Consider the following 55,712-nt stretch of genomic DNA (forward strand, 5'->3'; position numbering starts at 1 on the left):
TCCATCAGGGCCAGCGGATCATCTTGATCCGCACCACAGGCCGGATATAAGTCTGCAGCCTCGTCCTATCAGTCACACATCGAATATCACCTGGCAAACCGGGAGGCGTCCATATAAGACACCATGGCCAGTCCAGCGAATCATCTGCCGCAAGCGGGAGCGGGCGCCCCGCCCTCCGCCTTCGAAGAAGCCACATACCGCAAAGTCGCGTGGCGCCTCATTCCGCTTCTCATGCTGTGTTACGTGGTCGCGTATCTGGACCGCGTCAACGTGGGCTTCGCCAAGCTGCAGATGAGTTCGGCGCTCAATCTCTCCGATGCGGTCTATGGCTTCGGCGCGGGCATTTTCTTCGTCGGCTACTTTCTGTTCGAAGTGCCAAGCAATATCATCCTGCATCGCGTGGGCGCACGCGTGTGGATCGCGCGCATCATGGTCACGTGGGGCCTCGTCTCCATCCTGACGATGTTCGTCACCACGCCCACCATGTTCTACGTGATGCGCTTTCTGCTCGGCCTGTGCGAGGCGGGCTTCTTCCCCGGCATCATCCTCTATCTCACCTACTGGTATCCGGCGCACCGCCGCGGGCGCATGACCACGTGGTTCATGACGGCCATCGCACTGTCGGGCGTGATCGGCGGTCCGGTGTCGGGCTGGATTCTCAAGTCCTTCGACGGCGCGAACGGCTGGCAAGGCTGGCAGTGGCTGTTCCTGCTCGAAGGGCTGCCTTCGGTGATCGTCGGCGTGCTGGTGTTCTTCGTGCTCGACGACCGTATCGGCCGAGCGAAGTGGCTCACGGAAGAAGAGCGCGCACTGCTCGAGCGCAACATCGCCGCCGAAGACGCGACCAAGGAAGACCCGCCGATCATGACCGTGCTCACGAGCGCACGCGTACTAGTGATGAGCCTCACCTACTTCTCGTTCGTGATGGGCCTCTACGGCGTGAGCTTCTGGCTGCCCACCATCATCAAGGCGACGGGCGTGAAAGACGCGCTCACGATCGGCCTGCTTTCGGCGATTCCGTTCGCCGCGGCCGTGGTCGGCATGGTGCTGGTAGCGAAGAGCGCCGACCGCACGCGCGAGCGCCGCTGGCACATCGCCGTGCCGGCCGCCATCGGCGCGCTCGGCCTCGTGCTGTCGGTCACGTGGGCGCACGACACGACGCTCGCCATGACGGCGCTCACCATCGCGACGATGGGCATTCTCACCACGCTGCCGCTGTTCTGGAGCCTGCCCACGGCCTGGCTCGCGGGCACGGGCGCGGCGGCCGGCATCGCGCTCATCAACTCGATCGGCAACCTCGCGGGCTTCCTGAGCCCGTATGCGGTGGGCTGGCTCAAAGAGGCCACCAAGGCCAACGACTCAGGCATGTACATGCTCGCGGCGTTCATGATCCTGGGCGGTCTGCTCGCGCTTTCGGCGCCGGCAAAGCTCGTGAACCGGTAACCGCATTACGGCTTCAGCCAAAACAAACGGCCGCCTGTTTTGCAGGCGGCCGTTTTCGTTGCGGCTTCGGATTCGTGGCGGGCTGCTTTACACCACGTTCATCGACAGTGCGCTTTCGCGGTAGTGCGAAGCCGCCTTCTCGCCGTCGCCAAGTTGCTCGTGCAGGCGCGCGAGCGCGCGATGCGAGCGGATCTTGAGCGGCTCGTTCTGCGTGGCGTCGGCGGACTTGAGCGCGGCTTCGAGGAACGACTGCGCCTTGCCCCACAGTTGCTGCTTCAGGCACAGGCGGCCCAGCGCGAACAGCAGGTCGCCGTCCTCGGGACGTTCCTTGCGCCACGCCTCGGCCTTCTGGATGAGCGGCAGCGCGTCGCTGCCCGCCGTGTCCGGATAGCGGCGCAGCAAACGCGCGTCCCAGTTCTGCGAGAGCGCTTCCTCGACGATCTTGCGTGCGTCGGCCTGGCGATCGAGCGCGATCAGCAGTTCGGCGGCGCAGTCGGCGAGACGCGGCGAGTGACGCTCGACGTTCGAGAGCGACTGCCACAGCTCGAGCAGCGCATCGGCGTTGTGACGACGGTCGCGCAGCAGATTTTCCGCCGCGAGCTGGCGCAGGCGCACGGCCACGGCCGGGTGCAACGCCTCGCGCTTTTCCAGCGTCTTCACGAGCTTGAGCACTTCGCTCCAGTTCTTGAGCTGCTGCTGCGCGCGCAGTGCGATCTGTTGCGCGTGGATGCGGCGGCCGCCCTGCGTGCGCATTTCGGTGAGCGCGGCGAGCGCGCCATCGGCGTCGCGGCCGTCGGCGCGCATGTCGGCGGTCGCCATGAGGCGCGCTTCCTGGAGGTCGGGGTCGTCGACCTGGGTGAGCCATTCGTCGCGGCGCGCGTATTCATGCAGACGATGCGCGGCCGTCGCGGCGATCAGGCCCGCGGCGCTCGTGTTCTTCGCGTCGGCGAGCGAATCGCGCGCGGCTTTCTCGGCGCGCGAGAAGCGGCCCGCGTAGAGATTGCCCACGGCGTCGCGCAGTGCGGAGTGCGCCTTCTCGGCGCGCATGCGCGCGCGGTAGGCGGCCACGCGGCGCGGCATCGTCACGATGTTGCGCGCGAATCGCAGGATCGCGTACAGCAGCAGGAACGCCACCACGATGCCGACCACGAACAGGTTGAGCGAGACGTCCACGCGATACGGCGGATAGACGAGCAGCACCTGCCCGGTGTCGAAGCGCCCGACAGTCGCGAGCGCGACGGCGATCGCGAAGAGAAGCGCGAGCCAGAGGAGTCCACGGATCGCCATGTCTTACCCCCGGCTCCGGTATTGCTGGATCGCCTTCAGGCTCGTGTCGAGCGTGGGCAGCGCAACGGCGGCCGAGCCGTCGTTCACTTCCTTGAGCAGCCCGCGCACGGTTTGCGTATCTTTCGACGCGCCGTCGAAATAACGTGCGAGCGTGGCGTCGGCGGCCGCGAGGTCGGACTTGAGCGTGTCCTGGTTGCGCGAGAGCAGCGAGAGGCGGGCCGAAAGCAGACGCAGCTTCAGGTTCTCACGCACGAAATAGCCTTGATCGGGCGACACCAGCATGGCGTCCGCGTTGTCGATGCGGCGCACCTGCACGAGGCTCGCGATCTGCTTGCCCACGCCGTCGACGAAGGTGTCGATCCACACCTTCCATTTCGGCTGGTTGGTCGCCGCGGCGACCTGGGCGATATCGGCGGGCTGCGCAGCCTCGGGCTTCGTATGCGCGACGATCGCCTCGCCCGAAAGCGGCAGCGCGTCGATCTGGCCGAGCGCGGTGTCGAGCTTGATGGCGAGACCCGTGAGGTCCGTCGACGGCGCGGCCTTGAGCTTGTCGATGTCCTGCGCGATCGCCTTGCGCACGGCGATGGCCTGCGCGTTGTCCGAGGCGGCGAGGCGCGTGTCGGCGCTTTGCAGCGCGAACAGCGCGAGCTGCGTGTTGCCCGTGAGCTGGAGCTGTTCGCTCGCGCTCGACAGCATCTGGCCGACTTCGGCGAGCGTCCAGTCGTCGCGGCTCTTCGACAGATCGGCGTATTGCTGCGCGAGCGCCTGCTGCGAATTCTGCGCGTCGGCGATCTTGCCTTCGAGCTGGGCGATCTGCTTGTCGATCTGCTGTGCGCCCGCAACGGCCTGGTCGGCGCGCGCACGCAGCGCGGCGGTCTGCTGCTCGCTCGCCTGCTGGCGTTGAATGGCCTGCATGCCGAGGTTGTCGACCTTGCGATTGAGGAAATAGCCGCCTGCGCCCGAGCCCGCCGCGACCAGTACCAGGACGAGCCACAGCAGCGCCGAGCCTGCGCCGCGCCGCCCGTTGCCCGCGCCCGGCGGCGGCGTCAGCGGCGCGGAAGAGCCCGCGCCCGACGACGCATACGAAGGCCGCGCCGATGCGCTGCCCGATGCCGACGCGCCCGTCGCGACGGCGCCCTGGTTAGCTGTGCTGCTTGAGTTGTTCGAATCTGTCATGCGTGGGTTGGCCGGCGCCTGGGCCGGAGTGTTCTGAACCGGTTGAACAACGGAAGAAGCGAGGCCTAGCAGCGTCTCGACGATGCGTTCGTCGCCCGCGCCGGACACCGTAATCCTATCAAAACCCACTGAGCGCGCCGTCTCGGCGATCCGCGGGTGCGGCGCGACGAGCGGCGCATGACGCAGCTCGACGATCTCGCCCGCCGTGAGGTGCTCGCGCGCGAGTTCGTCGAGGTTGCGCACGCCCTCGGAGCTCGTGACGAGCCATGCGTGCGGCGCGCCTTCGAGCAGCGCGTGCACCCGGGTCCAGGCGGCGATGGGCGGCTCGGGCACGACGCGGCGGTAGGCCGCCACGGTCTCGACTTCGGCGCCCGCTTCGCGCAGACGCTCGGCGAGCCACTCGCGGCCGCCGTCGCCGCGCACGATCAGGACGCACTTGCCCGCGAAGGCGTCCACGCCGAAGCTCTTTTCGAGCGCCGCGTAGAGCGACTCCGAATCGAAACGCGCGGGCTCTTCGTCCCCCGCGCCCGCGGGGCTCACCACGCGATGGTCGGGTGCCGCCACGCCGTGCCGCTCCAGGGCGGCCACGCTCGCCGGACCGACCACGGCCACGGGCAGCGCGGGCGGCCAGATCGACGAGACCGAGGCATAGCAGGCGAACGCGCGATCGACGGCGTTCGGCGAAACGAACACGACGAGCGCATAGCGTTCGAGTGCGCCGAGCGCGGCGCGCAGCGGCGCTTCGTCGGTCACGGGCGCAATGGCGATGAGCGGGAAGTCGAGCGTGCGCATGCCGTGCTGCGCGAGTTGCCCCGCGAGACCATCCGACTGACCGGCCGGCCGGGTAATCACGACGGTGAATGGCTTACTGTCACCATTGCCACCGTTGCTGTTATCGCCGCTTGCCGTCGACGCGCGCTTCGCGCCGGCGGAGGCGTCGCCCGGACCGCCCCAGTCGTCGGGCTGGCTGGGGTTGCCGTACGGGTGCCTGGGGCCGGCCATCATCTGGAGGCCGGGCCTTCGCCCGTGCCGGTTGGGTTGTCGGTGGCGGCGCCACTGGCGGGCGCCACATTCGGACCATCGGCGGCCTGGGCCGCGTCCGCGAGCGCGCGCACGATCTCGAGCGCGCCCTGCGCGATGAGGTCGTCGGCAACGCGGCGGCCGAGCGCCATGGCCTCGTCGACCGTGGACGCGGCGCTGGCCTCCTGCGCGGCGAGCACGCGGCTCGCGTCGGGCGTGGCGATCGTGCCGCGCAGCGCAAGCTTGCCGTCGTGCCACTGCGCGTAGGCCGCGAGCGGCACCGTGCAGCTGCCGCCCAGTGCGCGCGAAACCATGCGCTCGGCTTCGACGGCCTTCGCGGTGGCGTCGTCGTGCAGCGGCGCGAGCCATGCGGCGATATCGGCGCGATCGGCGCGGATCTCGATGCCGAGCGCGCCCTGGCCCGCCGCCGGCAGGCTGTCTTCGGGCTCGATGAGCGCGCGGATACGCGCGCCGAGGCCAAGGCGCTTCAGGCCCGCAGCCGCGAGAATGATGGCCGCGTAATCGCCGCGGTCGAGCTTGGCGAGGCGCGTGTCGAGATTGCCGCGCAACGGCTTGACGTCGAGATGCGGATAGCGCGCGCGGATCATCGACTCGCGGCGCAGGCTCGACGTGCCCACCACGCTGCCCGCCGGCAACGCGGCGAGCGAGTCGTAGTCGTTGGAGACGAACGCGTCGCGCGGGTCCTCGCGCTCCATGATGGCCGCGAGCGTGAAGCCTTCGGGCAGATCCATCGGCACGTCCTTGAGCGAGTGCACGGCGAGATCGGCGCGGCCTTCAGCCAGCGCCTGCTCCAGCTCCTTCACGAAAAGACCCTTGCCGCCCACCTTCGAGAGCGTGCGGTCGAGAATTTGATCGCCGCGTGTCGTCATTCCAACAATTTTCACGTCGCAGGCTGGATATAATTTGTGCAGCGCAGCTTGCACATGCTCGGCCTGCCACATCGCGAGGCGGCTCTCCCGCGAAGCGATCACCAGGGTGCGGGGCATGGGCGCGGATAACGTCTCGGAGTTCATGGCAAGTACATCGAATGACGGGATGAAAAGCAGGATCGGATAACAGGCAATGTTAGCACGCGCCCTTTTTACCGCCTCCCCGCAGGGACAGGCTGACAAGGCGCGGGCGGCGGCAAGGAAGAGACTCAGGCGGTGCAGCGGCGCTTACTGTACCCATCGTAGGCAAACTGGCGCGCGTCTGGCATGCGGCTGGCACATACGCGGCCCGCGCGGCGCCGGCCACAGCCGCGGCGCCGCTTCGGCTTGCGCTCGCCCTCGCAGCGGCGCACTCTCCAGCAAGGCCTGCACCCGGCGCACCGCCATTGGCGAGTCGCGCCGCCTCTGCCCTATCCGCACGGCTCGCACAGGGTGGCACCTTCCACCCCCTCCAGGTTGCACCCGCAGTACACGGCCCGGCACGCGCCGCGGCCATGCAGTTGGCAGTTCTCCGACTAACCTGCCCATATCCTGGCAAGCCTCAAGGAAAACATCGTGAAGTCTTCAGGCTCGGCGCGCGCAGAGCGCCGCAACACCGCATCGCAGAACGCAACTTCGAAGGCCGCATCGGCCACGCCGTCCACGAAACCGGCGAAAACGACGAAGACCACGAAGACCACGAAGACCACGAAGACCACGAAATCCACGACGACCCAACCGGCCGCCGAGGCTGTCAAGGCGGCGAAGACGCCGAAGGCCGAAAAAGCGACGAAGGCCGCGCAGGCGGCGAAGGCTCCGAAAGCGAGCGCCGGCGCTCCGCGCAATGGCCGCGCGCGCGACGACAAGGACCAGCCGCTCTTCGAAGACATCCGCTATCTGGGCCGCCTGCTCGGCGAAGTGCTGCGCGAGCAGGAAGGCGACGCCGTGTTCGACGTCGTGGAAACCATTCGTCAGACCGCCGTGCGCTTTCGCCGCGAGGACGACAACGCCGACGCGCTCGCGCTGGACAAGCAGCTGCGCGCGCTCTCGCCCGAGCAGACCGTGACGGTCGTGCGCGCGTTCAGCTACTTCTCGCATCTTGCGAACATTGCTGAAGATCGCCACCGCAACCGCCGCCGCCGTATTCACGACCTCGCGGGCTCGGCGCCGCAGGCGGGCACCATCGCGCATTCGCTCGAACGTCTCGCGCTGGCGGGCGCGGCCGCGACGCCGGTGCTCCAGCAGTTCTTCAACGACGCGCTGATCGTCCCCGTGCTCACCGCGCACCCCACGGAAGTGCAGCGCAAGAGCACGCTCGACTCGCAGCACGACATCGCGCGCCTGCTCGCCGAGCGCGACCAGCCGCTCACGCAGCGCGAACTCGAGCACAACGAGTCGCTCTTGCGCGCGCGTGTGACCTCGCTCTGGCAAACGCGCATGCTGCGCGACTCGCGCCTGACCGTGGGCGACGAAATCGAAAACGCGCTTTCGTATTACCACACGACCTTCCTCACCGAGATCCCGGCGCTCTACAGCGAGATCGAAACGCAGCTGAAGGAACACGGCCTTTCGGCGCGCCTGCCCGCTTTCTTCCAGATGGGCAGCTGGATCGGCGGCGACCGCGACGGCAACCCGAACGTCACCGCCGCCACGCTCGAAGAAGCGAGCGAGCGCCAGGCACAGGTGATCCTGCAACATTACCTCGACGAAGTGCACCGCCTGGGCGCCGAGCTTTCGGTGTCGAACCTGCTCGCGGGCGCAAGCGAGGAGCTGAAGGCGCTGGCCGAAGCCTCGCCCGATCAGTCGCCGCACCGCGTGGACGAGCCGTATCGCCGCGCGCTGATCGGCGTGTACACGCGCCTCGCCGCGAGTGCGCGCGTGCGTCTGGGCGAAGGCGTAGTGGCCGTGCGCAGCGCGGGCCGCAACGCCGCGCCCGTGCGCGCCAAGCCCTATGCCGATGCGGACGAGTTCTCGCGCGACCTGCATATCCTGATGGATTCGCTCGCCGAGCATCACGGCGCGTCGCTCGCCACCACGCGGCTTGCGCCGCTCATGCGCGCCGTCGACGTGTTCGGCTTCCATCTCGCCTCGATCGACCTGCGCCAGAGCTCGGACATCCACGAAGCCGTGATTACGGAGTTGCTCGCGCGCGCCGGCGTCGAAGCCGACTACGCGGCGCTTTCCGAAGAAGACAAGCAGATCGTGCTGCTCGCGCAGCTCGCCGATCCGCGCACGCTGCGCTCGCCGTACCTCGACTATTCCGAGCTCGTGAAGAGCGAGCTGGGCGTGCTGGAAATGGCGCGCGTGACGCGCGAGAAGTTCGGCGCGCGCGCGGTGCGCAACTACATCATCTCGCACACCGAAACGGTTTCCGACCTGCTCGAAGTGATGCTGCTGCAGAAGGAAACCGGCCTCATGAGCGGACGCCTCGGCCACGCGGAAGACCCCGCGAAGGCCGCGCTGATGGTGATCCCGCTGTTCGAGACGATTCCCGACTTGCGCCACGCGCCGGGCATCATGCGCGACCTGCTCGCGCTGCCGGGCCTCGACGGCATCGTCGAGCACCAGGGCAACGAGCAGGAAATCATGCTCGGCTATTCGGACAGCAACAAGGACGGCGGCTTCCTCACCTCGAACTGGGAGCTGTACCGCGCGGAACTGGCGCTCGTCGCGCTATACAAGCAGCGCGGCATCACGCTGCGTCTGTTCCACGGCCGCGGCGGCACGGTGGGCCGCGGCGGCGGCCCGACCTACAACGCGATCCTCTCGCAGCCGCCGGGCACGGTGGAAGGCCAGATCCGTCTGACCGAGCAGGGTGAAGTCATCGCGAGCAAGTTCGGCAATCCGGAGATCGGCCGCCGCAACCTCGAAACGGTGATCGCCGCGACGCTCGAAGCGACGCTGCTGCCGATGGGCGGGGCGGGCAACGCGCCCGACCAGCTGCCCGCGTTCGAGGAGACGATGCAATCGCTCTCCGACGCCGCGATGGCCGCATACCGCGCGCTCGTCTACGAGACGCCCGGCTTCACCGACTACTTCTTCGCCTCCACGCCGATCACGGAAATCGCCGAGCTGAACATCGGCAGCCGCCCGGCCTCGCGCAAGCTGCAGGACCCGAAGAACCGCAAGATCGACGATCTGCGCGCGATTCCGTGGGGCTTCTCGTGGGGCCAGTGCCGCCTGCTGCTCACGGGCTGGTACGGCTTCGGCAGCGCGGTGGCCTCGTATCTCGACGATGCGGGCAGCGACGCCGAGCGCGCGCGCCGTCTTGCGATGTTCAAGAAGATGTACAAGACCTGGCCGTTCTTCTCGAACCTGCTCTCGAACATGGACATGACGCTCGCGAAGACCGACCTCGCGGTGGCCTCGCGCTACGCGCAGCTCGTCGCGGACAAGAAGCTGCGCAAGCTCGTGTTCGAGCGCATCGTGGCCGAATGGGAGCGCACGACGAAGGTGCTCGGCGAGATCACGGGCGCGAGCGAGCGCCTGGCCGACAACCCGCTGCTCGCGCGCTCGATCAAGAACCGCTTCCCGTATCTCGATCCGTTGAATCACTTGCAGGTGGAGCTGATCAAGCGCTATCGCGCCGGCGACCCGAGCCCGCGCGTGCGGCGCGGTATTCATCTGACGATCAACGGGATTGCGGCGGGGCTGCGCAATACGGGTTGAGCGTTCAAACTGTGCTGATGTGCAAACGGCGTCGTGCCCTCGCGGTCACGACGCCGTTTTTTTTATTGCCTCAGGCGAGCGTCAATCGCGCCGCGTCGCCTCGATCATCAGGGCGTCGAGCTTGAACGACGAATCGCTCTGCACATCGAAATATTGGCGCACTTCATCGGGCGCGCGCTCCCACATCGAGCGGATCGCCGTCACGCGCTCCGGGGGCGTGCGCATGCGCGCGACCCACGTATCGAAGTCGAGCGCGATGCGCCAGCGCTCGCTCACCTTCGCGTCGAAGCCGGCGGCGTCGAGCATCGCGAGCCACTCGTCGGCGCGGTAGTCGCGAATGTGCGACGCATCGCGCAACAGTTCGATCGCCTGAATATGCGTGTCGTAAAGCGGATCGTCGATGCCCGAGATGTCGATGAACTTGAGCCGGCCGCCCGGCTTGAGCACGCGGTGCACTTCGGCCAGCGCCTGCGGCACGTCGCGCCAGTGGTGCGCGCTCATGCGGCTCACGGCCCAGTTGAAGCTCGCGTCGGCGAACGGCAGCGTTTCCGCCGCGCCCTGCTGCGTGCGCACGGTCGTCAAGCCACGCTCCTTCGCGGCGGCTTCGACCGTGGCGAGCATCTGCGGGGCGATGTCGTAGGCCACGACTTCGCGCACGTGCGGCGCGACGGCAAAGCTCGCGTGGCCCGCGCCGCAGCCCATGTCCAGCACCGTCGCATTGCCGCAGGTGGCCGCGAAGGTCGCGGCGAGGTTCTCCAGATCCGCGCCGCTCGCGTGGACCTGGCTCGTGAGATAGGCAGCGGCGGTCGAGCCGAATGCGTCGGCGACCTGATCGTGATGCTTCATCGCATGCTCCTATTGCGGGTTCTTATGCGGTGCTTTATGTGGGGCGCGAAGCGGCAAGCGCCGCGCGCCGAGGGTTCTGCAATCTCCGGGCTGGCTGACGAGGCGGCCCGTCGCCGCGTCAGACGCTACAATAGAGGCCGTTTTGTACCAGTACAAGTTAAGCGATTATTCTGGTATCGCTGCCACTAGCCCCACGCCCAATGAGCCTCGACACGCCCTCCCCGGCTTCGCCCGCCGCCGGCAAAACCCTCGACGCGACGCCCGCCCGCGCGCTGGGCGAATTCATCCGCGCCCATCGCGAGCGTCTTTCGCCGGCGGAGGTCGGCCTGCCGCCGGGCCCGCGCCGCCGCACGCCGGGCCTGCGCCGCGAAGAAGTCGCGCAGTTGTGCGGCGTGAGCCCGACCTGGTACACGTGGATCGAGCAAGGCCGCCCCGTTTCGGCCTCGGCGGACGCGCTCGCGCGCATCGCCGTCGCGCTGCGGCTCTCGCGCGCCGAACGCGCCTATCTGTTCGAGCTGGCCGCGCAGCGCGACCCCGCCGAGCCCGATCCGGCCACCGCCGCGGACGCGCCCGCCACGCTGCTGCAAACGGTGAAACTCGTGGACGCCCCCGCCTACGTGCTCGACCGCCAGTGGACCGCGCTCGCCTGGAATGCGCATGCGGCGGACCTCTTCACGGGCTGGCTCGACGGCGAGCACGACCGCAACCTGCTGCGCTTCACGTTCACCGAGCCGCTCGGGCGCGAGCTGATCGTCGACTGGGAAACGCGCGCGCGGCGGCTGGCCGCCGAGTTCCGCGCCGACTCCATCCGCCACCTGAACGACGCGCCCACGCGCGCGCTGATCGACTCGCTGATCGCCGCGAGCGACGACTTCGCGCGCTTCTGGGCCTCGCAGGACGTGTTCGAGCGCGAGGGCGGCCGGCGCGAGTTCAACCATCCGCGCCACGGCCGCATCGCCTACGACCAGATCACCTTCAAGCCCGCGCACCGCGAAGATCTCAAGCTCGTGGTGCTGGTGCGGCTCTAAGTGGCGCGGGCCGCCTGGCGGCGTTGCGGCAGAGCGCCAATGTTAAAATCGTGATCTTTCCCGCCGTGCTTGACGCAATGCAGCGCAATGCGCCGCGCGGCACGCCTTCTCACCGCTTGCTCGTTCACGCCCCATCACCATGACGTCCCAACTGCACAAAAAAGGCGAAGCCTGGTCGGCTCGCTTCTCCGAACCCATGTCGGAGCTGGTCAAGCGCTACACGTCGTCGGTCTTCTTCGACAAGCGTCTCGCGCTCGTCGATATCGAGGGCTCGCTCGCGCACGCGTCGATGCTGGCCGCGCAGAAGATCATCTCGGCCGACGACCTGGCCGCCATCCAGGGCGGCATGGCGAAGATCAAGGACGAGATCGAGCGCGGCGAATTCGAATGGCTGCTCGACCTCGAAGACGTGCACCTGAACATCGAAGCGCGTCTGACTGCCCTGATCGGCGACGCGGGCAAGCGCCTGCACACGGGCCGCTCGCGCAACGACCAGGTCGCGACCGACATCCGCCTGTGGCTGCGCGGCGAGATCGACCGCATCGGCGGCCTGCTCGGCGACCTGCGCGGCGCGCTGCTCGACCTCGCTGAACAGCACTCGGGCACGATCATGCCGGGCTTCACGCACCTGCAAGTGGCGCAGCCGGTCACCTTCGGCCATCACCTGCTCGCCTACGTGGAAATGTTCACGCGCGACGCCGAGCGCATGGTGGACTGCCGCAAGCGCGTGAACCGTCTGCCGCTCGGCGCGGCGGCGCTCGCGGGCACGAGCTTTTCCGTAGACCGCTTCGCCGTGGCGAAGACGCTGGGCTTCGACGGCATCTGCGCCAACTCGCTCGATGCCGTGTCCGATCGCGACTTCGCCATCGAATTCACGGCCGCCGCCGCGCTCGTGATGACGCACGTTTCGCGCTTCTCGGAAGAACTGGTGCTGTGGATGAGCCCGCGCGTGGGCTTCATCGATCTGGCCGACCGCTTCTGCACGGGCTCGTCGATCATGCCGCAGAAGAAGAACCCGGACGTCCCGGAACTCGCGCGCGGCAAGACCGGCCGCGTGAACGGCCATCTCATGGCGCTCCTCACGCTCATGAAGGGCCAGCCGCTCGCCTACAACAAGGACAACCAGGAAGACAAGGAGCCGCTGTTCGACACCGTCGATACCGTGGCGGACACGCTGCGCATCTTCGCGGAAATGGTCGCGGGCATCACGGTCAAGGAGCAGGCGATGCGCGCGGCGGCGCTGCAAGGCTTCTCCACGGCCACGGATCTGGCCGACTACCTCGTCAAGAAGGGCCTGCCGTTCCGCGACGCGCACGAAGCCGTGGCGCACGCGGTGCGGATCTGCGTGGACCGCAACTGCGATCTCGCCGACCTCACGCTCGACGAGATGCGCCGCGAACTGCCGGCCGTCTCGCACCTGCTCTCCGAAGACGTGTTCGCAGTGCTGACGCTCGAAGGCTCGGTCTCGGCGCGCAACCATCCGGGCGGCACCGCGCCCGAGCAGGTGCGTGCGGCCATCGCGGCGGCGCGCGCGGCACTGAAGTAAGCGCAGCATAGCGGGCGGAAAACGCCCGCACTCAAAGCCTAACCGGGCGCGCGACGGACAACGTCGCGCGCCCGGTTTGTTTTTGGGCGGCGCACAAGGCGACCAGGCGCTCGAGGACACACATGACAGCGCGCTGTACCCGCAGCAAAATGGCGGAAGTGTGCGCCCGGCAGTCGCGCGCCATGGCCTACGATCCCGCGCCATACTGACGACTTGCTCCGTCAAGCTTCGTCTTCGCTCCCACCACCTGCCCCATGATCGTCCGCCCTCACCTCCACTGGTTCCGCATGCTGCTCGCGTGGCGCGGCTCCGTGCTGCCGCAACTTCTGCCGCGCCTGTTCATCGTGCTGGTCCTGTCGATCATCGCAGTGGCCGCGCACGATCACATCCTCAAGCTCACGGTCAACCTGAGCACGGTGCCGTTCTCGCTGATCGGCATCGCGCTCGCGGTGTTTCTCGGCTTTCGCAACAGCGCGAGCTACGACCGCTACTGGGAAGGCCGCAAGCTCTGGGGGCAAATGCTCAACGAAACGCGCTCGCTGGTACGCCAGGCGCTCACGCTGCCGCGCAGCGACGACGAAGCCGCCACGCGCGAGCGCGCCCGCGAACTCATGAGTCTGCTCGCTGCGCTGCCGCATGCGCTGCGCCATCAACTGCGCAACACCGACCCGCGCGCCGATCTCGAACCCCGCCTGCCGCCCGCGCTGTTCGCGCGCGTGATGGCGTCGCGCTACCGCCCGGCCACGCTCATGCTGTGCGCTTCGGAATGGGTCCGGCGCGAGACGCGCGAAGGCCGCCTCGACGGCTACGCGGTGCTCGCGTTCGAGCACAATCTCAATGGCATTTCGGATGTGATCGGCGGGTGCGAGCGCATCGTCTCCACGCCGCTGCCGTTCGCCTATACGGTGATGATTCATCGCACGGTGTACTTCTTCTGCGCGATGCTGCCGTTCGGCCTCGTCGACAGCATCGGCGGTCTGACGCCGATCTTCGCCGTGTTCGTGGCCTACGCGTTCATGGCCCACGAGGCGATCGCCTCGCAGCTCGAAGACCCGTTCGGCACCGAAGACAACGACCTCGCGCTCAACCTGATGTCGGCCGGCATCGAGGTCGCGTTGCACGACCTGATGGGCGAGCCTACTGCGCTGCCGGCGCGCGCGCCGGAGCAGTTCATCCTCGACTGAAAGCGCAGCCTCAGTGGTTGTTCACCGTTTCGGCGAGGCGCTTCAGGGTCGCGAGGCGCCCGCCTAGCAGATCGAGCCGCGCATGCTCGTCGATGAGCGGCGTGGTCGCGTCGCGATACGCGCGCCAGTCGCTTTGCGCGCGCGAGACCGCAGGCCGCGCGTGCTTCGGCATGCGCGCATAGAGCTGACGGTAGTAGCGATTGAGGTCGTAGCTCACGTGCTCGCAACGCGCGTCGGCGCTGCAGGCGCGCACCTTCGGCGCGTCGCCGTCGTACGTCGCCGCCTGGTTGCGCAGCGCGAGCGCGCGCTCGCGCACCGGCTGCAGGCGCATGTCCGCCTCGTAGAGCTGGTAGGTGCTGCCGCTCGTGGTCGCGAACGCGGCGCCGAGCATGGTGTCTTCGGCGTCGCGCCAGGACGCCCACTTCTGCTGGCTCAGCTGCCAGCGCTTTTGCTGCGCGGCCGGCAGCTTCGCGAGCAGTTGCGTGAGCGCATTGTCGGCGGCCTTGCGCCATGCGGTGCGCGCGTCGTCCATGCACTGGATCTGCCCGGCCGTCGACGACCGGTCCGCGCGCGCGAGACAGGTGCGCATGGCCGTGTCGATCGGATCGGCGGCCGCGACCTCGGCGCGCGCCGCCGGCGCCACGGCGAACAGCGCCGTGGCGGCCGAAATCGCCGACAGCGCCGACACCATCGCCGCAAAGTAACGCGCTAGCCGCGCCGATGAAGCACCCAACATTCCCCTCCCTTGCGCGTTCAGTCGCGCACGCAATCCACGAAATACTCGATGCGGCCGTTGATGGTCTCGCCCACGAGCCCGTGGATGTCGGTATGGAAGCCCGGGAAGCGCTCGTTGAACTCGCGCGCGAACTTCAGATAATTCACGATCGTCCTGTTGAAACGCTCGCCCGGAATCAGCAGCGGAATGCCCGGCGGATACGGCGTGAGCAGGATCGACGTGACACGGCCTTCGAGTTCGTCGACAGGCACGCGGTCGATCTCGCGGTGCGCGAGCTTCGCGAAGGCGTCCGAAGGCTTCATCGCCGGCTCCATGCTCGAGAGGTACATCTCGGTCGTGAGGCGCGCGATGTCGTTGGCGCGGTAGACGCTGTGGATCTGCTGGCACAGGTCGCGCAGGCCCACGCGCTCGTACATCGGATGCTGCGCGACGAACTCGGGCAGCACGCGCCACAGCGGCTGGTTGTTGTCGTAGTCGTCCTTGAACTGCTGTAGCTCGGTCACCATCGAGTTCCAGCGGCCCTTCGTGATGCCGATCGTGAACATGATGAAGAACGAGTACAGACCCGTCTTCTCGACGATGATGCCGTGCTCGGCCAGGTACTTCGTCACGATCGCGGCCGGGATGCCGGTCTCGCCGAATTCGCCGTCCACGTCCAGACCCGGCGTGACGATGGTCGCCTTGATCGGGTCCAGCATGTTGAAGCCGTCCGCCAGCGCGCCGAAGCCGTGCCAGTGATCGTTCGGGCGCAGCATCCAGTCTTCGCGCGAACCGATGCCTTCTTCTGCCAGCTCGTCCGGCCCCCAGACCTGGAAGAACCAGTCGTCGCCGTATTCGGCGTCCACCTTGCGCATGGCGCGGCGGAAGTCGAGCGCTTCGGCGATCGACTCTTCCACCAGTGCCGGGCCGCCCGGCGCTTCCATCATCGCGGCGGCCACGTCGCACGACGCGATGATCGCGTACTGCGGCGAGGTCGACGTGTGCATCAGATACGCCTCGTTGAAGCGGTGGCGGTCGAATGCGCTGTCTTCCGAGTCCTGCACGACGATCTGCGAGGCCTGCGAGATGCCGGCGAGCAGCTTGTGCGTGGAGTGCGTCGCGAACACGAGTGCCTTGGTGCGCGGACGGCCTGCGCCGATCGCGTGCATGTCCTGGTAGAACTCGTGGAATTCGGCGTGCGGCAGCCAGGCTTCGTCGAAGTGCAGCGTGTCGAGCATGTCGCCGAGCAGATCCTTGATCATCTCGACGTTGTAGACCACGCCGTCGTACGTGCTCTGCGTGATCGTGAGAATACGCGGCTTCACGTTCGGATTCTTCGCGAGCGCCTCACGGGCGAACGGATTCGCCTCGATCTTCTTGCGGATGTTTTCCGGCTTGAACTCGTCGCGCGGAATCGGGCCGATGATGCCGAAGTTGTTGCGCGTGGGCGTGAGGAACACGGGAATCGCGCCCGTCATCGTGATCGCGTGCAGGATCGACTTGTGGCAGTTGCGGTCCACCAGCACGATGTCGCCGGGGGCGACCGTTGCGTGCCAGACGATCTTGTTCGACGTGGACGTGCCGTTGGTCACGAAGAACACGTGGTCCGCGCTGAAGATGCGCGCCGCGTTGCGCTCCGAGGCCGCGACCGGGCCGGTGTGGTCGAGCAGCTGGCCGAGTTCCTCGACCGCGTTGCAGACGTCGGCGCGCAGCATGTTCTCGCCGAAGAACTGGTGGAACATCTGGCCGAGCGGATTCTTCAGGAAGGCGACGCCGCCCGAGTGACCCGGGCAGTGCCACGAGTACGAACCTTCGTCGGCGTACTTGACGAGTTCCTTGAAGAACGGCGGCGCCAGTGCGTCGAGATACACGCGCGCTTCACGAATCACGTGGCGCGCGACGAACTCCGGCGTGTCCTCGAACATGTGGATGAAGCCGTGCAGCTCGCGCAGGATGTCGTTGGGCAGATGACGCGAGGTGCGCGTCTCGCCGTACAGGAAGATCGGGATGTCCGAGTTGCGCTTGCGCACCGCTTCCATGAACGCGCGCAGCGCGACGATCGCGGGGGCGTGCTCGGGCGCTTCCTCGTCCGAGCCTTCGACGTAGGGCAGCAGCTCGTCGTCGTCGATCGAGAGGATGAAGCACGCGGCGCGGCTCGACTGCTGCGCGAACGACGTGAGGTCGCCGTAGCTCGTCAGCCCGAGGACTTCCGCGCCCTCTTTCTCGATGGCTTCGGCCAGCGCGCGGATGCCGGAACCCGAGATGTTCTCGGAGCGAAAGTCTTCGTCGATGATGACGACGGGAAAACGGAACTTCATGGGCGATTCTCCAAAAGAAACGACCGCTGCATATGACGCGCAGCGGTCCCCGTATGTCGTTGTGTCCGGTGGCAGGGTCTGGTTCGTCAGGTCTTCGGCAGGGTCACGCCGTGCTGGCCTTGATACTTGCCGCCGCGATCCGCGTACGAGACCTCGCAGATCTCGTCGCTTTCGAAGAACAGCACTTGCGCCACCCCTTCGTTCGCGTAGATTTTCGCAGGCAAAGGTGTCGTATTTGAGAATTCCAGCGTGACGTACCCTTCCCACTCGGGCTCGAACGGCGTGACGTTCACGATGATCCCGCAGCGCGCATAGGTCGACTTGCCCAGACATACGGTCAGGACGTTGCGCGGAATGCGGAAATACTCGACCGTGCGCGCGAGCGCGAACGAATTGGGCGGGATGATGCAGACGTCGCCCTTGAAGTCCACGAACGACTTTTCGTCGAAGTTCTTCGGATCGACGATGGTCGAGTTGATGTTCGTGAAGATCTTGAATTCGTCGGCGCAGCGGATGTCGTAGCCGTAGCTCGAGGTACCGTAGCTCACGATCTTGCGGCCGTCTTCCGACATACGGACCTGATCGCGCACGAACGGCTCGATCATCTTCTGCTCTTCGGCCATGCGCCGGATCCACTTGTCGGACTTGATTGCCATGTTCGCTACTTGACGAGAAATTCGGGTCGGGAAAGCATGCGGACGGGCCCACCGGGCGCACGCCGCGTGCGAAAGGCGCCTATTTTACGCGATGTGGATCGCCATGCCTGGAACTGCGTTTCGCGCCGGCGCAAACGCCGCGCTCACTGGGCGCGGATCAGCCCGCAGGCGAGCGCCGGGCCGGTGCCGCGCTGCGGGTACGCGTACGGGTCGATGGCGTCCCGGTGCACGATCACCGCGCGTTGCAGCACGGAGCGCACGCCGTCGAGCGAGACGTCGGGTGCGACGATAAAGCCCGACGCCACGCCGTTCGAATCCGCATGGATATTGCCGAGATCGCCTTCCACCCGCACGCCGGGCTTCAGGCGCTCCGCGGCGGGCGCGAACACGGCGCCGGCGCTCGAGGCGTCGGTGGCGTTGCAGTCGCCGCGCTCGTGCACCTGCAATGCGTGATCGCTGTCGGGCTGCAGGCCCGCGAGGTTGTAGCTCACCTGCACGCCGTCCGAACGTTCGACGAACGAAACCGTGCCGCGCACCTGGCTGCCGACAGTGGGCAGCAACTGGGCGACCGCGCGCTTCTCCTGTTGCCCCATGAAGCTCGTGCAGCCCGCCAGCAGCGCGCAGCCGCAGAGCGTGACGAGGGCGATCATCCTGACGACCTGCGCATTCCCCGCTTGCCTGTCGTGTCCTTTATCCATGCGATCCTCTTGCCGGGCGGCGGCAGCCCCGTTGCTGCCGCCATACCGGACCCGATGAAGCCCACATGATACCGCGCACGCGGCGCGTCGCGCGTCTATCTGTCCCCATGCGCGAGGCGCCGCGCGAGCGCCGCGGCCCGCACCGGCGCTCAAGTGTTCTGCACGACGATGGTCGGGAACTTCGAGGTCATGTCGCGGGCGCGCTCGGCGATCTGGATCGCCACGCGGCGCGCGATTGCGCGATAGGTGGCCGCCACCGGCCCCTCGGGTGCGGCCACCACGGTCGGGTGGCCCGAATCGGCCTGCTCGCGGATCGCGATGTCGAGCGGCAGGCTGCCGAGCACTTCCACGCCGTACTCCTTCGCCATGCGCTCGCCGCCGCCCGCGCCGAAAATGTGCTCGGCGTGGCCGCAGTTCGAGCAGATGTGCACGGCCATGTTCTCGACGATGCCGAGAATCGGAATGCCCACCTTCTCGAACATCTTGAGGCCCTTCTTCGCGTCGAGCAGCGCGATGTCCTGCGGCGTCGTGACGATCACGGCGCCCGTGACGGGCACGCGCTGCGAGAGCGTGAGCTGGATGTCGCCGGTGCCCGGCGGCATATCGACCACGAGATAGTCGAGCTCGCGCCAGTTGGTCTGACGCAGCAGCTGCTCGAGCGCGGAAGTGGCCATCGGGCCGCGCCAGACCATCGGGTTGTCCTGCTCGATCAGAAAGCCGATCGAGTTGGCCTGCACGCCGTGGCCTTCGAGCGGATTCATCGACTGGCCGTCGGGCGACTCGGGGCGGCCCTCGATGCCGAGCATCATCGGCAGCGAAGGGCCGTAGATGTCCGCGTCGAGCACGCCGACCGAAGCGCCTTCGGCGGCGAGCGCGAGCGCGAGATTCACGGCGGTCGTGCTCTTGCCCACGCCGCCCTTGCCCGAGGCCACGGCGACGATGTTCTTCACGTTGGGCAGCAGCTTCACGCCGCGTTGCACCGTATGCGCGGTAATTTCGCTTCTGACCGCGACGCGGCTCGCCTTCACGCCCGGCACGGCGGCAAGCGCCGCCTCGATCTGCGCGCGCACCGCGTCGAACTGGCTCTTCGCGGGATAGCCGAGCACGATCTCGACGCCGACCGTATCGCCATCGACGGTGACGTTGCGCACGCCCTTGGCCACCGTGTAGGGATGACCCGTGTTCGGATCCGTCAAGGCCGCGAGCGCGGCGTCGACTAAAGCCCGATCTATGCTCATTGAAACTCCGTGGGGAGAATGCCGGTCTGCGTTAGCGCCGATCCGAGTGAGGACTGATCGCCTACGCGCCGGAAATCGAAAGAAATTGTTAAGCTGCATTGCGCAAAATTGCCCGGCAGGGCACGCTTCGCGGCAGCATCGATTTTGTGTGCCGACCAGGGGGTCTCGAAGCCGCGACCCAGCGGCTTTTCGCCTGGCGGCGCCAACCTCAAGGCGTCATTGTAGTAGCTGCCGCCGCGCACCGTTCGAAGACCCTGTTCGCATGCGGGGCCGCGAACGCCGCGGGCAGCGTCTGTTCCACTCAAGAAAGGAAAGCAAATGAACACAAGAATCCTGACTCGCCTGTCCGTCTTCGCCGTGGCCGGCGCGCTCGTCGCCGGCTGCGCGACGCAGCAGGGCACCAACACGGCCGTCGGCACCGGTGTCGGCGCAGGCACGGGCGCGGCGATCGGCGCCATCTTCGGCGGCGGCAAGGGCGCGGCAATCGGCGCAGGCGCTGGCGCACTGGTCGGCGGCATCACCGGCTACAACTGGCAGAACATCCACAACAAGCTCACGGGCGCCACCAAGGGCACCGGCACGAAGATCACCGAGCAGCCGGACGGCTCGCTCAAGCTCGACATCCCGAGCAATGTGACGTTCGACACCAGCAGCTACGCGATCAAGCCGTCGTTCGCGCCGGTGCTCGACCAGGTCGCGCAGACGCTCCAGCAGAACCCGGAAGTCGTTGCGCAGGTGGTCGGCCATACGGATAACACGGGCTCCCCCGCCTACAACCAGACGCTGTCGGTCAACCGCGCCCAGAGCGTCGTGAACTACCTCGCTTCGCGCGGCATTCAGATGCAGCGCATGTCGGCCTCAGGCCTCGGCGATACGCAACCGATCGCCGACAACAATACCGAAGCGGGCCGCGCTGCTAACCGTCGCGTGGAAATGTACCTGCGCGCGACGTCGCAGCACCAGGGCGGCTAAGCTGGCCCGACGCAGTCGCCGGGAACGCGGTTGCCGGCGACTGCGCAGCAAAAACAGCGACGCATCAGCGGGACGGCAATCATGCCGTCCCGTTTGCATTTCGAGCGCCCCGCAGATGCGTCCGCAACCCTTGCCGGACGGCCATCCGACCCCCGCTTCAACGCATTGGAAGAGAATCGAAAAATTTTTCGAACTCTCGGGAAAACGTGCTGTCTGTCTTTACGGTACGTGTGCGGCAGTGCCGCCGCGTCACCATTCTCCTCTTGTCGTTGTTGCTCCGGGGCCAATCTTGCCCCGGTTTTTTTTGGCTGCAATTTGTGCATCGCAGCATCACCGCGGCTTGCGCAGCCCGCGCGCCCTCCAGGCATTGCGCATACGAGCGTCCACCGGCTCGCCGAACGGCGCTGCGCCCGCCCTGCTAAAATCGCGCTTTCCCCCGCAATATCGGACTTCCCCTCACTTATGTCAGCACCCGCCACCGACCTCGCAGCAGCCGGCGCGCATGCCAATCCAAGCGGCCGCCGCCAGATTCTCGTTACGTCTGCTCTGCCGTACGCCAACGGCCAGATCCACATCGGCCACCTGGTCGAGTACATCCAGACGGACATCTGGGTTCGCGCGCTGCGAATGCATGGCCACGAGGTCTACTACGTCGGTGCCGACGACACGCACGGCACGCCCGTCATGCTGCGCGCGGAGAAGGAAGGCCTCACGCCGCAGCAACTGATCGCGCGCGTGTGGCAGGAGCACAAGCGCGACTTCGACAGCTTCGGCGTGTCGTTCGACAACTACTACTCGACGGACTCCGAAGAGAACCGCGTGCTCTCCGAGTCGGTGTATCTGGCGCTCAAGGAAGCGGGTTTCATCGAGACGCGCGACATCGAGCAGGCCTACGACCCGGTCAAGAACATGTTCCTGCCGGACCGCTTCATCAAGGGCGAGTGCCCGAAGTGCGGCGCGAAGGACCAGTACGGCGACAGCTGCGAAGTGTGCGGCTCGACCTACGCGCCCACTGACCTGAAGAATCCGTACTCGGTGGTCTCGGGCGCGACGCCCATCCGCAAGACCTCGACGCACTACTTCTTCCGGCTCTCGGACCCGCGCTGCGAAGACTTCCTGCGCGGCTGGGTGAGCGGCCTCGCGCAACCGGAAGCGACCAACAAGATGCGCGAATGGCTGGGCGAATCGGGCGAATCGAAGCTCGCCGACTGGGACATCTCGCGCGACGCACCCTACTTCGGCTTCGAGATTCCGGGCGCGCCCGGCAAGTACTTCTACGTGTGGCTCGACGCGCCCGTGGGCTATTACGCGAGCTTCAAGAACCTGTGCGAGCAGCGCGGCCTCGATTTCGAGGCATGGGTGAAGGCCGGCTCGAAGACCGAGCAGTACCATTTCATCGGCAAGGACATCCTGTATTTCCATACGCTGTTCTGGCCGGCCATGCTGCAGTTCTCGGGCCACCGCACGCCGACCAACGTCTTCGCGCACGGCTTTCTGACCGTGGACGGCGCGAAGATGTCGAAGTCGCGCGGCACGTTCATCACGGCGGAAAGCTATGTGACCACGGGCCTGAACCCCGAGTGGCTGCGCTACTACTTCGCCGCGAAGCTCAACAGCACGATGGAAGACCTCGACCTGAACCTCGAAGACTTCCAGGCGCGCGTGAACAGCGACCTCGTCGGCAAATACATCAACATCGCAAGCCGCGCGGCGGGCTTCCTGATCAAGCGCTTCGACGGCCGCGTGCAAGATAGCGCGATGCAGCATCCGCTGCTCGAGCAACTGCGCGGCGCGATTGCGCAAATCGCTGCGCACTACGAAGCACGCGAATACAGCCGCGCGCTGCGCCAGACGATGGAACTCGCCGACGCCGTGAACGGTTACGTCGATACGGCCAAGCCGTGGGAGCAGGCCAAGGATCCGGCCAACCCGGTGGCGCTGCACGAAACCTGCAGCGTGAGCCTCGAAGCGTTCCGCCTGCTTTCGCTCGCTTTGAAGCCGGTGCTGCCGACGCTCGCGGAAGGTGTCGAACAGTTCCTGGCGATCGAGCCGCTGACCTGGGCCGATGCAGGCAAGGCGCTCTCGTCGCAACAGCCGATCAACGCTTACAAGCACCTGATGACGCGCGTCGATCCGAAGCAGATCGAAGCGCTGCTCGCCGCCAACCGCGATTCGCTGCAGGCGACCGATGCGCCCGCCGCCGCGGCCGCGGATGCGAACAAGAAGTCGAAGGCCGCCAAGGAAGCGAAGAAGCCGGCCGCCGATGAAACGCCGGAAGTCATCTCGATCGACGACTTCGCGAAGATCGACCTGCGCGTGGCGCTGATCGTCGACTGCAACATCGTCGAAGGCTCGGACAAGCTGCTGCAACTCACGCTCGACGTGGGCGAGGAAAAAACGCGCAACGTGTTCTCGGGCATCCGTTCGGCGTACAAGCCGGAATACCTCAAGGGCAAGCTCACGGTGATGGTCGCGAACCTCGCGCCGCGCAAGATGAAGTTCGGCATGTCCGAAGGCATGGTGCTCGCGGCTTCTGCCGCCGACGAGAAGGCCGAACCGGGTCTGTACATTCTCGAACCGCATAGCGGCGCGAAGCCGGGCATGCGGGTCAAGTAAAACCCGCTCGCCGATGTCGTCAGAAACGCCCCTTGCGAGGGGCGTTTCTGTTTGCGCGCGGCTCTTCGAGGCGCTAGCGGCGCAGCCGGTCGAAACGCCGCGTATAGAGAATATCGGCGCCGTTGAAGGTGCCGCCGTACACCACCAGCGACCAGTAGCGCGAGAGGTTGATCGTGGCCTTCACCGCGTTCGACGCCGACTGCAGGCCCTGCTCATAGCCGATCACGAGACGCTGGTTGATGGCCTTCGCGATCATCACGACCTCGGTGTCGGTCAGGCCCACCTCGCTGCGCCCAATCGAAAATTCGTCGAGGCCGATGCTCTGCGCAATGCGCTTGCCTTGCGCGCTGCCGAGCAGGGCGAGCGCCGTCGTCATCGCGCTCTGCTGGCCGAGGTTGTTGCCCTGGTCGGTGCCGTGCCCGAACAGCAGCCAGGAGAGCTTTTCGTTATCGGGCACGTTGGGCTCGGAAACGAGCCGCACCGCCGGCGCCTGCACGGTGCCGGTAACCTGCACGCCCGCCTCGACCTGCTGGTTGCGCCGCATCGCGAGAATGTTGATGCCCGGATTGCCCACCGGCCCGTTGAACGTGAAGAAGCCGTTCTCGATATTGAGCTTGGTGCCGAACGCCGTGTAGGTGGAGCCTTCGGTCACGCGCACGTTGCCGACCGCGCGCAGCGGGACATCCGGCGCGCTGTTGACCGTAATCGTGCCCGCCAGGCCCAGATCCGCGCCCTGCCCGCGGAAGCGGAAGTCGTGGCCGAGATCGATGTCGACGTTCGCGCGCGGGGCAAAGCGCGGCGCGGGCCTGGTCGACGCCGTTTCTTCGATGGGCGGCCTGCCGCCGACCGTCGTGCCGTCGGGGCGCACGATCACGACGTCGTCGCCGAGCGACGGTGCGGGTAGCTCGGGCATGTCGAACAGCGCGCGATCGACAGTGAACTTGCCGTCGATCTGCATGCCGCCCAGATGCCCGCCGTTGGCGATGCTCGCGCTGCCGGACAGCGACAGCTTGCGGTCGGGCGAAGCGAAAAGCTCGAGCTTGTCGGCGACGATGCTCGCGGTGAGATCGGGCTCGGCGTTGTCGAGCCGCACCTGGCCCTTCGCGCGCAGCGTGCCGCTCGTCGCGCCGTGGAACTCCACCTGCTGGAAGTCGACGAGGTTCTGCGAGAGCGCGATGCGGATCACGCCGTCCTTCAGCTCTACACCCTGGTCGACCATGGTGGCCGAGATGCCGTCGCCGACCAGCGAGCCCGTGAGGTTCGGCTTCGCGACCGTGCCGCCGAGTGCGAGCTGCAGCGCGAGATGGCCGTCGAGCAGGTAAGTCGGGCCGAGCATGCCGCCCGTGTTCCTGAGCGAAGGCACGTTCGCCTTGATGGTGCCGCCGATCGGCGCCTCGTCCGCGACGGTGAGGATGCCGTCGCGCGGCATGAGCGTCGTGTATGCGTCGATGTCGAGCATGCCCACGCGGCTCGCCAGCGCATGCGCCGTGAGCGTGAGGCGGTTGCCGCCGCTGAAGGCCGCGCGCACGTTGAGGTCGCCCACGCCGAGCGAGGCAAAGCCGCGGCCGACCTCGGTCGTGATGTCGCCCGAGCGGCGCTTGATCTGCACGTAGCCGGCGGCCGTCGGGCCCACGGAGAAGTCCCAGTCGCCGTCGAAGATCAGGTCGGTCCTGAGCGTGGACGGCACGCCCGTGAACTGCTGCCGGATCTGCATGATGCGCGCGAGCGACACATTGGTGAGCGTGCCTGCCGAACGGATGCGGCCATGGTCGAGATCGAACGATTTCAGCTCGAGCGAGGCGCCTTCCCCCGTGATGCGCGTCGCGCCGAGCGTGACCTTGCCGGGGCCCGCGCTCACCGTCAGCGGCGACTGCAGCTTCACGCCGGGCACGCCGCGGTTCTCGAGTTGCGTCACCGTGCCGTTCCAGCGCGGGCCTTCGCGCGTGTCCTGGAGGCCGCCGTTGGCCGCCGCCACGAAGTCGATCGGCTGGCCCTGGACCTTGCCCTTCGCGCTCGCCGTGAGCGTGTGCTTCGCGCGCGTGCCGTCGAGGCGCGCGGTGAGCGTCGTGATGTCGACGCCCGCCGCGGCGATGTCGCTCGCGTCGGTGCTGAAGGCGAGCGCGCCGTTCGCGCCGTCGCGCGCGAGCGCCCGGCCTTCGGCATGGCCGATGCGGTTATCGCCGAACACCACGTGGTCGGCCTTGTAGTCGAGCGAGACGTCGGGATGGGCGAAGGTGCCGGTCACGTCGCCGTTCGCCGCGAGCTGGCCCGCGATACCAAAGCCGAGCCGGTCGAGCTGCGGCGCATCCACGCGAAAGCGCAGGCGGTCGCCCCGCGCGCCGAAGCTGCCTTGCAGATCCACGGTATTGCCCGCGACCGAGAGGTTCGCGCGGCTTGGCAGAATGCGCGAGCCTGCCAGCTGGATGAGGCCCTGACCCGTGAGCGGCAGGTCGTCGTAGACGCTCGGGCCAAGCTTGAACTCGGCCCGCGTCGTGAAGGTGGGCGCGAGCGTGCCGCTCGCGTTGAGCGTGCCGTTCACGCGCGCCTCGATGCGCCGCGCTGCGGGACGCGTGGCCGGTCGCGGCTTCGCGTGGGGCTCGGCCGCCCCGCCCGGGCTGCTCTCTTTCGCGTTCTCGACGCGCTTTTGCTCGGCGGCCTGCTCGCCCGATTGTGCGGGGTTGAGCGACGGGTTCAGCGCCGGATTGAGCGCGAGATTGCGCTGCGGGTTGAACGCATTGGCGGCGGGCTGGGGCGCGGGCCGCGGCCGGGCGGCCGGCGCAGGTGTTTTGGCGGCCGTGCGCGCCGGTGTTTGCGACGTGAGCGACAGCGGATCGAAATTGGTCAGCACCGCCTTGAGTTGATAGGTGGAGCTGGCGTCGTGCTTGAGCGCACCCGACAGGTCGATGCGCCCCGCCCCCGAAGTCAGCCGCACGTCGTTGAGCGACAGGCGCGCGGGGTCCTGCGTGATCTTGCCCTGCACGCGCAGCGCCGCCCTCGGATCGGCGAGATCGAGCGTGACGCTCTGCACGTCGCCGTTCAGCCGCACGCCGACTGGCCCCGCGAATTGCGTCGCGCGCACGCTCGACTGGATCGCGTTGAGGTCGAGCCCGGCCACCTTCAGGTCGAAACGGCCGTCGCGCCCGCTGATCGTGCCGCCGCCGGTGACCGTCGCGTTTTTCACGAGACGCACGGCGAGCTTGGGGATGCGCTGCGTCTTCGCATCGAGCACCACGTCGGCGTGGGCGTCGATGAGCGGCAGCAGCTTTTCGTCGATGGCGCCCGGCTTCGCGTTCACGATCGAGACCGCGCCCGCCACCGTGAAGCCCGCCGCGTTGCTGCGCGCGCGCGCCGAGTCGGCCGCGGCCGAGGCTGCAGCCGCGGCATCGGGCTTCGCGCCGCCCGCCGGCGCCGATGCGAGCGCCGGCACCGAAGCCGGCGTCACGTCCGACACCGCCGCCGCGCCCGACGCCACCGCCGCGAGCGCCGCCGGCACGCCCGCCGCGCCGCCCGGCACCGGCTGCAGTTGCGCACGCACCGCGAGGTCGGCGAATGGCGCGCCCGGCGCGAACGCCTGCGGATTGACATGATCGAACGCGAGCGTGACGCGCTGCAGCGGCACGGAAGCGAACGGCGTGGCCTCCACGTGCGCGCGGCCCGTGAGCTTCATGCCGCTTGCCTCGACATCGGCCGTGAGCGCCTCGAGCGAGCCGGCGAGGTTTGCGCTGACCTGCACGTCTTCGCCGTTCACCTTGCCGGAGTAGCCGAGGTCGCCCGTGAGCGCGAACGGCCGCACGCCGTCGAGCTTCGCCTCGGCGCTCACCGCGCCAAAGGGCGTGTCGAGACGCTCGATGGCGGCCTCGTGATGGCGGCCGTCGCTGCGTCCGTGGAACTGGAAGTGCGAGAACTCGTTGGTCGAGGTGCCTTCGTGCACCGTGAGCTTGTCCACCTGCAGGTCGCGGATCTCGAGCCCGAGCGGCAACTGAAGGTTTTCCGGCAGCTTCATCGGTGAGGAAGGCTCGTGCGACGGCACGATGCGCATCTCGATGTCGCCGGCGTGCAGATAGTCCACCACGAAGCGCCACGGTTTCTGGCCGAAGCCCTGCAGCTCCCATTGGCCGCCGATGCGGTCGATCTTGAACGTGGTGCCGTCCGTGCCGCGCCAGCTCAGGTTGGAAAAGCGCACGCCGCTCGCGAGCGTGCCGCCTTCGAACCGGCCCGCGAGCTTGCCGTCGAGCAGCCTGACTGCTGCGCGCCACGCGTAGGCTGTGCCGCGCTCGGTGGTCAGCACGCCATAGAGCAAGCCGGCGACGAGCCCGACCAGCAGCACCGGCACGACGATCGCCCAGGCAAGCGCCTTCCAGAGCCGCGGCCCGCGGCGCCGCGGCGGCGCACTTTTACCACCCGCGCCTCCCGCGCCGCCATTGCCTCCATGGCCGCCGGGTTCCCCGCGCGCTTCGTCGTCCGGGCTGCGCCCAGCCTCCCCCGGCGGCACCGCGAACGTGGCGGGCTGCCATGCCACCGCAGCAAAACGGCGCGCGCTCATGCGCCCCCCTCGCCGTGCGGCGCAAGAAGCGTTGCGAAGCGGAGCAGCATGCGCGTCATCATCAGAAGGCGATCCCGAGTGTCAGATAAGGCCGCACGCTGTGAGTGCGAAAACCATAGGCGAGATCGAGGTTGACCGGCCCGACGGGACTGCGCCAGCGCGCGCCGATACCCGCGCCCGGATCGAACTCCTTTTCGCCCCAGGTATCGGTGGCGGTGCCGACGTCGAAGAACGCCGCGCCGCCCCAGTCGTGGCTGAACCAGTGCTGGTACTCCACTGAGCCGGTGACGAGATACTTGGTCGGCAGGATCGAGCCCGACTGGTCGTTACCGATGCTCTGGAACGAGTAGCCGCGCACCGAGTTCGAACCGCCCGCACGGAACAGCAGCGACGCGGGGATGCCGTTCGACGGGCCGCTCGTGAACACGCCGCCCAGCTCGGCGCGGAACACCATGATGTCGCTGTGGCCGATCGGCAGGTATTGCTGGCCGCGCATGTAGGCGCGCAGGAAGCTCTGCTCGGCGCCCACGTTCTTGAGCGCGAGGCCCGCCTCCATGCGGATGATGTTGCCCGAGCGCGGAAACAGCGGGTCGTCGACGTTGCGGCGGGTCCAGCCCCAGGTCGGCACGAGCGCATAGGCCCGCGAGGACGGCCCGACGTTCTGCGTGAGACGGTCGTCGTAGAACATCAGCGCGTACGCGTAGTCGATGTTCTGCGAGGTGCGCGTGCGCTGCACCCCGACACGCGCGCTATAGATGTTCGTATCCGAGACGTCGGTGGTCGTGTAGGAAGCGACGAGGCTATTGGTCCAGGCACGCGGACCCGGCGGCATCGAAAGCTGGACCTGACCGAACTTCTGGATCTGGTCGAGCCGCCCCTGCACCTGGAACGGCCACGCCGCCCCGAACGTGTTCAGGTAGGTGTAGGAGCCCTGGACGTGCGCGCCGGTGTCGGTCGAATAACCCACGCCGCCGCGGAAGTTGTTGTACGGGAACTCGCTCACCTTCACGTGCACGGGCGTCTCGAGCGGCTTTTGCGAGTTCGCGTCGACGTCGATCGCCACGCTCGCGTAGTACGGCGTGTTCTGCACCTGGCGCTGCAGTTCGGCCACGCGCTTCAGGTCGTAGATTTCGCCCGGCGAAAGCGGATTCACGTTGTCGATGATGTAGCCCGGATAGCGCCGCGGGCCCGAAACGTCGAGCTTGCCCAGCGTGAAGGTCGGCCCGCTGTCGAACGTTACGGAAAGTTGCGCGTCATGCCTGAGCGGATCGACGCGCGCCTCCGAAAACGTGATCTTGGCGCCGAGGTAGCGGCGCGCCTGCAGCGCCTTGAGCGAGGCGTTCTTGGCGTCGTCCCAGCCCGACTGCGTAAAGGCGTCGCCTTCGTGCAACGAGAATGCGAAGCGCGCAGTGTTCTCCTGCGCCGGGTCTTCCGTGAGGACCGGGCCGCGAAACACGAGCTTCACCGACGAAATCGTCGTGCGCGGCCCCGCGTCGACGCTCACCCGCACGTGCCGCCGGCCGTCGATCGTGCGCACGTCGGTGCGTACCACCGGCGTGAAATAGCCCGCCGTCGAGGCGAGGTCGCGCACCTGCTGCGGCGTCGCGGTCACGAGGAACTCGAACTGGTCCTCGTTCACGTCCGAGCGCGTGGCAAAGCGCGCAATGTCGAGGTGCGTCTCGAGCAGCTTGCGCAGGTCGCGCGGGGAAGCCTGGATCTCGACGTCGTAGTAGGTGCGCGGGCGCATCCACGGCAGCAGGGTGGTCAGGATGTCGGCCCGGGCGGGCGGCGCCACGGCGGAGCACACGGCGAGGCACACGATCAGGCACGCGGCGAGCCGTGGCCGCGCCGCCCGCGAGGGGCGCCGCCGTGCGCACAATGCTTCGATCACCCATCCCGCCAAACGCCACCTCCGGCCGTCGTAGAACTGGTTGCCACCGGTTGCGCCGCTCGCGCGCAGGGCACGGGAAGCGGCAACGGGCGCAAACGCGTTATTTCACCACATCGGCGCGTCAAAACCCCAGGAGGAGGTGCAAAGCGTGCCACAACGGCGGGCGCGGCCGGGCCGATGGCACGCGCGGGGCGGCCTCGGGGATGGCCAACGCATTCCGCCCGGGCGGATGTTCCGCGGCGTTGGCTTGCGGTAAAATTGCCGCCGACAGAATTAGCGGCGCGGCGCAATCACGCGCCCCGCCTTACTGGACGGACGTCAGCCATGTATCAGTCGGACATCACGCAGTTCATCAACCAGCTCAAGCAGCAAAAGCCGCAGCTCGAAGAACAGCAACGCAAGGGCCGCGCGCTCCTGTGGGACAAGCAGCCGATCGACCTCGACGAGCGCGAGCGCCAGCAGGCTTCGCGCGTGAAGCAGACGTCTTACGTCTACTACCAGAACTTCTGATGGCCGAGGCCGACGGGGCCGGCGCGCCGCCAGCCGGCGAGCACGCGGCCAGTCACGCGGGCCACGCCGCCGGGCAAACGCCCGGTGAGGCGCTGACCACGCCCGCGACCGACTCGACGCCCGACACGGTCGACGGCGTCGCGTTCGCACGCCTTTACGGCGAGCCGCTCTTCAAGCTCCCGCAGGACCTCTACATCCCGCCGGACGCGCTCGAAGTCTTCCTCGAGACCTTCGAAGGCCCGCTCGACCTGCTGCTGTACCTCATCCGCAAGCAGAACTTCAACGTCCTCGACATCCCGATGGCGGAGGTCACGACCCAGTACCTCGGCTATGTCGAGCAACTGCGCAAGACCAACCTCGAGCTCGCGGCCGAATATCTGCTGATGGCGGCCATGCTCATCGAGATCAAGTCGCGCATGCTGCTGCCGGTCAAGAAAGCCGACACGGGTGAGGAAGCCGAGGACCCGCGCGCCGAACTCGTGCGCCGCCTGCTCGAATACGAGCAGATGAAGCTCGCCGCCCAGCGCCTGGACCAGTTGCCGCAGCTCGGCCGCGACTTCCTGCGCGCCGAGGTCTATATCGAGCAGAGCATCACGCCGCGCTTTCCCGACGTGGACAGCAACGACCTGCGCGCCGCGTGGGCCGACGTCATCAAGCGCGCGAAGCTGGTCCAGCATCACAAGATCTCGCGCGAGGAGCTCTCGGTGCGCGAGCACATGAGCATCATCCTGCGCCGGCTCCAGGGCGAGCGCTTCATGGAGTTCTCCGAGCTGTTCGACACCACGCGCGGCGTGCCCGTCGTGGTCGTGAACTTCATCGCCATGCTGGAGCTGTCGCGCGAATCGCTCATCGAGATCACCCAGCCCGAGCCGTTCGCGCCGATCTACGTGCGGCTCGCGTATCTGCCTGCCTGATCCTCGGCCCGGTATTGCCCAGGTCCGCGCGCGGCGAACGAGTAAATAGGACCGCATCGCGCAGGCATCTGCGCCGGGCCGCACAGCGGAACGCCAGGACAACCCCCTACCCGAGGCGGGTGCGCCGCATTCACAAATCCACTACAATCGCCCGCGCCTGCCCGGTGTCGTCCCATATACGGGACACCGCGCCACTCGCGCGAACCGGGTGCGCGACGTCCGCTCGCGGCCCCTCGTCCGGGCCTCTGGCTTGCGGCCGTGCAACCCCAGTCTTGCCCCGCGCGAGGCACAAAGCATCCGATCATGAAAGTCATTAGCTCGATTCAGGAATTGCGCGACCAGTTGCGCGGCCAAAACCGCACGGCGTTCGTGCCGACCATGGGCAACCTGCACGAAGGCCATCTCTCGCTGATGCGCCTCGCGCGCCAGCACGGCGACCCGGTCGTGGCGAGTATCTTCGTCAACCGGCTGCAGTTCGGCCCGAACGAGGACTTCGACAAGTATCCGCGCACGCTTCAGGACGACATCGAGAAGCTGCAGAAGGAAAACGTCTACGTGCTGTTCGCGCCCACCGAGCGCGACATGTATCCGCAGCCGCAGGAGTACCGCGTGCGCCCGCCGCACGATCTGGGCGACATTCTGGAAGGCGAATTCCGCCCCGGCTTCTTCGAGGGCGTGTGCACGGTCGTCATGAAGCTGATGTCGTGCGTGCAGCCGCGCGTGGCCGTGTTCGGCAAGAAGGACTACCAGCAGCTCATGATCGTGCGCGCGATGTGCAACCAGTTCGCGCTGCCGACCGAGGTGATCGCCGCCGAAACGGTGCGCGACACCGACGGCCTCGCGCTCAGCTCGCGCAACCGCTACCTCACGGAAGCCGAGCGCGCCGAGGCGCCGCAACTGGCGGGCGTGCTGCGCGCGATCCGCGAGTCGGTGCTGTCGGGCCGCCGCGACTTCCAGCAGCTCGAACTCGACGCCATGGCGACGCTCGCCGCGCGCGGCTGGAAGCCCGACTACATCGCGATCCGCAAGCGTGCGAACCTGCTGCCGCCCGCACCGGGCGTGGCCGGCGACGCCGAGTCGCCGCTCGTCGTGCTGGCCGCCGCGAAGCTCGGCGCGACGCGCCTGATCGACAACCTCGAGATCTGAGGGCCGCGGGCGGCCGCGCCGTCCCGCTTTCACCCGATCCCCCCAGATTCCGCTTACCCGCGGCGGGCCGCGCGCCCGCTCGCCTGAGGAGACCCTCCATGCAACGCCATATGCTCAAGTCGAAGATCCACCGCGTCGCGGTCACGCACTGCGAGTTGCACTACGAAGGCTCGTGCGCCATCGACGAAAACCTGCTCGAAGCGGCGAACATCGTCGAAAACGAGCGCATCGACATCTGGAACATCAACAATGGCGAGCGCTTCACGACCTACGCGATCAAGGGCGAGCGCGGCAGCGGCATGATCTCGCTGAACGGCTCGGCCGCGCGCCGCGCGCAGCTAGGCGACCTCGTGATCATCGCGGCGTTCGCGAACGTGGAAGAGGAAGAGCTCAAGGCCGGCTGGAAGCCGGACCTCGTGTTCGTGGACGAGAACAACCGCATCAAGGGCAGCCGCGACCACGTGCCCACGCAAGCCTGGAGCTGACACGCGGGTCAGGCCGGCGCGGCTCACCGGGCCCGCGCCGCCGTACCGGCGCGCTTATTTGCCGTCGACCCAGCCGATAATCGACTGCCACTGGTCGAGGTCCTTCTCGACCCGGCTCTTCGCGACGTCCCACAGCGTGAGGCCGTGCGCGGCGAGCTGCACGTAGTTCTGCGTATCGCGCAGATAGCCCAGCACCGGCAGTTCGAGGCCCTCGACGAAGCGCTGCAGCTGCTCGGCCGAGCGCGTGCGCGAATCCACCCGCATGCCCACCACGCCCACCTGGATCGCCCCCTTGCGCACGGACTTTTCCTTGGCGAGGCGGTTCAGGAAGTCCTGGGTGGCGAGAATGTCGAACATCGACGGCTGCAGCGGCACGATCACCTTGTCCGCCAGCTCGATGATCGCCTGGAGCCGGTTGCCGTGCAGGCCGGCGGGCGTGTCGATGACTGCGTGCTCGAGTCCCTTGGGCGGCTTCGCCGGGTTGTCCAGATCGACCTGCCAGCTTTCGATGGCCGGCAGCGTCGCGGGCCGCAGATCGAGCCAGGCGTGCGAGGACTGCTGCCGGTCGAGGTCCGCGAGCGCCACCCACTCGCCTTGTGCGGCGAAATAGCCGGCCAGATTGGTGGACAGCGTGCTCTTTCCCACGCCGCCCTTGGGATTCGCCACCACGATTACCGTCATGAATGCTCCCGTCAGGATGGCTGGCGCAAGGCCAGCCGGATTGCCGTGATTTTTGCGTGATGCGTTGTTCGATACCTGGCGAGGCGCCTTGCAGACCAGCCGGCGCCCCGGATCAACCGTCCGATATTATCGGCAAATTGCGCGCCGCCGAAGCCCCCCGCGAGCGCGCACCTGCAATGTTCATATCAAATCAAGGAGACTGACCGACCATGAGCACGCTACGCCACGACATCACGATCGAATCCCTGCTCGAGCGGCAGCGCGGCCGCCTGCCCGATTTGCTGGGCTTTCGGCCGCTGGTCCTCGAGCAAGGCCTGCTGCGCGCCGAACTCGACGTGCGCAGCGACCTGCTCGCCCCCAATGGCTTCCTGCATGCCGCTACGGTGATCGGCCTCGCCGACACCGCCTGCGGCTACGCCTGCCTCGCGCACCTGCCGCCCAACGCGAAGAACTTCACGACCATCGAGATCAAGAGCAATCATCTCGGCACCGCGCGCGAAGGCACCATCTCGGCCGTGGCGAAGGGCGTGCACCTCGGGCGCAGCACCCAGGTCTGGGACGCCACCGTGAGCGGCCCGGACGGCAAGACCATCGCGCTGTTCCGCTGTACGCAGATGGTGCTTTACTGAGCCGGCCAGCCGCGCTTTTAGCTGCGCAGTTAGCTGATTACGCCGAACACCTTCTCCAGATCGAGGCTCGCCGCGAGCGTGTCCGCGAGCCGCTCCAGCGACGCCTCGCGCAACGCCGGGTAGTCCACCGCGCGCGCCTGCGCGAGCCCGGCCCAGCGCAGGAGCGCGGCGCACGCCTGCGGCGTGTCGAAGAGGCCGTGCACGTAGGTCGCGAGAATCTGGCCGTCCGCCGAGCGCGCGCCATCCGGGCGCGTCGCCCCCGCGTCTGCCTCCGCGAGCCACAGCGCGGGCGATTCGAGCGAGCGCCCGCGCGTCTCGCCCATATGGATTTCGTAGCCCGCCACGCGCGCCGGGCCCTCGCCTGCATGCCCTTGCGCGCCCTCCAGCGCGAGCGCGCCCGTCACGTTCTTCAAGGTCTTTTCGCGCGTGAGCACGGTCTCGTAGTCGAGCCAGCCGAAGCCCTCGACTGCGCCCGGCTCACCCTCCACGCCATGCGGATCGGCAATCGCGCGGCCGAGCATCTGCATGCCGCCGCAAATGCCGATCACACGTCCGCCATAGCGCAGATGCCGCGCGAGCGCGGTCTGCCAGCCCTGGGCGCGCAGCCACGCGAGGTCGTCGCGCACGTTCTTCGAGCCCGGCAGGATCACGAGATCGGCGGCGGGCGGCGCTTCGCCCGTGCGCACGTAGGTGAAATCGACCTGCGGATGGGCGCGCAGCGCGTCGAAGTCGGTGTGGTTGCTGATGTGCGGCAGCGCCGGCACCACCACGCGCAGCGTCTCGCCGCCGGCCGGGGCGCCGCTGTGGGCCGCACCGGGCAGCATGTCCTCGGCGTCGAGCGTGAGGCCGTGCAGATACGGCACGACGCCCAGCACCGGCTTGCCCGTCTGCTGCTCGAGCCAGGCGAGGCCGGGCTCCAGCAGCGTGCGGTCGCCGCGAAAGCGGTTGATGACGAAACCTTTGACGCGCGCGCGCTCGCTCTCCGAAAGACAGGCCAGCGTGCCGATCAGGTGCGCGAAAACGCCGCCGCGGTCGATGTCGGCCACGAGCACGACCGGGCAATCGACCGCCTCCGCGAAACCCATGTTGGCGATGTCGTTGGCGCGCAGGTTGACTTCGGCGGGGCTGCCCGCGCCTTCCACGAACACCGTGTCGTAGCGCGCGCGCAGACGCGCATAGGACGCCAGCACGGCCTCGCGCGCGAGCGGCTTGTAGTCCTGGTACGCGCGCGCCCCCAGGTTCATGCGCGCCTTGCCGTGGATGATGACCTGCGAACCGAGGTCGCTATTGGGTTTGAGCAGCACCGGATTGAGGTCGGTATGCGCCTCGATGCCGGCGGCGACGGCCTGCAGCGCCTGCGCGCGGCCGATCTCGCCGCCATCCACGGTCACGGCGCTGTTGAGCGCCATGTTCTGAGGCTTGAACGGTGCGACGCGCGCACCCGCGCGACGCGCGAGGCGGCACAGGCCAGCGACGAGCGTGCTCTTGCCGGCGTCGGAGGTCGTGCCCTGGATCATCAGCGTGCCGTTGGGTACGCGGGGCATGGCGGGTAGCGTGGCGGTCATGAAGCGCTTGGGTGGGCTGCGAAGGCGAACGCGCATTATCCCATCGCCCCGCCGCCCGATGCAGGACCACGGCGCGACGATGGCCAATGGGACAACGGCGAGCCTGGGCGCAGCCGTTACAATCACGCGATGAATTCGCGCGATCTCACCTTCATCGTCGGCGGCGCGCGCTCGGGCAAGAGCGCGCACGCCGAACGCCTCGCGGCCGCGAGCGGCCTGCCGGTCACCTATATCGCCACCGCGCGCGTGACGGACGACACCGAGTTCGCCGAGCGCATCGGCCACCATCGCGCGCGCCGGCCCGCGCACTGGGCGCTCGCCGAGGCGCCGCTCGATCTCGCGGACGCACTCGACGCCGCGGCGGCGCCCGGCCAGTGCGTGCTGATCGACTGTCTCACGCTGTGGCTCGCGAACCTGCTTTGCCCCGCCGACTCCGCAGCGCCGCTGCCCGACTGGCGCGAGCGCCTCGACGCCTTCGCCGCCGCCTGCGAGCGCGCACAAGGCACGGTGCTCGTGGTGAGCAACGAGATCGGCATGGGCGTCGTGCCGATGGGCGCGGCCACGCGCCTCTACTTGGACGAACTCGGCCGCCTCAATCAACGCATCGCGGCGCTCGCCGACCGCGCCACGCTCGTCGCCGCGGGCCTGCCTCTCGTGCTCAAAGCGCCGCGCGGGACCTCATGATGCTCTCGCTACCCGTCACCGCCGCGCTCGCCGTGGCCGGCGTCGCCGTGGACCGCTGGCTCGGCGAGCCGCGCCGAGCGCACCCGCTCGTCGCCTTCGGCAAATACGCGAACCGCATCGAGGCGCGCCTGAACACGGGCCGCCGCGGCCGTCCGCTCGGCCTCGTCGCATGGCTCGCCGCCGTCGCACCGCCCGTCGTCGTCGCCGCGCTGCTGTGTGCGCTGCTGCCCTGGCCGCTCGCCTGGGCGCTGCACGTCGCGCTGCTTTGGTTCGCACTCGGCGCGCGCAGTCTTACCGAGCACATCGCGCCGATCGGGGCCGCTTTGGCACGGCGCGACCTCGCTGCCGCGCGCGAGTTGACGGGCCGCATCGTCTCGCGCGACACAGCGGGGGCAGATGCCACCGCGCTTTCGAGCGCGGCCGTCGAATCGGCGCTCGAAAACGGCAACGACGCGATCTTCGGCGCGCTGTTCTGGTTCGCGATCGCGGGCGGCCCGGGCGCCCTCGCGTTCCGTCTCGCCAACACGCTCGATGCCATGTGGGGCTACCGCACGCCGCGCTTCCTGCGCTTTGGCTGGGCGGCCGCGCGCATCGACGACGTGCTCAACTGGATTCCCGCGCGCCTCACGGCCGCGAGCTACGCGCTGCTCGGCGATACACGCATGGCGCTGCGCTGCTGGCGCGAACAGGCGCATCGCTGGGAGAGCCCGAACGCGGGCCCGGTGATGGCCTCGGGCGCGGGCAGCCTGAACGTGTTGCTGGGCGGCGCGGCCGTTTACCACGGCATGCTGGAAGAGCGCCCGGCGCTCGGCGCGGGCTCGCCGCCGCGCGCGCAGCACGTGGATGCGGCCTTGCGGCTCGTCGAGCGCACCACTATTTTGTGGCTAGCGGCGCTGCTCGCACTGGCCTTCGTGAGCGTGGCGACCCATGTCTGAGCAGACGGCCGCACTCGTCGCGCACGGCGGCAATCTGCACGAAGCCGCGCAGCGTTACGGCATCGCCTGGGACGCCTGGATCGATCTCTCCACCGGCATCAATCCGCATGGCTACCCGGTGCCGCCGGTGCCGCCCACGGCATGGCGGCGCCTGCCCGACGACGGCGACGGCTTCGCCGCCTGCGCTGCGCGCTACTACGGCACACCCGACGCCCGCCACGTGTTGCCGGTGGCGGGCAGTCAGGCCGCAATCCGCGCGCTGCCGGCGCTGCTGCCGCGCGCCCGTGTAGCAATCGCGCCGCTCACCTACGGCGAGTACGCACCGGCGTTCGCACGCGCGGGCCATGAGATCGTGCCGCTCGACGTCACGCAGGACACGCTGCCCGATACAGTCACACACGCCGTCGTGGTGAATCCGAACAATCCGACGGCCACGCATCTGGCTGCCGCCCACCTGCTGCATTGGCATGCGCAGCTCGCGGCGCGCGGCGGCACGCTGATCGTCGACGAAGCCTTTGCCGATGCCCTCGGCCACGAGCGATCCGAAACGCTTGCGCGCGCAACGAGCCGCGCAGGACTCGTCGTGCTGCGCTCGCCTGGCAAGTTCTTCGGACTCGCGGGCGCGCGCTGCGGCTTCGCGCTCGGCGCCCCCGCCCTGCTGGCCGCGTTGCGCGCCCTTCTGGGCGCGTGGACCGTGAGCGGGCCGGCGCGCCACGCCGTCACCCATGCGTTCGAAGACAGCGCGTGGCAGAACGAAATGCGCATTCGCCTCGCCGCCGACAGCGCGCGCCTCGTTGCGCTGCTGCGCGCTCACGGCTTCACGCCGCACGCCACGCCGCTGTTCGCCTGGATCACGGACCCGCGCGCGCCCGCGCTGCAGGGCGCGCTCGCATGCCACGCCGTGTGGACGCGCCGCTTCGACGCGCCGGCCAGCCTGCGCTTCGGTCTGCCCGCGTCCGAGGGCGAGTGGCAGCGCTTCGAAAGCGCACTCGGGCAAGCCATGCGGGCGATCGGTTGATGCGTGCGGCCACCACGGCGTTGGCGCTGCTGGCCGCGACGCTCCTGCCGTGCGCCGCGCATGCGAGCGTCACCGCCATCGACGACGCGGGCGACACCGTCACCCTCCCCGCGCCTGCGCAGCGCGTCGTGAGCCTCGCGCCCCACGTGACCGAGCTGCTCTACGCCGCGGGCGGCGGCGCGAAAGTGGTCGGCGCCGTGGCCTACAGCGACTACCCGCCCGAAGCGCAAAAGGTGCCGCGCGTGGGCGACAACCGCGCGCTCGACCTCGAGCGCATCGCCGCGCTCAAGCCCGACCTCATCGTGGTCTGGCGTCACGGCAACGCGCAGCAACAGCTCGATCGTCTGCGCGCGCTGCACCTCCCCCTCTTTTTCAGCGAGCCGCACAAGCTCGACGATGTCGCGACCTCGCTCACGCGCCTCGGCGTGCTGCTCGGCACCGAAGACACCGCGCAGGCCGCCGCGACGGCTTACCGCCGCGACATCGCGCAGCTGCGCGCGCGTTATGCGCAGCGCGCACCCGTGAGCGTGTTCTACGAAGTCTGGGATCAGCCGCTGATGACCCTCAACGGCTCGCACATGATCAGCGACGTGATCACGCTCTGCGGCGGCCGCAACGTGTTCGCGGCGCTCGAACCGCTCGTGCCGACGGTAACGACTGAAGCCGTCCTCGCCGCCAATCCCGATGCGATCGTCACCGCGTCGCAAGGCGCGACGTCGCCGGACCGCCCGCTGCCGAGCCTCGAGCGCTGGCGCGCCTGGCCGGCGCTGGCCGCCGTCGCCCACGGCAATCTCTTCGCCATCGACGGCGATCTGCTCACGCGCCCCGCGCCGCGCATCGCGCAGGGCGCGGCGCAGCTGTGCAAGGATCTCGACCTCGCCCGCTCGCGCAACGCCGCTGCGCATTGATTCGATCTCCGAAATGACTCGTTAGGCGTTCCAGCGCGCCAGCAGCCACAGGGCGCTTGACGCGTCGTAACGCAAATGCACGATCGCGCCCATCTCCAGCGGCCAGCGCACGCAGCGCGCGAGCGGCACGCCGAGCGCGCGCGCCGTGACGGTGCGCATCACGCCCGCATGCGTGACGGCCCAAACGGTGGACTTCTCGCGCGCGTCGAGCGTGTCGAACCAGCCGCTTACACGCGCATCGAACTGCGCGACGCTCTCGCCGCCGTGCTCGCGCGCATGCTCGAAATTCGCGGCCCATGCGTCGATCTGCGCGCGCTCGATCGCGTCCCAGTGCTGCATCTCCCACGCGCCGAAATCCATCTCTGCGAGGCGTGCTTCGGCTTGCGGCGTGGGGCCGCGCAGATCGCCGAGCGCCGCCGCCACGCTCGCGCAGCGCGTGAGCGGACTCGTTTCGATACGCTGCGGTTCGCGCACGCCGAGCGCCGCGATCCGCCCGGCGAGCGACGCGGCCTGCTGCGTCGGGTCGCCCGCGAGCGGCACGTCGGTCGCGCCGTAGCACATGCCCGCATCCACCGCCACGGCGGGATGGCGGATCAGAACGAGATCCATGCGAGCCCCACGAGGTAGATGGCGATCTCGAATACCTGTTGGGCGAAGCCGAGACAATCGCCCGTATAGCCGCCGATGCGGCGCACGAAGTAACGTCCCAGTGCATAGCGCAACACGGCGAGCACGACGAGCATCGCGACGCCCGCGCGCCAGTCGGGCGCGCCGGACCACACCGGCCAGAACAGCCATGGCAAGCCGAACACGCACGCGCACAGCCACGCGGGCACGCTCATGCGCTGCGCGACGGGCTTGGCCTTGCCCTCGGGACGCACATACTCGAGCGAGACGAGATAGCTGATCGCGCACGCGCGGCTCGCGGCGTGGCCGGCGATCATCAGCAGTGCGGCGCGCGCCGGCGGCAGCGCCGCGAGCGTCTGCCACTTGAGCGCGAGCGCCATCACGAGACCGATCGCGCCGAACGCGCCGATGCGCGAATCGTGCATGATGCGCAGGACGTCCTCACGGGCGTACGCACCGCCGAATGCGTCGAGGCAGTCGGCGAGACCGTCTTCGTGGAAGGCGCCCGTCGCGAGGAGCGTGACGGCCATCGACAGCAGCACGGCCACGTTCGCCGGAAACACGCGCAACGCGGCGAGATAGACGAGCGCCCCAAGCGCCCCGATCAACGCGCCGACGAGCGGAAAGTAGCGCGCCGCCGCGTTGAGCCACGCGGGCTCGAAGCCCACCCAGCGCGGCACCGGCACGCGCGTGAAATAGCCCAGCGCTGTGAAGAAATAGCGCAGCTCTGCCAGTGGATTCATCGCGCGGCGCTCAGGCGTGGCGATCACTGCGATTGTCGACGCCGGCCGACTCGAAACTCGCCATGTCGTTGAGGAACGCCACCGCCGCACGCAGCAGCGGCACCGCGAGCGCCGCGCCCGTGCCCTCGCCCAGCCGCAGGTCGAGCGTGAGCAGTTCGCGCGCGCCGAAGTGATCGAGCATGCGGCGGTGCCCCGCTTCGTTCGATGCGTGCGCAAACACGCAGTAGTCGCGCACGTTCGGCGCGAGCGAGTCGGCCACGAGCAGCGCCGAGGTGGCGATGAAGCCGTCGACGAGAATCGCCATGCGCGAGCGCGCCGCTTCGAGGTACGCGCCCGCCATCATTGCGATCTCGAAGCCGCCGAACGCGGCAAGCACGTCGAGCGGCTCGCGCGCGTCGGCATGATGCGCGAGCGCCGCCGCGAGCACATTGCGCTTTTTCGCGAGGCCCGCATTGTCGAGGCCGGTGCCTCGCCCGACGCATTCGTCGATCGGCACGCCGCACAGCCGGCTCATCAGGCAAGCGGCCGACGACGTGTTCGCAATGCCCATTTCGCCAAAGCCGATCACGTTCGTGCCGAGCGCCGCGTGGTGGCGCACGCGCCCGGCGCCCGCCGCGAGCGCGGCGATGGCGTCGTCGCGCGTCATGGCGCGCTCGTGCGAGAAGTTGCGCGTGCCGGCCGCGATGGGCACGTCGACGAGGGTCGGCGACGGCGGCAGCGGCGTCGCCACGCCCGCGTTGACGACTTCGAGCGTGAGTCCCACCACGTCGCTGAACACGTTGATGGCCGCGCCCCCTGCCACGAAGTTCGCGACCATCTGCGCGGTGACGGCCTGCGGGTACGGGCTCACGCCTTCGGCAGCAATGCCGTGGTCGCCTGCGAACACGATCATCACGGGACGCTCGACGCTCGGGCGCGTCGTGCCCTGGATCATGCCGAGCTGGCGCGCCAGCGTTTCGAGCCGGCCGAGACTACCGGGCGGTTTGGTCTTCGTGTCGATGAGGCGTTGCAGTTCGTCGCGCAACGAGAGGTCGAGCGGTTCGACGGCGAGCAGTTCGGTAAGCGATGACGTCATGGTGTATTTCGTTTCGAGGTGATGCGGGCGACAGCGGCGCACTAGCGCACGCCGTTCGATCCCGGCGAATGCGGTGATGAAGATGTCGAGCCGAGTGCGGGGACAAGCGCCTCGTGCGCGCCCTCGCGGATCAGCACGAGCGGATGACCGAATGCGGCGCTCGCGCGCTCCGGCGTGAGCACATCGCGCACGGGGCCCGCGTGAAAACCGCCGCGGCCGTCGAGCAGGAGCGCGTGCGTTGCGAAGCGCCGCGCAAGATTGAGATCGTGGCACGAAAACAGCACCGCTCGCGCTTCACTGCGCACCCAGCGCGAGAGCGCTTCGAGACAGGCAATCTGATGATGCAGGTCCAGATGCGCGAGCGGCTCGTCGAGCAGCAGGAGCGGCGCGCCCTGGCAGAGCGCGGCGGCGAGCGCGACACGCTGGCGCTCGCCGCCCGAAAGCGACAGCACATCGCGCGCGGCGAACGCTTCGAGGCCGAGCGTGGCGAGCGCGGCGTGCGCGGCGGCGCGATCGGCGTCGCCTTCCCAGCCCCAGCCCGAAAGATGCGGATAGCGATTGAGCAGCACGGTGTCGATCACGCTCGCGCTGAAGGCGTCACGCTGGTCCTGCGGCATCAGTGCGCGGCGCTGCGCGAGGCGCACCGGCGGCCACTGCGCGAGCGCGATGCCCTCGACTTCGATGCGTCCCGCCGAGGGCTCGCCCAGGCCCGCGAGCGCGCCGATCAGCGTGGTCTTGCCCGCGCCATTCGCGCCCGCCACGCACCAGATTTCGCCGGCGGCAAACCTTTGCGTGAGCGATTCCACGAGCGTGCGCGCGCCCGCACGCAACGAGAGCGCGTGGACCGCGAGCAGGGAAGGATGCGTATCGCTCATCGTCCGCGCCTCGCGAGCAGCATCCACAGGAATACGGGCACGCCCGCGAGCGCGGTTACGACGCCCACCGGCAACTGCGCGGGCGCCGCCACCGTACGCGCGACGAGGTCCGCGCCCATCACGGCCACGCCGCCCGCGAGCGCGGCAGCGGGCACGAGCATGCGCTGGTCGTTGCCGAACGCGAGACGCAGCATGTGGGGCACGACGAGCCCCACGAAGCCGATGGTGCCGCCCGTCGTCACGGCAGCGGCCGCCGCGAGCGACGCGGCAAGATAAATGCCCACGCGCAGACGCAGCACCGGCACACCGAGCGCCTGCGCGGCGGCGTCGCCGCGCAGCAGCACGTTGAGCATCGGCGCGGCGGGCACGATGCACGCAAGGACCACGCCAAGCGTCGCGAGCGCGGGCCATGGCGTGGCCGCGCCATTGAGGTCGCCCGTGAGCCAGAACAGCATGCCGCGCAGGCGCGTGTCGGGCGCGAGCGTGAGCAGCAGTGTGATCAATGCGCCCCAGCCTGCCGCCGTCACCGCGCCCGTCAGGAGCAGCCGCGGCGAGCTGTCTTGCGGCTCGCCGCGCCACAACTCGCGGCGCGCGAGGCCGAGCACGAGCAGGATCGAAACGAACGCACCCGCACACGCGCTCGCCTGCACGCCCCACCACGCCACGCCCGCGATCATCGCCACGAGTGCGAATGCGGCCGCGCCGCCAGAAACGCCGAGCACATAGGGCTCCGCGAGCGGATTGCGCAGCAGCACCTGCAGCAACGCGCCCGCCAGCGCGAGCAAGGCACCACATGCAAAACCCGCCAACGCGCGCGGCAAGCGCAGCGTACGCACGATCTGGATCGCCATGTCCGGCGCGCCGTGCACGTCATGCGCGGGAGCGAGCGCCGCCAGCGCCTGCGCAAACGTCACGCTCACACTGCCGGTTGCGAGCGAGGCAGCGAACACCCCGAGCGCCACGGCTGCGAGCGCGCCCCAGATCATGCACGCACGGCGCGCGCTCATCGAGCGCCGCGGCAGCGCGTGGATCGGTGGCACAGCATGGGACTCATCGCGGCTCATGGAACGCATAGGGGAACTCGGCAGCGGATTTCAATCAAGCTCGCACAGAAAGACAGCAGGGGTATACGCAGGCCGCGACAGAGCGCAGTATTTTGGTCGCCAGGGATTCCGCATGACGCGTGGCATAAGCGGTTCGCGAAAGCACTGGCAAAAGACCATGAATCCGTGATGTTATAACGCGCAGACCATGATCGAGACGATGCGCTTTGTGCGCGGCCCCGGCAAATTACGTTCCCGCCCGGCGTATGCAGCACACGTAGCGAGGGTTTTGTGCCTGATTCGGGTAAGAAGCCGGGTTGTTACGTCTGGAAACGACACAATTATCAAAATACGCGTTAATCCGCGCTAGAATGCCTGTCTTTAGAGGACGCAGCACATGCTCAACGAACTCGAAACACTCTCACAAAACATCGGGCGGCTGATCGAGATTAATCAGCGCCAACACGAAGCACGCCTCGCACTCGAAGAGCAACTCGCGCAGCTGCGTGCGCAATGCGACGAAACACGCACCGAACTCGAACAGGTCCGCGAGGAGCGCGCCGCGCTGCAGGCAGAGCGCGATGCCCTCTCGGCCAAGATCGACGATGCGCAGGTGCGTCTGAACGCGATCCTCGAAAAGCTGCCACGCGCACGCGCCGGTAACGAGCGCGACAACCAGCTCGATCTGCTCGAGCCGTCGCAGAGCACCGACGACGACAGCAACGCGGCCCGCCACGGAGAAAATGCATGACCACCAAGCAGATCGAAGCGACGATCCTCGGCCAAACCTATCGCCTCGTCTGTTCGCCGGAAACGGAACAGGCACTGCTCGAAGCGGTGGCGCGCGTGGATGCCGAAATGTCGAAGATCCGCAATCACAGCAACGTGCGCGGCACCGATCGCATCGCCGTCATGGCGGCGCTCTCGCTCGCCTCGGAACTGCTGCGCCTGCAAACCAGCGTGCGTCACGGGGAAGCATTCCCAGCCGAAGAAATCCGTCGTACAATGCGCCAAATGAACGAACAACTCGGCGCTGTGATTCACCAGTACGGTGTGCAATAAGCGCTGATGTACGCCGCGGTTGTAAGCCGCAGTATTACGCAGCAACGTGCGGTATGATGTTGTTCAAAGGTAGCGTTGATTTGTTTAGAAACGCGCGTTTCTAAACACGCTGCCAAACAGTTTAGTCAGCTTCCCTGCCTGGTTCGCCAAGGTCATATATTCCTTGAACCAATGCCATGTGCACGGTTGCGGAAATTTGTAGCACGGGCGTGCGCGTCACACAGTCTGATGTACCCGAAGTGCTGCTAACTGCGACCAATTCTGAACCCTCGGTTCAGGATGCCGGCCTAGCGGCTATGGCGGGGACCTATTCAAACGGCATCGGACCACAGTCCGATGCCGTTTTCCTTTGTGCGGCGTGCATTGGCGTTTTTCGCGGCATGCACACTCGCCCCTCTCCCCTTTCGACGTGAACTTCGACTCATGCGCTACTGGCTGATGAAGTCCGAACCCGACGAAGCAAGCATCGACGACCTCGCAAACGCGCCGCAGCGCACGCTGCCCTGGACCGGCGTACGAAACTACCAGGCGCGCAATTTCATGCGCGACACCATGCAGCAAGGCGACGGCGTGCTGTTCTATCACTCGAGCTGCCCCGAGCCCGGCATCGCGGGCATCGCGCAGGTGTCGTCCACGGCCTACCCCGATCCCACGCAGTTCGATCCGAAAAGCCCTTACTACGACGCGAAATCGACGCACGAGAATCCGCGCTGGATCCTCGTCGACGTCGTGTTCAAGAAGAAGTGCCCGCTAATTGCTCTTGCCGCCTTGCGCGAACACGAGGAACTCGCGGACATGCGCGTGCTCGCCAGGGGCAACCGCCTTTCGATCACGCCGGTCACGACGGCCGAGTGGAACTTCATCACAAAACATCTGATGTGAGGCGGTTCGGTTCTGCGTCGACGCAGGCGGCCGCGCACGCACACAGCATCCGTGCGCGACTTCAAGCACAATCGCGCACAGTCGCGCGTCGCCACGTATGCCTCGCGCGCGACACCAGTTCTGCAAGGAGCCTCAATGAACCGAAAAACCGCCGTCACGCTCGCCGCCGCATTGGCTGCCGCCCTCCCCCTCGCCATGACGCTCGCGCCGGGCGCCGCGTTCGCACAGAGCGACGCGCGCTTCCAGCAGCCCTCGGGCGTGCTTTCGCTGTCTGCGCAGGCGAGCGCCGAAGTGCCTCAGGACGTCGTCAACATTACGCTGTTCTACGAACAGGAAGCGAACGATCCCGCCTCGCTCACCGCGACACTCAATCAGCGCGCCGACTCCGCGCTTCAACGCGCGAGAGGCGTCGCGGGTGTAACCGCGCACTCGGGCCAGTTCTCGATCTTCCCTTCGACGGATCGCGACGGGCGCATCTCCGCCTGGCGCGGCCGCACGGAAGTCGTGCTCGAGTCGCATGATTTCGCGGCGGCGTCGAAGCTCGCCGGCGATCTCTCATCGATCATGCAGGTGGGCAACGTGCAGTTCTCGCTGTCGCCCGAGGCGCAACGCGCCGCCGAGCAAAAGCTGTCGGGCCAGGCCATCGCCTCGTTCCGCGACCAGGCGCTTTCGGCCACGCGCGCGTTCGGCTACAGCAGCTACACGATTCGCGACGTGAACGTGGGGCACTCGGGCGTGATGCCGCGCCCCATGATGATGATGAGCGCGCGCGCCGCTTCGGCTGACGCGAAGATGTCGGCACCGGTGCCGCTCGAAGGCGGCACGTCCACGGTGACGGTCAACGTCTCCGGCTCGGTGCAGATGAAGTAAAGCGCGCGATACAAGCCACGCAAGCAAAAAGGCCACGGTGAAAACCGTGGCCTTTTTCATGGGCTAAAACGCGTGGCGCGTTCGCGTGCGCGTCAGCTCTTCGCGCCCGCTACCTGTGCGCCGTCGTTGCCACGTTTGGCGCGGCGATACGCCCACGCCATCAGGCCGATACCCACGATGATCATCGGCAGCGAGAGCCACTGGCCCATCGAGAGGCCGAGCGCCAGCAGGCCGAGGAAGTCATCGGGTTCGCGTGCGAACTCGACCGTGAAGCGCGCGAGACCATAGCCGATCAGGAACATGGCCGAAATCGCGCCGACGGGGCGCGGCTTGCGCGCGAACAGAATCAGCACGATGAAGAGCGCGATGCCTTCCAGCGCGATTTCGTACAGCTCCGACGGATGGCGCGGCAGCAGATGGAACTGCGCGAACACTTCGTTCAAATGCCACTGCGCGGCCAGTTGCGGATGCGCGGCGAGCCACGCGGCGTCGTCGTTCGCGGCGCCCGGAAACAGCATGGCCCACGGCGAATCGGGCGAGGTCACGCGGCCCCACAGTTCGCCGTTGATGAAGTTGCCGAGACGGCCGAAGGCGAGCCCCGTGGGCACCATCGGCGCAACGAAGTCCGTGACCTGCAGCCAGGTGCGGCCGCGTTGCCACGCGAACAGCACCATCGCGAACGTCACGCCGAGAAAGCCGCCGTGAAACGACATGCCGCCTTCCCAGACCTTGAAGATGTCGAGCGGATGCGCGAAGTACCAGCTCGCCTTGTAGAACAGCACGTAGCCCAGGCGCCCGCCCAGGATCGTGCCGAGCACGCCGTAGAACAGCATGTCGTCGATGTCTTTCGCGGTCCAGCCCTGCGCGGCCACGTACGGCAGACGCAGGCGCAGACGGCCGATCACGATCGCCAGAATGAAGCCGACGAGATACATGAGGCCGTACCAGCGCACGGCGAGCGGCCCCAGATGAATGGCGACGGGGTCGAAGTTCGGGTGGATGAGCATCGTGGATGAAGTCTTGTCGGCGATATCGATTGAAATCGGGTTGTAAGCAGTTCCGCGCCGCTCACACAAGCGGGCCAGGCACGTTGGACGTTTGCAAAGCGGCGAGGTTCGCAGCCGGCGCGTCACGGCGTGACATTATCGCCGACGCGAGGGATCGCAAACCAAAATGCACGTTTGGCGCTGCGCCGCGAGTGTAGCGGCGACAGATGACCGACGCGGTCGGCCCGGCTTCCGGCTAGCCCTCGCGCGCCGGCCAGCCCGCCGTCGCCGCGTGCGCGCGCACGATCTCGATGAACGCCGCGAGCACCGGGCTCACCTCGGCCGAGCGCCAGACGAGGCCCGTTTCGATGGCCGGCACCGCCCCGGCGAGCGGCCGGTACACGACGCCCGTGCGCCGCAGATGGCGCAGCGACTGCGGCACGAGCGCCACGCCCATGCCGGCCGAGACGAGGCTCACGATCGTCTGCATCTGGATCGCTTCCTGGCCGATCAGGGGCGCGAGGCCGGCCGCGCCGTAGCAGTCCATGATGGTGTCGTAGAAACCCGGGGCCAGATGGCGCGGAAAGACGACGAGCGGTGCATCGGCGAGATCGCGCAGGCTCACCGGCTCATCGTGCCAGTCGTCGGCTGAAGGGCCGCCAAGGCGCACCGACAGCGCCGAGGGCATGGCGACCACGAGCGGCTCGCGCGCGACCGGCTGGTAAGCAAGCTGGGCCGCGTGGCGCGGCGGCACGGGGGCGATCACGAGACCCGCGTCGATGCGGCCCGCCACCAGCTCTTCCACCTGCACGTCGCTCGTGGCTTCGGCGAGCTGCAGGCGCACGCGCGGATAGCGCGCGCCGAAGTCGCGCAGCAAGAGCGGCAGCAAGCCGTAGTCGGCGGTCGAAACGAAGGCCAGCGCGAGCACGCCCGCCTCGCCGCGCGCGAGGCTCTGCGCGAGCGGCCGCAGCGCTTCGGCGCTTGCCAGCAGGCGCCTCACCTCCGGCAGCAGATCGGCGCCCACGGCCGTCAATTCGACCGAACGGCGCGTGCGCGCGAACAGCTCCACGCCCAGCGTCTCCTCCAGCGCGCGAATGGCCTGCGAGAGCGGCGGCTGCGTCATCGACAGGCGTGCCGCCGCGCGGCCGAAATGCTGCTCCTCGGCCACGGCGACGAAATAGCGAAGCTGGCGCAGATCGGGGATCGTCGGATTCATCGGCGGCGGTCTCGCGCTGTGGTCATGTTGATATGTTTTACGACTCAATAGACCACGAATAATATATTGGACAGCGCTCTCGCGAAATCGCATGCTTCGATAGACGTGCCGGCGCTCCCGAACCAGAACCCACACCCGGCGTCCGAGACAAAATTCACCGGAGGTTCCCATGCCCTATAACCGTCGTTCGAGGCACATCACGCAAGGCGTCGCCCGCTCGCCCAATCGTTCGATGTATTACGCGCTCGGCTACGAGAAGGCCGACTTCGACAAGCCGATGATCGGCGTCGCCAATGGCCATTCGACCATCACGCCGTGCAACGCCGGCCTGCAGCGGCTGGCCGACGCGGCCGTCGACGCCATCAAGCGCGCCGACGCGAACCCGCAGACCTTCGGCACGCCCACGATCTCGGACGGCATGTCGATGGGCACCGAAGGCATGAAGTACTCGCTCGTCTCGCGCGAAGTCATCGCGGACTGCATCGAGACCTGCGTGCAAGGCCAGTGGATGGACGGTGTGGTCGTGATCGGCGGCTGCGACAAGAACATGCCCGGCGGCATGATCGCGCTCGCACGCATCAACGTGCCCGGCATCTACGTGTATGGCGGCACGATCCGCCCGGGCAACTGGAAGGGTAAGGCCCTCACCATCGTCTCGGCGTTCGAGGCCGTGGGCGAATTCACCGCGGGGCGCATGAGCGAAGAAGATTTCGAGGGCGTCGAGAAAAACGCCTGCCCTTCCACGGGCTCGTGCGGCGGCATGTACACCGCGAATACGATGAGCTCGTCGTTCGAAGCGCTCGGCATGTCGCTCATGTATTCGTCGACGATGGCCAACCCCGACGAGGAGAAAGTCGACTCGGCGGCGGAATCGGCGCGCGTGCTGGTCGAGGCCGTCAAGCAGGACCTCAAGCCGCGCGACATCATCACGAAGAAGTCGATCGAGAACGCCGTGGCGCTCATCATGGCGACGGGCGGTTCGACCAATGCCGTGCTGCACTATCTCGCCATCGCGCATGCCGCGGAAATCGAATGGACCATCGACGACTTCGAGCGCATGCGCAAGAAAGTGCCGGTGATCTGCGACCTGAAGCCGTCCGGCCAGTACGTCGCGACCGACCTGCACGAGGCCGGCGGCATTCCGCAGGTGCTCAAGATCCTGCTCGACGCGGGCCTCCTGCATGGCGACTGCATCACCATCACGGGCAAGACCATCGCGGAAGAACTCAAGGACGTGCCGTCCACGCCGCGCGCGGACCAGAAGGTGATCTTCCCCATCAGCCAGGCGCTGTACAAGGAAGGCCATCTGGCGATCCTCAAGGGCAATCTCGCGACGCACGGCGCGGTCGCCAAGATCACGGGCCTGAAGAATCCGGTCATCACGGGCCCCGCGCGCGTGTTCGACGACGAGCAGAGCGCGATGGAAGCCATCCTCGCGGACAAGATCAAGGCCGGCGACGTCGTCGTGCTGCGCTACCTCGGCCCGAAGGGCGGGCCCGGCATGCCGGAAATGCTCGCGCCGACTTCGGCGATCATCGGCAAGGGGCTGGGGGAGTCGGTGGGGCTCATCACCGATGGGCGCTTCTCGGGCGGCACCTGGGGCATGGTGGTGGGCCACGTCGCGCCGGAAGCGTTTGAAGGCGGCACGATCGCTCTCGTGCAGGAAGGCGACTCGATCACCATCGACGCTCACACGCTCCTGCTGCAACTGAACGTGGACGACGCCGAACTCGCACGCCGGCGCGCGGCCTGGAAGCAGCCCGCGCCGCGTTACACGCGCGGCGTCATGGCGAAGTACGCGGCGCTCGCGCGCCCGGCGAACCAGGGCGCGGTGACGGGCTAGGCGGGGCCAAGCCGGGCCTGGCGCCGCTCGAATCCCGACCTGCAGTAAAGCAAAGGGCGCACGTCCGGGACGTGCGCCCTTTGCTTTTATAATGCGACGACACAGCCGGCGCATACGCGGGCGGAGACCAGTATGAAACGGAAGTCGCAAGCGAAGAACAAGACAGCGACGCTCGCCGCCGCGCTCGCCATCGGCCTTGCCGGCGCGCTCGGGGCAGCCCCGGTCCGCGCGCAGCATGGACCCACCGGTCTCGCGCTCGCCCAGCAGCAGAACTGCATGAGCTGCCACTCGGTGACCCGCAATTTCATGGGGCCCGCCCTGCGCGATGTCGCCGCGAAGTACGCGGGCAAGCCCGACGCGCAGGCCTATCTCACCCACAAGATTCTGGAAGGCGGCAGCGGCGTGTGGGGCACCGTGCCGATGCCGGCCAACACGCAGCTGAACCCCGCACAGGCGGCGCAGCTCGCGAGCTGGATCCTCACGCTCAAGTGAGGCGAACGGTGTGATGGCGCGGGCCGGGCAACTGCCCGCCGCCGCACGCTCAAGTGAATCAGGCCGAAGGCGGACGCCCTGCGCGCGCCGCCAGTTCTTCGCGCACGGCGGCCTTCACCCAGTTCGTGAGTTCCGTTTCGAGCGCAAGACCGATTTCGCGCGACACCTGGCCCACGAGCCAGTTCGTATGCTCCTGCATCGCGGCGCTGCAGCGCGCCTCGATCACGGCGCGGCCTTCGCCGGTGAGCCAGGTCAGGCAACGGCCGCGCAGGCGCTCGACGAGCGCGTCGGCGTCGTGCGCGAACAGGCCCTCCTCGCGCTCGGCCACGGCGGCCTGGACGGCAGCGGCCGTCGCGCTCTTCGCCTCTTCGACGTTGTGCGCGCGCAGCGGATTGCCGCTCACCATCACCTCGTTCAAGAGCGGAATCGCACTATCTTCCGAGTCGTGCATGCCGGACATGTTTACCTCCATCGATCGGGGCAGTCGGCCTTGCGCCGGTACGCCTCGCGCGTCCGGCCTCAGCCGCCCTGCTTGTAGTTGTTGAGCGCGTAACCGCGGTCGCGGTAGAAACGATAGCGCTCACGGCCCGACGCGAGTTCGTCGGGCGCATCGCCAATCACTTCGAGCAGGCGCTCGAAGCGTGCGAACTGTGGCGGGACCTCGGCGCCGAGATTGAGCAGCACACGATGATGCGGCGCACGCTCGAGATCCGTTGCCAGCACGATGGGCGATTCGCCCGCTTGAGGGCTCTCGGCCATGCAGTGCGGCACGAAATCGAGCGGCGAAAAGGTCCACAACATCTCGTCGAACGCGCGCAGGCGCGCGGGCTCGGCCAGCACGACCGCCTGCTGGCCCGCCTGATACGCCTTGCGCACGAGGCGGCACGCATACAGCAGCGAGTCGCCGACGTTCGTGTGGAAATCGATGCGCGTCATGCCCACACCACTTTACACACCGTCAGGTGGGCAGCAATCGCCATTCCTGCCCTCATTGCCCGGCACGATCGATCAGGAACTGGGCGAGCAGCGGCACCGGACGGCCCGTCGCGCCCTTGGCCGCGCCGCTCTTCCACGCCGTGCCCGCGATGTCGAGGTGCGCCCACGGGTAGTTTTCGGTGAAACGCGACAGGAAGCACGCCGCCGTCACGCTGCCCGCCGGACGCCCGCCGATGTTGGCGAGGTCGGCAAAATTCGACTTGAGCTGGTCCTGATACTCGTCGTCGAGCGGCAGGCGCCAGGCCGGATCGTTGGCTTCGCGCGACGCGTCGAGCAGTTCGCCCGCGAGCGCGTCGTCCTTCGAGAAGAGGCCGCTGTTGTGATGGCCGAGCGCGATGATGCAGGCGCCCGTGAGCGTGGCGATGTCGACCACGGCGGCCGGCTTGAAGCGCTCGGCATAGGTGAGCGCGTCGCACAGGATCAGGCGGCCTTCGGCGTCGGTGTTGAGCACTTCGACCGTGAGGCCCGCCATCGTCGTGACGATGTCGCCCGGCTTCGTGGCGTTGCCCGCGGGCATGTTCTCGCAGGTCGGGATGATGCCGATCACGTTGAGCTTGAGCCCCATTTCGGCGACCGCGCGGATCGTGCCGAGCACCGAGCCCGCGCCGCACATGTCGTACTTCATCTCGTCCATGCCCTCGCCGGGCTTGAGCGAAATGCCGCCCGTGTCGAACGTGATGCCTTTGCCGACCAGCACGATGGGCGCGGCCTTGGCGCTGGCGCCCTGATAGTGCAGCACGATGAACTGCGGCGGCTCGACCGAGCCCTTTGTTACCGAAAGAAACGAACCCATCTTGAGCGTCTCGATCTGGCGCTGGCCGAGCACCTCGACCTTGAGCTTCCAGTCGCGCGCGAGCTTCTTGGCCGTGGCCGCGAGATAGGTCGGCGTGCAGACGTTGCCCGGCAGATTGCCGAGGTCGCGCGTGAGGTCCATGCCGTTGGCGAGCGCGACGGACTGCTTCGCCGCGAGCTTCGCGGCCTTCTCTTCGGCGGCGTCGATGCTGAAGACCACGCGCTTGAGGGCCCGCTGCGAGACGTCGGGCTTGCTCTTCATCTGCGTGAAGCGATAGGTCTCGTTGCGCAGCGCGAGAATGGCGGTGCGCACGCCCCAGTCGCCCGTGCGCTCCTTCACCGGCAATTGCGCGAGCGTGAAGGTGACCTGCGCGATCTTCGTGCCGAGGATCGCGCGCCAGGCGGCCTTGACCGCGTCGCCGTAAGCCTTCTGGCCGAACGCGTCCTGCTTGCCGAGACCCACGAGCAGCACGCGCGAGGCGCCGATGCCGCTCACTTCCGGCAGGAACAGCGTGGAGCCGGCCTTGCCGTCGATGTCGCCGGCCTTGACGACGCGCGCGATTGCGCCGCCAATGGCGCTGTCGATGGCGAACGCCGCGCCCGACAGGGTTTGCGCCTCGAACACGCCGACCACGACACAATCCGACTTGCCGGTCAGGAAGGGGCCGTCCCCGCCTTTGCTCCAGTCACAGGCTTTTATGCTAAAGTCCATCGCGCTTGTCCTCGGATAAAATCAGGGCTTAGGATGAAAGCCGCAATTATCCGCTATTTTTCCCGCGGCGGCTCCTGGACGGTTGCGCGAGCTGCGCGCCTCCCGGCACGGTCCGCCCGCCCTGCCCATCAAGAATGATCTTCGAACGTTCCCTGCAGCGCGAACTCGCGTACACGGCCGGCGCCGTGTTCATGGTTCTGCTCACGATCATGCTGACGACGATGATGATCCGCATCGTCGGCTTCGCCGCGTCCGGTCAGATCGACCCGCGCGACGTGCTGGTGCTGATCGGACTCACCGTGATCGGCTACATGGCCGTCATGCTCATCGTCACGCTGTTCGTGTCGATCCTGTTCGTCCTCACGCGCTGGTACAAGGATTCCGAAATGGTCGTGTGGCTCTCCTCCGGGGTGAGCCTCACGCGCCTGATCAAGCCGGTCGCCACCTTTGCCGCGCCGATCATCCTGCTCATCGTGTTCTTCGCGTTCATCGGCTGGCCGTGGTCGAATGCGCAGAGCAAGCTGATTCGCGCGCGCTTCCAGCAGCGCGATGAAGTGTCGCTGCTCGCGCCCGGCCAGTTCCGCGAATCGCCCACCACGCACCGCGTGTTCTTCATCGAGAGCATGAGCCCCGACCAGGGCCGCGTGGAGAACGTGTTCGTCACGAGCACGGAAAACGGCAAGGTGAGCGTGATCGTCTCGAAGACGGGCCACACCGAAACCATGAAGGGCGGCGACCGCTTCGTCGTGCTCGAAAACGGCCGCCGCTACGACGGCGAGCCCGGCCACCCGGACTTTCGCATCAGCGAGTTCCAGCGTTATGGCGTGAAGATCACGAGCCAGCCGCTCGTGAACACGCCTTCGGCGAGCACCACGTCCACGCCGGGCCTGCTGCGCCACCCGACCAACGACAACCTGGGCGAACTCGCCTGGCGCGCCGGCCTGCCGCTCATCGCGATCAACCTGATGCTGCTCGGCATTCCGCTCGCCTACCAGAACCCGCGCCGCAGCCGCACGATCAATCTCGTGATGGCGGTGCTGATCTACCTCACCTATTCGAACCTGCTCAACGTCGTGCAGTCGCAGATCGAGCAAGGCAAGATGCCCTTCGGCGTCGGCCTCGTCCTGCTGCACGCCGTGGTGCTCGCGCTCGTCGTGTTCATCTTCTGGATACGCGTGCGCAACCGGCCGCTCTTTACACGCGCGATGTTCCGGCGCGCCTCTCCTGGCAACTGAGAGGGAAACTGACCGATGCGCATCTACGAAAAATACTTCGCTCGCCAGGTCTACCTGACGTTCATCTTCATCCTGTTCGCCTTCTCCGGCCTGTTCTTCTTCTTCGACCTCATCAACGAGCTGAACTCGGTCGGCCACGGCAACTACAAATTCCAGTACGCGGTGCTGCGCGTGGCGCTCCAGGCGCCCTCGCGGCTCTACGAGATCATCCCGGTCGCGGCGCTCATCGCCGCGATCTACGTGTTCGCGCAAATGGCCGCGAACTCCGAGTACACGATCTTTCGCGTGTCAGGTCTCGCCACCAACCAGGCACTGCGCTCGCTGCTCAAGATCGGCGTGCCGCTCGTGCTGCTCACCTACCTGATCGGCGAAGTCGTCGGCCCTTACACCGACCAGCTCTCCGAGCGCGTGCGCCTCGAGGCGTTGGGCTCGGCCGTGTCGAGCAACTTCCAGTCGGGCGTGTGGGTGAAGGACACACTCACCGCACGCGCCGACGGCGAGCAGGTCACGCGCTTCGTGAACGTCGGGGAGCTGCTGCCCGATGCGACCATCACGAACGTGCGCATCTACGAATTCGATTCGCAGTTCCGGCTCTCCAACGTGCGCCTCGCGAAGAGCGGCACGTTCCAGCCGCCGGGCCACTGGCTGCTCAAGGACGTGACCGATACGCAACTGATCGGCGTGGCGCCGCCGCAGAACCAGCCGGTCGATGCGCTCAATCCGGTCTATCGCGCCCAGCAGACCTCGGCGCCCGAATACTCGCTGCGCTCGGAGCTCACGCCGAACATTCTCTCGGTGCTGCTCGTATCGCCCGACCGGATGTCGATGTTCAACCTGTTCCGCTACATCCAGCATCTGACCGAAAACCATCAGGACGCGCAGCGCTACCAGATCGCGTTCTGGCGCAAGCTGCTCTACCCGTTCGCGGTGTTCGTGATGCTCGTGCTCTCGCTGCCGTTCGCGTATCTGCATACGCGCGCCGGCGTGGTGGGCATGAAGGTGTTCGGCGGGAT

At 67.6% G+C, this 55,712-nt stretch carries 47 protein-coding genes and 1 other RNA gene (1 of these 48 running past the window's edge); 25 read left to right on the forward strand and 23 right to left on the reverse strand.

From position 1 onward, the window contains the following. The first annotated feature begins 123 nt into the window (after positions 1 to 123). Positions 124 to 1,443 (forward strand): MFS transporter, encoded by a 1,320-nt coding sequence (locus tag AB4Y40_RS35995; protein WP_342920937.1) that lies wholly within the window; start codon positions 124 to 126, stop codon positions 1,441 to 1,443. 87 nt (positions 1,444 to 1,530) lie between these two features. Here AB4Y40_RS35995 and AB4Y40_RS36000 read toward each other — a convergent pair whose 3' ends face one another. The 3 genes from AB4Y40_RS36000 to hemC are packed head-to-tail and all read right to left on the reverse strand — an operon-like array spanning position 1,531 to position 5,960. Beyond that, positions 1,531 to 2,730: a heme biosynthesis protein HemY gene (locus AB4Y40_RS36000; protein WP_368691918.1), complete on the reverse strand. Its 1,200-nt coding sequence runs from the start codon at positions 2,728 to 2,730 to the stop codon at positions 1,531 to 1,533. 3 nt (positions 2,731 to 2,733) lie between these two features. Further along, on the reverse strand, positions 2,734 to 4,911 hold the full coding sequence (gene hemDX, locus AB4Y40_RS36005; protein ID WP_368691919.1) for a fused uroporphyrinogen-III synthase HemD/membrane protein HemX: 2,178 nt from the start codon (positions 4,909 to 4,911) through the stop codon (positions 2,734 to 2,736). Then, complete coding sequence (gene hemC, locus AB4Y40_RS36010; protein WP_368691920.1) at positions 4,908 to 5,960, reverse strand: hydroxymethylbilane synthase; 1,053 nt, start codon at positions 5,958 to 5,960, stop codon at positions 4,908 to 4,910. Before hemC ends, hemDX begins: the two co-directional genes overlap by 4 nt. Before the next feature lie 471 nt (positions 5,961 to 6,431). On the opposite strand from hemC, the gene ppc reads away from it, so the two are divergent. Then, positions 6,432 to 9,524 carry a phosphoenolpyruvate carboxylase gene (gene ppc / locus AB4Y40_RS36015; RefSeq protein WP_368691921.1) on the forward strand — a complete coding sequence of 1,031 codons (3,093 nt, stop codon included), beginning with the start codon at positions 6,432 to 6,434 and terminating at the stop codon, positions 9,522 to 9,524. A gap of 81 nt (positions 9,525 to 9,605) precedes the next feature. Here the strand turns inward: ppc and AB4Y40_RS36020 are convergent, their stop codons facing one another. Next, a complete protein-coding gene (locus AB4Y40_RS36020; protein ID WP_368691922.1) occupies positions 9,606 to 10,370 on the reverse strand; it encodes a methyltransferase domain-containing protein in 765 nt (254 codons plus the stop codon). Positions 10,371 to 10,570: 200 nt separating this feature from the next. Here AB4Y40_RS36020 and AB4Y40_RS36025 point away from each other — a divergent pair, with 200 nt between their 5' ends. From AB4Y40_RS36025 to AB4Y40_RS36035, 3 genes are all read left to right on the forward strand, one after another. Next, positions 10,571 to 11,398, forward strand: a complete 828-nt coding sequence (locus AB4Y40_RS36025; protein WP_368691923.1) for a helix-turn-helix transcriptional regulator — start codon at positions 10,571 to 10,573, stop codon at positions 11,396 to 11,398. Between the two features lie 139 nt (positions 11,399 to 11,537). After that, positions 11,538 to 12,944, forward strand: a complete 1,407-nt coding sequence (argH, locus tag AB4Y40_RS36030; RefSeq protein ID WP_368691924.1) for an argininosuccinate lyase — start codon at positions 11,538 to 11,540, stop codon at positions 12,942 to 12,944. A gap of 254 nt (positions 12,945 to 13,198) precedes the next feature. Then, positions 13,199 to 14,128, forward strand: coding sequence for a bestrophin family protein (locus AB4Y40_RS36035; RefSeq protein ID WP_368691925.1), 930 nt, complete (start codon positions 13,199 to 13,201; stop codon positions 14,126 to 14,128). Between the two features lie 10 nt (positions 14,129 to 14,138). Here the strand turns inward: AB4Y40_RS36035 and AB4Y40_RS36040 are convergent, their stop codons facing one another. From AB4Y40_RS36040 to apbC, 5 genes are all read right to left on the reverse strand, one after another. Beyond that, complete coding sequence (locus AB4Y40_RS36040) at positions 14,139 to 14,819, reverse strand: lysozyme inhibitor LprI family protein (RefSeq protein WP_368691984.1); 681 nt, start codon at positions 14,817 to 14,819, stop codon at positions 14,139 to 14,141. Between the two features lie 62 nt (positions 14,820 to 14,881). After that, positions 14,882 to 17,161 (reverse strand): Orn/Lys/Arg decarboxylase N-terminal domain-containing protein, encoded by a 2,280-nt coding sequence (locus AB4Y40_RS36045; protein ID WP_368691926.1) that lies wholly within the window; start codon positions 17,159 to 17,161, stop codon positions 14,882 to 14,884. Positions 17,162 to 17,247: 86 nt separating this feature from the next. Continuing rightward, positions 17,248 to 17,817: a dCTP deaminase gene (gene dcd, locus AB4Y40_RS36050; protein ID WP_028207739.1), complete on the reverse strand. Its 570-nt coding sequence runs from the start codon at positions 17,815 to 17,817 to the stop codon at positions 17,248 to 17,250. A 143-nt stretch (positions 17,818 to 17,960) separates the two neighbouring features. Then, positions 17,961 to 18,515, reverse strand: a complete 555-nt coding sequence (locus AB4Y40_RS36055; RefSeq protein ID WP_368691927.1) for a superoxide dismutase family protein — start codon at positions 18,513 to 18,515, stop codon at positions 17,961 to 17,963. Between the two features lie 149 nt (positions 18,516 to 18,664). Beyond that, positions 18,665 to 19,753 carry an iron-sulfur cluster carrier protein ApbC gene (apbC, locus tag AB4Y40_RS36060; protein ID WP_342920926.1) on the reverse strand — a complete coding sequence of 363 codons (1,089 nt, stop codon included), beginning with the start codon at positions 19,751 to 19,753 and terminating at the stop codon, positions 18,665 to 18,667. Positions 19,754 to 20,071: 318 nt separating this feature from the next. On the opposite strand from apbC, the gene AB4Y40_RS36065 reads away from it, so the two are divergent. Next, a complete protein-coding gene (locus AB4Y40_RS36065; protein ID WP_368691928.1) occupies positions 20,072 to 20,725 on the forward strand; it encodes an OmpA family protein in 654 nt (217 codons plus the stop codon). 462 nt (positions 20,726 to 21,187) lie between these two features. After that, entirely contained in the window at positions 21,188 to 23,341 is a 2,154-nt protein-coding gene (gene metG / locus AB4Y40_RS36070) for a methionine--tRNA ligase (protein WP_368691929.1), read from the forward strand. A 73-nt stretch (positions 23,342 to 23,414) separates the two neighbouring features. Here metG and AB4Y40_RS36075 read toward each other — a convergent pair whose 3' ends face one another. Both AB4Y40_RS36075 and AB4Y40_RS36080 read right to left on the reverse strand, forming a co-directional pair. Next, positions 23,415 to 27,884 carry a translocation/assembly module TamB domain-containing protein gene (locus AB4Y40_RS36075; RefSeq protein WP_368691930.1) on the reverse strand — a complete coding sequence of 1,490 codons (4,470 nt, stop codon included), beginning with the start codon at positions 27,882 to 27,884 and terminating at the stop codon, positions 23,415 to 23,417. A 61-nt stretch (positions 27,885 to 27,945) separates the two neighbouring features. Continuing rightward, positions 27,946 to 29,631: an autotransporter assembly complex family protein gene (locus AB4Y40_RS36080; RefSeq protein WP_368691985.1), complete on the reverse strand. Its 1,686-nt coding sequence runs from the start codon at positions 29,629 to 29,631 to the stop codon at positions 27,946 to 27,948. 468 nt (positions 29,632 to 30,099) lie between these two features. On the opposite strand from AB4Y40_RS36080, the gene AB4Y40_RS36085 reads away from it, so the two are divergent. From AB4Y40_RS36085 to panD, 4 genes are all read left to right on the forward strand, one after another. After that, on the forward strand, positions 30,100 to 30,285 hold the full coding sequence (locus tag AB4Y40_RS36085) for a DUF3460 family protein (RefSeq protein WP_069265440.1): 186 nt from the start codon (positions 30,100 to 30,102) through the stop codon (positions 30,283 to 30,285). Next, entirely contained in the window at positions 30,285 to 31,199 is a 915-nt protein-coding gene (locus AB4Y40_RS36090; protein ID WP_256094748.1) for a ScpA family protein, read from the forward strand. Before AB4Y40_RS36085 ends, AB4Y40_RS36090 begins: the two co-directional genes overlap by 1 nt. A gap of 303 nt (positions 31,200 to 31,502) precedes the next feature. Continuing rightward, positions 31,503 to 32,345 (forward strand): pantoate--beta-alanine ligase, encoded by an 843-nt coding sequence (gene panC / locus AB4Y40_RS36095; RefSeq protein WP_069265441.1) that lies wholly within the window; start codon positions 31,503 to 31,505, stop codon positions 32,343 to 32,345. Between the two features lie 98 nt (positions 32,346 to 32,443). Continuing rightward, positions 32,444 to 32,830 (forward strand): aspartate 1-decarboxylase, encoded by a 387-nt coding sequence (panD, locus tag AB4Y40_RS36100; protein WP_069265442.1) that lies wholly within the window; start codon positions 32,444 to 32,446, stop codon positions 32,828 to 32,830. Positions 32,831 to 32,884: 54 nt separating this feature from the next. Here panD and AB4Y40_RS36105 read toward each other — a convergent pair whose 3' ends face one another. Further along, entirely contained in the window at positions 32,885 to 33,511 is a 627-nt protein-coding gene (locus AB4Y40_RS36105; RefSeq protein ID WP_324141147.1) for a ParA family protein, read from the reverse strand. A 209-nt stretch (positions 33,512 to 33,720) separates the two neighbouring features. Here AB4Y40_RS36105 and AB4Y40_RS36110 point away from each other — a divergent pair, with 209 nt between their 5' ends. Further along, the gene (locus AB4Y40_RS36110) at positions 33,721 to 34,140 is read left to right on the forward strand and encodes a PaaI family thioesterase (protein ID WP_069265444.1); all 420 of its coding nucleotides are present in this window, start codon (positions 33,721 to 33,723) and stop codon (positions 34,138 to 34,140) included. A gap of 29 nt (positions 34,141 to 34,169) precedes the next feature. Here the strand turns inward: AB4Y40_RS36110 and AB4Y40_RS36115 are convergent, their stop codons facing one another. Next, a complete protein-coding gene (locus AB4Y40_RS36115) occupies positions 34,170 to 35,705 on the reverse strand; it encodes a cobyric acid synthase (protein WP_368691931.1) in 1,536 nt (511 codons plus the stop codon). 129 nt (positions 35,706 to 35,834) lie between these two features. Between AB4Y40_RS36115 and cobU the strand changes: the two genes are divergently transcribed. The 4 genes from cobU to AB4Y40_RS36135 are packed head-to-tail and all read left to right on the forward strand — an operon-like array spanning position 35,835 to position 39,250. Beyond that, entirely contained in the window at positions 35,835 to 36,389 is a 555-nt protein-coding gene (gene cobU, locus AB4Y40_RS36120) for a bifunctional adenosylcobinamide kinase/adenosylcobinamide-phosphate guanylyltransferase (RefSeq protein ID WP_368691932.1), read from the forward strand. Then, positions 36,389 to 37,324 (forward strand): adenosylcobinamide-phosphate synthase CbiB, encoded by a 936-nt coding sequence (cbiB, locus tag AB4Y40_RS36125; RefSeq protein ID WP_368691986.1) that lies wholly within the window; start codon positions 36,389 to 36,391, stop codon positions 37,322 to 37,324. Before cobU ends, cbiB begins: the two co-directional genes overlap by 1 nt. Next, positions 37,317 to 38,342, forward strand: a complete 1,026-nt coding sequence (gene cobD, locus AB4Y40_RS36130) for a threonine-phosphate decarboxylase CobD (protein ID WP_368691933.1) — start codon at positions 37,317 to 37,319, stop codon at positions 38,340 to 38,342. Before cbiB ends, cobD begins: the two co-directional genes overlap by 8 nt. After that, on the forward strand, positions 38,342 to 39,250 hold the full coding sequence (locus AB4Y40_RS36135; RefSeq protein WP_368691934.1) for a cobalamin-binding protein: 909 nt from the start codon (positions 38,342 to 38,344) through the stop codon (positions 39,248 to 39,250). Before cobD ends, AB4Y40_RS36135 begins: the two co-directional genes overlap by 1 nt. A 21-nt stretch (positions 39,251 to 39,271) precedes the next feature. Here AB4Y40_RS36135 and cobC read toward each other — a convergent pair whose 3' ends face one another. From cobC to AB4Y40_RS36160, 5 genes are read right to left on the reverse strand one after another with little or no spacing between them, the layout of a single operon-like run. Beyond that, positions 39,272 to 39,859, reverse strand: coding sequence for an alpha-ribazole phosphatase (cobC, locus tag AB4Y40_RS36140; protein WP_368691935.1), 588 nt, complete (start codon positions 39,857 to 39,859; stop codon positions 39,272 to 39,274). Continuing rightward, the gene (locus AB4Y40_RS36145) at positions 39,844 to 40,620 is read right to left on the reverse strand and encodes an adenosylcobinamide-GDP ribazoletransferase (RefSeq protein WP_368691936.1); all 777 of its coding nucleotides are present in this window, start codon (positions 40,618 to 40,620) and stop codon (positions 39,844 to 39,846) included. The genes cobC and AB4Y40_RS36145 overlap by 16 nt, the downstream gene beginning before the upstream one ends. 10 nt (positions 40,621 to 40,630) lie before the next feature. Further along, positions 40,631 to 41,695 (reverse strand): nicotinate-nucleotide--dimethylbenzimidazole phosphoribosyltransferase, encoded by a 1,065-nt coding sequence (gene cobT / locus AB4Y40_RS36150; protein ID WP_368691937.1) that lies wholly within the window; start codon positions 41,693 to 41,695, stop codon positions 40,631 to 40,633. Positions 41,696 to 41,736: 41 nt separating this feature from the next. Further along, the gene (locus tag AB4Y40_RS36155) at positions 41,737 to 42,570 is read right to left on the reverse strand and encodes an ABC transporter ATP-binding protein (protein ID WP_368691938.1); all 834 of its coding nucleotides are present in this window, start codon (positions 42,568 to 42,570) and stop codon (positions 41,737 to 41,739) included. Beyond that, the gene (locus AB4Y40_RS36160) at positions 42,567 to 43,577 is read right to left on the reverse strand and encodes a FecCD family ABC transporter permease (protein ID WP_368691987.1); all 1,011 of its coding nucleotides are present in this window, start codon (positions 43,575 to 43,577) and stop codon (positions 42,567 to 42,569) included. The genes AB4Y40_RS36155 and AB4Y40_RS36160 overlap by 4 nt, the downstream gene beginning before the upstream one ends. Positions 43,578 to 44,010: 433 nt before the next feature. Between AB4Y40_RS36160 and AB4Y40_RS36165 the strand changes: the two genes are divergently transcribed. From AB4Y40_RS36165 to AB4Y40_RS36185, 5 genes are all read left to right on the forward strand, one after another. Continuing rightward, positions 44,011 to 44,364, forward strand: coding sequence for an ATPase (locus AB4Y40_RS36165; RefSeq protein WP_069265453.1), 354 nt, complete (start codon positions 44,011 to 44,013; stop codon positions 44,362 to 44,364). Beyond that, positions 44,361 to 44,675, forward strand: a complete 315-nt coding sequence (locus AB4Y40_RS36170) for a cell division protein ZapA (RefSeq protein WP_042268772.1) — start codon at positions 44,361 to 44,363, stop codon at positions 44,673 to 44,675. Before AB4Y40_RS36165 ends, AB4Y40_RS36170 begins: the two co-directional genes overlap by 4 nt. Before the next feature lie 128 nt (positions 44,676 to 44,803). Continuing rightward, a non-coding RNA gene (gene ssrS, locus AB4Y40_RS36175) (6S RNA) lies at positions 44,804 to 44,985 on the forward strand. A 113-nt stretch (positions 44,986 to 45,098) separates the two neighbouring features. Further along, positions 45,099 to 45,557 (forward strand): EVE domain-containing protein, encoded by a 459-nt coding sequence (locus AB4Y40_RS36180; RefSeq protein ID WP_368691939.1) that lies wholly within the window; start codon positions 45,099 to 45,101, stop codon positions 45,555 to 45,557. Positions 45,558 to 45,692: 135 nt separating this feature from the next. After that, positions 45,693 to 46,427, forward strand: a complete 735-nt coding sequence (locus tag AB4Y40_RS36185) for an SIMPL domain-containing protein (RefSeq protein WP_324160850.1) — start codon at positions 45,693 to 45,695, stop codon at positions 46,425 to 46,427. A 92-nt stretch (positions 46,428 to 46,519) separates the two neighbouring features. Here AB4Y40_RS36185 and lgt read toward each other — a convergent pair whose 3' ends face one another. Next, a complete protein-coding gene (gene lgt, locus AB4Y40_RS36190) occupies positions 46,520 to 47,434 on the reverse strand; it encodes a prolipoprotein diacylglyceryl transferase (protein WP_368691940.1) in 915 nt (304 codons plus the stop codon). 235 nt (positions 47,435 to 47,669) lie between these two features. Then, on the reverse strand, positions 47,670 to 48,629 hold the full coding sequence (locus AB4Y40_RS36195; protein WP_368691941.1) for a LysR family transcriptional regulator: 960 nt from the start codon (positions 48,627 to 48,629) through the stop codon (positions 47,670 to 47,672). Positions 48,630 to 48,798: 169 nt separating this feature from the next. Here AB4Y40_RS36195 and ilvD point away from each other — a divergent pair, with 169 nt between their 5' ends. Together ilvD and AB4Y40_RS36205 are read left to right on the forward strand one after the other, a co-directional pair. Next, positions 48,799 to 50,472, forward strand: coding sequence for a dihydroxy-acid dehydratase (gene ilvD / locus AB4Y40_RS36200; RefSeq protein ID WP_368691942.1), 1,674 nt, complete (start codon positions 48,799 to 48,801; stop codon positions 50,470 to 50,472). Between the two features lie 132 nt (positions 50,473 to 50,604). Then, positions 50,605 to 50,964, forward strand: coding sequence for a c-type cytochrome (locus tag AB4Y40_RS36205; RefSeq protein WP_368691943.1), 360 nt, complete (start codon positions 50,605 to 50,607; stop codon positions 50,962 to 50,964). Positions 50,965 to 51,022: 58 nt separating this feature from the next. Here the strand turns inward: AB4Y40_RS36205 and AB4Y40_RS36210 are convergent, their stop codons facing one another. From AB4Y40_RS36210 to AB4Y40_RS36220, 3 genes are read right to left on the reverse strand one after another with little or no spacing between them, the layout of a single operon-like run. Next, complete coding sequence (locus AB4Y40_RS36210) at positions 51,023 to 51,424, reverse strand: DUF2486 family protein (RefSeq protein ID WP_069265458.1); 402 nt, start codon at positions 51,422 to 51,424, stop codon at positions 51,023 to 51,025. 59 nt (positions 51,425 to 51,483) lie between these two features. Then, a complete protein-coding gene (locus AB4Y40_RS36215; RefSeq protein ID WP_368691944.1) occupies positions 51,484 to 51,900 on the reverse strand; it encodes a DNA polymerase III subunit chi in 417 nt (138 codons plus the stop codon). Between the two features lie 52 nt (positions 51,901 to 51,952). Further along, positions 51,953 to 53,464: a leucyl aminopeptidase gene (locus AB4Y40_RS36220; RefSeq protein WP_069265459.1), complete on the reverse strand. Its 1,512-nt coding sequence runs from the start codon at positions 53,462 to 53,464 to the stop codon at positions 51,953 to 51,955. A 134-nt stretch (positions 53,465 to 53,598) separates the two neighbouring features. Between AB4Y40_RS36220 and lptF the strand changes: the two genes are divergently transcribed. Together lptF and lptG are read left to right on the forward strand one after the other, a co-directional pair. Next, positions 53,599 to 54,699: an LPS export ABC transporter permease LptF gene (lptF, locus tag AB4Y40_RS36225; protein ID WP_069265460.1), complete on the forward strand. Its 1,101-nt coding sequence runs from the start codon at positions 53,599 to 53,601 to the stop codon at positions 54,697 to 54,699. Positions 54,700 to 54,714: 15 nt separating this feature from the next. Beyond that, a protein-coding gene (gene lptG / locus AB4Y40_RS36230) for an LPS export ABC transporter permease LptG (protein WP_368691945.1) crosses the window boundary here: on the forward strand, positions 54,715 to 55,712 show its 5' portion. It continues 151 nt past the right edge of the window; 998 of the gene's 1,149 nt are visible here — the first part of the coding sequence; the start codon lies at positions 54,715 to 54,717; its stop codon lies off the right edge, out of view.

It is taken from the genome of Paraburkholderia sp. EG287B (assembly GCF_040965595.1).
In the GTDB taxonomy this organism is placed as follows: domain Bacteria; phylum Pseudomonadota; class Gammaproteobacteria; order Burkholderiales; family Burkholderiaceae; genus Paraburkholderia.

What these genes read in the sequence shown, in the direction of transcription:
- hemC (WP_368691920.1), bottom strand. Translation starts at nt 5,960, where the DNA reads ATGAACTCCGAGACGTTATCCGCGCCCATGCCCCGCACCCTGGTGATC.
- AB4Y40_RS36000 (WP_368691918.1), bottom strand. Translation starts at nt 2,730, where the DNA reads ATGGCGATCCGTGGACTCCTCTGGCTCGCGCTTCTCTTCGCGATCGCC.
- cbiB (WP_368691986.1), top strand. Translation starts at nt 36,389, where the DNA reads ATGCTCTCGCTACCCGTCACCGCCGCGCTCGCCGTGGCCGGCGTCGCC.
- AB4Y40_RS36220 (WP_069265459.1), bottom strand. Translation starts at nt 53,464, where the DNA reads ATGGACTTTAGCATAAAAGCCTGTGACTGGAGCAAAGGCGGGGACGGC.
- AB4Y40_RS36020 (WP_368691922.1), bottom strand. Translation starts at nt 10,370, where the DNA reads ATGAAGCATCACGATCAGGTCGCCGACGCATTCGGCTCGACCGCCGCT.
- AB4Y40_RS36195 (WP_368691941.1), bottom strand. Translation starts at nt 48,629, where the DNA reads ATGAATCCGACGATCCCCGATCTGCGCCAGCTTCGCTATTTCGTCGCC.
- ilvD (WP_368691942.1), top strand. Translation starts at nt 48,799, where the DNA reads ATGCCCTATAACCGTCGTTCGAGGCACATCACGCAAGGCGTCGCCCGC.
- cobU (WP_368691932.1), top strand. Translation starts at nt 35,835, where the DNA reads ATGAATTCGCGCGATCTCACCTTCATCGTCGGCGGCGCGCGCTCGGGC.
- apbC (WP_342920926.1), bottom strand. Translation starts at nt 19,753, where the DNA reads ATGAGCATAGATCGGGCTTTAGTCGACGCCGCGCTCGCGGCCTTGACG.
- AB4Y40_RS36115 (WP_368691931.1), bottom strand. Translation starts at nt 35,705, where the DNA reads ATGACCGCCACGCTACCCGCCATGCCCCGCGTACCCAACGGCACGCTG.
- AB4Y40_RS36075 (WP_368691930.1), bottom strand. Translation starts at nt 27,884, where the DNA reads ATGAGCGCGCGCCGTTTTGCTGCGGTGGCATGGCAGCCCGCCACGTTC.
- metG (WP_368691929.1), top strand. Translation starts at nt 21,188, where the DNA reads ATGTCAGCACCCGCCACCGACCTCGCAGCAGCCGGCGCGCATGCCAAT.
- AB4Y40_RS36025 (WP_368691923.1), top strand. Translation starts at nt 10,571, where the DNA reads ATGAGCCTCGACACGCCCTCCCCGGCTTCGCCCGCCGCCGGCAAAACC.
- AB4Y40_RS36145 (WP_368691936.1), bottom strand. Translation starts at nt 40,620, where the DNA reads ATGAATCCACTGGCAGAGCTGCGCTATTTCTTCACAGCGCTGGGCTAT.
- hemDX (WP_368691919.1), bottom strand. Translation starts at nt 4,911, where the DNA reads ATGATGGCCGGCCCCAGGCACCCGTACGGCAACCCCAGCCAGCCCGAC.
- AB4Y40_RS36185 (WP_324160850.1), top strand. Translation starts at nt 45,693, where the DNA reads ATGAACCGAAAAACCGCCGTCACGCTCGCCGCCGCATTGGCTGCCGCC.
- lptF (WP_069265460.1), top strand. Translation starts at nt 53,599, where the DNA reads ATGATCTTCGAACGTTCCCTGCAGCGCGAACTCGCGTACACGGCCGGC.
- AB4Y40_RS36090 (WP_256094748.1), top strand. Translation starts at nt 30,285, where the DNA reads ATGGCCGAGGCCGACGGGGCCGGCGCGCCGCCAGCCGGCGAGCACGCG.
- AB4Y40_RS36040 (WP_368691984.1), bottom strand. Translation starts at nt 14,819, where the DNA reads ATGGTGTCGGCGCTGTCGGCGATTTCGGCCGCCACGGCGCTGTTCGCC.
- dcd (WP_028207739.1), bottom strand. Translation starts at nt 17,817, where the DNA reads ATGGCAATCAAGTCCGACAAGTGGATCCGGCGCATGGCCGAAGAGCAG.
- AB4Y40_RS36205 (WP_368691943.1), top strand. Translation starts at nt 50,605, where the DNA reads ATGAAACGGAAGTCGCAAGCGAAGAACAAGACAGCGACGCTCGCCGCC.
- AB4Y40_RS36035 (WP_368691925.1), top strand. Translation starts at nt 13,199, where the DNA reads ATGATCGTCCGCCCTCACCTCCACTGGTTCCGCATGCTGCTCGCGTGG.
- AB4Y40_RS36105 (WP_324141147.1), bottom strand. Translation starts at nt 33,511, where the DNA reads ATGACGGTAATCGTGGTGGCGAATCCCAAGGGCGGCGTGGGAAAGAGC.
- AB4Y40_RS36210 (WP_069265458.1), bottom strand. Translation starts at nt 51,424, where the DNA reads ATGTCCGGCATGCACGACTCGGAAGATAGTGCGATTCCGCTCTTGAAC.
- AB4Y40_RS36155 (WP_368691938.1), bottom strand. Translation starts at nt 42,570, where the DNA reads ATGAGCGATACGCATCCTTCCCTGCTCGCGGTCCACGCGCTCTCGTTG.
- cobC (WP_368691935.1), bottom strand. Translation starts at nt 39,859, where the DNA reads ATGGATCTCGTTCTGATCCGCCATCCCGCCGTGGCGGTGGATGCGGGC.
- argH (WP_368691924.1), top strand. Translation starts at nt 11,538, where the DNA reads ATGACGTCCCAACTGCACAAAAAAGGCGAAGCCTGGTCGGCTCGCTTC.
- lgt (WP_368691940.1), bottom strand. Translation starts at nt 47,434, where the DNA reads ATGCTCATCCACCCGAACTTCGACCCCGTCGCCATTCATCTGGGGCCG.
- AB4Y40_RS36065 (WP_368691928.1), top strand. Translation starts at nt 20,072, where the DNA reads ATGAACACAAGAATCCTGACTCGCCTGTCCGTCTTCGCCGTGGCCGGC.
- AB4Y40_RS36045 (WP_368691926.1), bottom strand. Translation starts at nt 17,161, where the DNA reads ATGAAGTTCCGTTTTCCCGTCGTCATCATCGACGAAGACTTTCGCTCC.
- AB4Y40_RS36080 (WP_368691985.1), bottom strand. Translation starts at nt 29,631, where the DNA reads ATGCGCCCGCGCACCTACTACGACGTCGAGATCCAGGCTTCCCCGCGC.
- AB4Y40_RS36180 (WP_368691939.1), top strand. Translation starts at nt 45,099, where the DNA reads ATGCGCTACTGGCTGATGAAGTCCGAACCCGACGAAGCAAGCATCGAC.
- panC (WP_069265441.1), top strand. Translation starts at nt 31,503, where the DNA reads ATGAAAGTCATTAGCTCGATTCAGGAATTGCGCGACCAGTTGCGCGGC.
- AB4Y40_RS36055 (WP_368691927.1), bottom strand. Translation starts at nt 18,515, where the DNA reads ATGGATAAAGGACACGACAGGCAAGCGGGGAATGCGCAGGTCGTCAGG.
- AB4Y40_RS35995 (WP_342920937.1), top strand. Translation starts at nt 124, where the DNA reads ATGGCCAGTCCAGCGAATCATCTGCCGCAAGCGGGAGCGGGCGCCCCG.
- AB4Y40_RS36170 (WP_042268772.1), top strand. Translation starts at nt 44,361, where the DNA reads ATGACCACCAAGCAGATCGAAGCGACGATCCTCGGCCAAACCTATCGC.
- AB4Y40_RS36135 (WP_368691934.1), top strand. Translation starts at nt 38,342, where the DNA reads ATGCGTGCGGCCACCACGGCGTTGGCGCTGCTGGCCGCGACGCTCCTG.
- AB4Y40_RS36160 (WP_368691987.1), bottom strand. Translation starts at nt 43,577, where the DNA reads ATGAGCGCGCGCCGTGCGTGCATGATCTGGGGCGCGCTCGCAGCCGTG.
- AB4Y40_RS36215 (WP_368691944.1), bottom strand. Translation starts at nt 51,900, where the DNA reads ATGACGCGCATCGATTTCCACACGAACGTCGGCGACTCGCTGCTGTAT.
- panD (WP_069265442.1), top strand. Translation starts at nt 32,444, where the DNA reads ATGCAACGCCATATGCTCAAGTCGAAGATCCACCGCGTCGCGGTCACG.
- AB4Y40_RS36085 (WP_069265440.1), top strand. Translation starts at nt 30,100, where the DNA reads ATGTATCAGTCGGACATCACGCAGTTCATCAACCAGCTCAAGCAGCAA.
- cobT (WP_368691937.1), bottom strand. Translation starts at nt 41,695, where the DNA reads ATGACGTCATCGCTTACCGAACTGCTCGCCGTCGAACCGCTCGACCTC.
- AB4Y40_RS36110 (WP_069265444.1), top strand. Translation starts at nt 33,721, where the DNA reads ATGAGCACGCTACGCCACGACATCACGATCGAATCCCTGCTCGAGCGG.
- cobD (WP_368691933.1), top strand. Translation starts at nt 37,317, where the DNA reads ATGTCTGAGCAGACGGCCGCACTCGTCGCGCACGGCGGCAATCTGCAC.
- AB4Y40_RS36165 (WP_069265453.1), top strand. Translation starts at nt 44,011, where the DNA reads ATGCTCAACGAACTCGAAACACTCTCACAAAACATCGGGCGGCTGATC.